This window comes from Streptomyces rectiviolaceus (assembly GCF_039533825.1).
GTDB classification, from domain to species: Bacteria; Actinomycetota; Actinomycetes; order Streptomycetales; family Streptomycetaceae; genus Streptomyces; species Streptomyces rectiviolaceus.
This window is the reverse complement of the sequence record NZ_BAAAUG010000091.1, coordinates 56,756-99,757: the sequence shown is the minus strand read 5'-3', so window position 1 is coordinate 99,757 and position 43,002 is coordinate 56,756. Positions and strand designations below refer to the sequence as shown.

Genomic DNA, 43,002 nt, shown 5'->3' with positions numbered 1-43,002 from the left:
AGCCGGACCAGATACCCGGAGAGCCGGTTGCCCTGCGGCTGCGCGCCGCGCGGCCTGCGCCGGGAGACGGGCACCAGGGCGCGCGGCTCCACGCCGTCGCTGCCGTCGCCCCGCTCGTCGAGCCAGCGGCGCAGGGCTCCCGCGACCACGGCGATCAGTACGTCGTTGACGGTGCCGCCCACGGTCTTGCGCACGCGGTGCACGTCGTCCAGGTCGAGCAGGACTCCCGCGGTGCGCCGCGTGCCGCTGGCGTCCGACGTGAGGGCGTCCGACGACCGTACGCCCCAGGTCGCGCGGGCGACGGACGAGCCGATGTCCAGGGCCTGCCCCACGTCGGTGACGGTGTCGCGGACAAGGCCCGGCAGCTTGCGCGGGTCGGGCAGCCAGGACCACCGGGACGCCTCGGGCCCCACGGGCGCCGGACGCGCGGCGGGCAGGTCGACCGGGTCCATGACCGCCGCGGCGAGCATCAGGGCGCGAAGACCGTCCGCGAGGGCGTGGTGGAACTTGAACAGCACGGCGAAGGACGTGCCGTCATCGCCCGGCAGCACGTGCGCCTCCCACGGCGGCCTGCCGCGCTCCAGCGGACGCTGCATGAGCGTGCCCGCCGCGGCGTGGAAGTCCCCTGCGGGCTCGGCGAGGCGGACATGGTCCAGCGCGTCGAAGGCGGGCGCGGCCTCGCGGACGGCGCCGCCGACCGGCAGCCAGACCGAACGTATCCGCAGCCGCAGTCCGGGCACGTCGGCCGCGCGTGAGGCGAGGAGCCGGGCGGCGCGCTCGGCCGCGTCCGGCGAATCGGCGTCGAAGACGCCAAGTGCGCCCAGATGCATGGGGTGTTCGGGGGACTCGATGTTCCAGAAGGCGAGGTCGAGAGGTGCGAGCAGGTCGGAGGACTCAGCGGTCAGCGCTTTCAACGGGTTCAACGGACTGCTCTCGCGTCGAGGGCGATGCGGGGGATGGCATGAACGTGCAGTCAATCGCCGATGAGCGACTACGGTCAAGTACGATCAAGCTACGCAGAGTTAACAACAGATTAAGGCCCGCCTCTCTGAGAGAGGCGGGCCTTGTGGGGCACAAGTGGCGTATGTCTTACGTCACTTCACCATCTGTCGGCGTAGGTCACTTGAGCGCGGGCGGCGCCGCCTGCTCCGACGTACCCCACTGGGAGGGCTTGTCGCCCACCGTGAAGGACAGTTCGCGGGTGTCACGGATGTCGTCGGTCGTCAGGTACGTCTTGCCGTGGTCGGCGCCGTCCGCGCGGGCCGACTGGATGTACCGGTCGGTGTCCGACGTACCCGGCGCCTTCACCGTGAGGCGCCCCTTCGGGTAGTAGCGGCGGTCGAGGGTGAGGTCGACGCGCTCGAAGACGGGCGTCGACAGACCCCATGTGTCCGTGCCGGGCTGGACCGGGAAGACGCCGATCGAGGAGAGCACGTTCCAGGCGGACATGGTGCCCAGGTCGTCGTTTCCGGTCATGCCGGTCGGGGTGTCCGTGAAGAGGGTGAGCGCGGCGTGCACCACGTCGGTGGTCTTCCACGGCTGGCCCGTCGACAGATAGGTGTACGGGGCGATGAGGTCGGGCTCGTTCTGCGGGTTGTACTTGTCGGCGTTGTAGTAGTCGTAGGGGCCGTTGACCCACACCTCACGCGCGGTCTTCGCCGGGTCCTTCAGGAGCTGCTCGTAGGCGAAGAAGGAGTCGAGGCGGTCGTTGGTGGCCTGCTTGCCGCCGATGAGGTCGACCATGCCGGGCAGGTCCTGCGGGACGAGCCACTGGTACTGCCAGGACGTGCCCTCGTGGAAGCCCTCGCTCTTGGCCGGGTCGGCGGGTCCGGTGAAGGCTCCGTCCTTGTCCCGCGCGCGGAAGAACCCGGTCGAACCGTCAAAGATCTTCCGGTAGTTCTGCGCACGGTCCGCATACCGCTTGGCATCGGCGTCGTGCCCCAGCTCACCGGCCATCTGCCCGAGCATCGCGTCCGAGAGGGCGTACTCGAGGGTCGCGGAAGCGCCGTGGTCGTAGTCCGAGTCGCCGGGCTTGGCGTGCGGGCGGCCCTTGATGTATGGCGCAAAACCGTCGCTCAGATACTCCTTGTTGGCCTCGCGGCCCACGGGCGCGGAGTCGGCGGGCGGCACGCCGTCCGCGTTCTTCTTGAGCGCGCGGTACGCCTTCTCCGCCTCCTCTGGGTGTCCCTTGAACAGACCTTGCTGGTAAGCGTTGGTGAGGAAGGGAGTGACCGGGTCGCCGGTCATGATGTTCGTCTCGACCGTGCCGTAGCCCCACTTGGGCAGCCAGCCGCTCTCCTCGTCGATCTTCAGGACGGAGAGCGCCATGTCACGGGACTCGTGCGGCGCGAGCAGGGACAGGAGCTGAGCCTGCGTGCGGTAGGTGTCCCACAGCGACCAGTTCTGGTAGTACGTGAACCCCCCGTCATCAGCAGTGTGGTGGATCTTCTGGTCCCAGCCCGTGTACCGGCCGTCGACGTCACTGCCGATGTTCGGCGCGAGGAACGAACGGTAGAGGGACGAGTAGAAGGTACGGCGCACGGTCTCGCTGCCGCCCTTCGCCTTCACGTCGTCGAGCCGGTCCTCCCACGCGGCATCGGCGGCCTTCGCGACACGGTCGTACGAACGCCCGCCCTCCGTACGGAGGTTGAGCGCGGCGCCCTTGGCATCGACGTACGAGAGAGCGGTGGTCGCCTCGACGGTGCGGTCCTTGGAGGTGTCGAACCGGACGTACGCGCCGTTGCGCTCCTCGCCCGCCGACGACGTGTTGGAGCCCGCGGTGACGGTGTCGCCCTTCCAGGTGCCCGACGTGGTGAAGGGGCGGTCGAAGCGGGTGATCGTGTAGACCGTGTACGGCTTGGTGTCCTGGCAGAAGCCGCTGCCGGTGATCGCCGTGCGGACCGTACGGCTGTCGAGGATCTCGACCTTCGTGCTGCCCGTCTTGTGCAGCGACTGGCCCGCGTTGAGCAGGACGTTGGCCTTGTCGGTTGCCGGGAAGGTGTAGCGCTGCACGCCGGTGCGCTTGGTGGCGGTCAGCTCGGCGTCGATGCCGGACTTGAGGCCCACCTTGTACGCGCCGGGGCTCGCCTTCTCGTCGTCGTGGCTGAACTCCGCCGCGTACTTGGCGTAGTCCGTCTCCTTGACGTCACCCGTCGTGGGAAGCACCGGCAGATCGCCGCCCAACCCGCAGCCCACGCCCGAGAGATGGACGGTCGAGAAGCCGCGGATGTGGGTGTCGGAGTGGTCATAGCCGGTGTTGTGCCCGGTGTCGGGCGAGAACTGGACCATGCCGAAGGGCACGGCCGCGCCGGGGTAGGTGTTGCCCTCGTTCTCGGTGCCGATGAACGGATTGACCAGATCGGTCAGTTGACCGTCCCCCGCCGGGGCGGCCTGTGCCGTCGGTATGGCGAGGGCTCCCCCGAGGAGCGCGGCCGCGGCCACCGCCACTCCCGTACCGCGTAGCCGTTGGGTCCATCTCATGGGTGGGAACGCCTCCTTGGACAACGTTGTCAAAGCGCGGAACGCGATCATTCTTCGGGGGTGGTGTCGCATGCGTCAAGAGGTTGGGGGCCCGCCGTCGCAGGCCGCCGCCTCCGCTCGTATATCAGCTTGCTTTTATATACGCCCGGCGTGATACTCGAACCATGGACGTGTTCGAAGCCGTGGCCGAGCCCAGCCGCAGAGCCCTGCTCGACGCGCTCGCGGAGGGCGAACGGTCCGCGGGCGAGCTGGTCGCGATGCTCCCGGAGCTGACGCAGCCCGCGGTGTCCCGGCATCTGCGGGTGCTGCGGGAGGTCGGCCTCGTCGAGGTACGCGCGGACGCGCAGCGCAGGATCTACGCCCTGCGCCCCGGTGGTCTCGCCGAGGTCGACGAGTGGATCGGCCGCTACCGCCGATACTGGGCGGACCATCTCGGCGCCCTGGAACAGCACTTGGCCCGTACGCACACGAAATCGGAGGGATCGTCGTGAGCGATCACCATGGGAAACTGACGCTCGACGGGGACCAGGCCGTGCTCACCTTCGTCCGGCACCTTCCGTACCCCGTAGAGGCGGTCTGGTCCGCCATCGCCGACCCTGAACAGCGCGCCGCCTGGTTCGGCAGGACGATCATCGAGGGCCGCGCGGGAGGTGCCATCGACATGGTGCCCACAGGACCGGCCAACCCCGTCCAGGACAAGCGGATGACCGGCCGGATCCTCGTATGGGATCCGCCGCACGTGCTGGAGCACGAGTGGAAGCAGGCGCTCGTCGAGGACGGCGTGGTCCGGTACGAGTTGCTGCCCGACGGCGACGGCGACGGCACGGTACTCACCTTCACCCACCGCGGCCTGAGTGTGCCCAACGCCAAGGAGTACGGGCCCGGCACGCACGCGTACCTGGACCGCCTGGCCGCGCACCTGGCCGGGACGCGCGTTCCGGGATGGAGCGCGCGCTACGAGGAAGCCGCCCCCGACTACCCGGCCTGACCGAACCCGCCATGGACCGGCCCGACCTGACGGGACCCGCCATGGACAGGCCCGACCTGACCAGAACCGGCCTGACCAGACCCAGACCCCGCCCCAGACCCCGCCTCACCAGACCCGGCCCGTCCGGAAGACACGAGACACGAGACACGAGGAGTCACACCATGTCCGATGTCATCGATCGCGATCGGCCCCGCGTCGTCGTCGCCCATCACTCGGGATGGGGGCACACCGCCGCCCTCGCCGAAGCGGTGGCGGACGGCGCACGCCTGGCCGACGCCACGGCCACCACGCTCGCCGTCGACCACATCACCGAGGAACAGTGGGCCCTCCTCGACGAGGCGGACGCCATAGTCTTCGGCAGCCCCACGTACATGGGCAACGTATCGGCGGGCTTCCAGACCTTCGCCGAGCTCACCTCGCGGCGCTGCGCGACCGGTGCCTGGCGGGACAAGGTCGCCGCGGGCTTCGTCAACTCCGGCTCCAAGAGCGGTGACAAGCTGCAGACGCTGATGTCCCTCGCCGTGTTCGCCGCCCAGCACCACATGCACTGGGTCAACCTCGGTCTCGGTCCTGGCTGGAACAGCACCACGGGGAGTGAGCAGGACCTGAACCGTCTCGGGTTCTTCCTCGGGGCGGGCGCGCAGACCGACACCGACGTGTCGGCGGCACACGTCCACAAGTCCGACCTGCTCACCTGCCGCCATCTCGGCAGCCGGGTGGCCGGCGTGGCCGCTCAGCTCCTTGCGGGGCGGGCCGCGGCCTGAGCCTCGCGGAGCGCGCGTCAGCCGGTGTGCAGCCACACCCGCAGCGGTCCGATCGGCGTGAACCCCTGGCGAACGGCCGAGTCGAGGCTCTCTCCGCTCTCGTATCCGACGACGGGCAGGTCCGGCCAGAGCCGGGCGACTTCCGCCAGGCAGCCCGCCCAGGCGGACTCCTCGTCGGCCGAGGTGAACAGGTTGGAGACACCGACCACCGACGCGCCGCGGCTCGCGATGGCGCCCGCGACGATCCGTCCCTCGGAGCGGGCCGCCAGGAACGTCGTGCCGTCTGAGAGCAGCTCCGGCCGGAACAGACCCGTGCTCTCCTCGCCGTCGTTCCACGCGGTCTCCCACGCGGGCAGGGACTCGGCGCTCTTGAGCGGCTCCCAGTCCAGGTCCGCGACGCCGGGGGTTCCGCCCGCTTCCCGGTGGATCCATTGCGCCTCGAACAGCACCTCGAAGCCCATCGGCTCCAGATCGAGGCAGGCGAAACTGTCCTTGACGGAGCAGCCCGGTGACGCCGTGTCGAGCAGTGCCACCAGTGCGGCCGCCGACACCTCGGGGGTGAGCGTGACGGCGTCCGGATACAGCGGCGGGGTCCTGTGGGGGCTGCTCCACGCCCCGGAGCCGAACTCCCCCTGCAGGCCGTGCGCGCGGCAGACCGCGTCGCACCACTCGGCGTTGTTGCGGGCCGCGGCCCCTGCCCACTTGGCATCGATGATCACGAGCTGATCGTGCCAAGCGGGAGGGGCCGCGTCCACGGGTTAAGCGCTCCGGGTCAGGAACCCGAGCACCCCGCCGGGTCCGGCCGCGACGCGTCGCCGATCAAGGCTTCATGTGCCGCCTTGAGCCGCTTCACGTCGGGCTTGACGACCCTGCGGTCGTACGTGAGCAGGCCGTTCAACTCGCCCTCCACATCCGAGATCTGGGTGTAGACGGCGCCGTTTCCGCCCTTGCAGGCGAGCTTGTGCACCTCGTCGAGCTTGGTGAGGTAGTCGTCCGTGTACGTCGCCGGGTCCACGTCGACGTAACTCTGCTGGACCGACCAGGCGTGGCCCGGTACCGCAAGGCCGAGGCCGCCGTACTCGCCGTTGATCTGCGCCCTCACGCCGTCGGGCTTGGGCGGCAGAGCCGGGCTCGGATAGCCGTGCTCGTCCATGATGTCGCCGGTGCCGCCGTCGGCCCCCAGGTTGAGGCCCGACATGCCGTTGACCAGGCGGGTCGGGTCCCAGGACTTGGCCTGGGTGGCGATGCGGCCCTGGTCGTACTGGCCCCAGCCCTCGTTGAAGGTGACCCACATGACGATCGACGGGTGGTTCGCGTGCTCGTCGATCATCTGCTTCATCTCGCTCTCGTACTGAGCGCGAGCGGCCGTGCTCGGGTTGCGGTCCGAGCGCATCGAGGGCATGTCCTGCCAGACCATCAGGCCCAGCTTGTCCGCCCAGTAGAACCAGCGGTCCGGCTCCACCTTGATGTGCTTGCGGACGGAGTTGAAGCCCATCTCCTTGTGCATCTTGAGGTCGTACGCGAGAGCCTCGTCGGTCGGCGCCGTGTGCAGGCCGTCCGGCCAGAAGCCCTGGTCGAGCGTGGCCATCAGGAAGGTGGGCTTGCCGTTGAGCATCGTGCGCGGGGTGCCGTTCACCTTCTCCACGGCGACGGAGCGCATACCGAAGTAGCTCTTGACGCTGTCCCGCCCGACGGTCACCTTCAGGTCGTAGAGGAACGGGTCGTCGGGCGACCAGAGGCGCGGGTCGGCGATCTTCAGCTTGAGCGGTGTGCCCGTGCGTCCGCTCGCCTCCGCGACCTTCTTCTTCCCTTCGTACGCGACCGCCCTGACCGGCACTCCGTCGCGCACCCCCTTGGGCTCGACGGTGACCTGCTTGGTCGCCACGTCGGGCGTGATCTTGAGCGAGTCGGCGTGGTCGGCGGCCACCGGCTCCATCCACACCGTCTGCCAGATGCCGGACGACGGCGTGTACCAGATGCCGCTGGGGTCCAGGCGCTGCTTGCCGACGGGCGGGTTCTCGCCGTCCTTGCCGTCGGTCGGGTCATAGACGCCGACGATCAGCTCCTGGGTCTTGCCCGGCTTCAGTGCGTCCGTGATGTCGGCGCTGAACTTGTCGTAGCCGCCCTTGTGTTCGGCGACCTTCTTGCCGTTCACGAACACCTCGGACTGCCAGTCGACCGCGCCGAAGTTGAGCTTGAGGCGCTTGCCGTCGCCGACCTTCCAGCCCTGGGGGACGGTGAAGGTCCTGCGGTACCACATGCGGTCCTCGTGCCGTTCCAGGCCGGAGAGCTGGGACTCCACGGGGTAGGGGACGAGGATCTTCTCGCCGAGCTGCTTGCCGAACGGGGGCTTCTCGCCGGCCTTGGCCGATGCGAACTGCCAGGAGCCGTTGAGGTTGCGCCAGGCGTCGCGGGTCAGCTGGGGGCGGGGGTACTCGGGTAGCGCGTTGTCCGGGCCCACGTCATCCGCGAACTTGGTGCGCAACTGGTGCTCGGAGTGGTTGGGTCCGCTGCTCCAGAACGCGGCGACCGCCTTGCCGTCGTCGCCGCTCAGGCCGCCCTTGCCGTCGTAGCGGATGTCGGCCGTGCCCTTGGCAGTGCCCGTCTTGTTGCCGACGACGGGTTCCTTGAGGCCCACGAGGAGCGCGCGCGGGTCCTTCGGGTCGGCCTCGACCGTGCCGATGGGCCACTTGGCGCCGCCGATGACCGCCTCGATGTGGGTGGCGAGGTCCTTCGGGGGCGCGGCCAGCTTCTGGGCGAAGTCGAGCTTCAGGGTCCGGCCGTCCTTGAGGACCGTGGCGGCGGTCGCTCCGTCGTACTCGAAGCCGTCGGGGAGGCGGAAGGCCGACTGCGGGATCGCTTCCTTGCTGCCGCCGGGCTCGGTCCAGCGCAGGTGGAGGTTGGAGCCGCCGTAGTGCTCGAAGTACTCGACCTTGATGTCGTAGGCCTTTCCGGCCGTCAACTCGACCGGCTGCGCGGTCTGTTCCTTGTCCCAGTCGTCGACCCAATGGTCGATGGCGAGCTTGCCGTCGACCCAGAGCCGGAAGCCGTTGTCGCCGATCATGGAGAAGGTGTGGGATCCGCTCTTCTCCGGGACGACCTTGCCGGTCCAGCGGACGGTGGCGTCGTCGGCCTTCCCGGTCGCGAAGGTCAGGCGCGGGTCGAGGTTGTCGAAGTCGATCTTCTGGTCGAAGCCGGTGGCCTTGAGCTCGTGGAAGTCGAAGGCCCCGGGTGCGGACTGGGTGTAGTACTCGCCCTTCAGGCCGTGGACCTCGGGGGGTTCGTCGGCGGCTGTCGCGGCCGGAACGGCGGTGAGTCCGGCGAAGGCGAGGGCGACGGTGAGCAGCAGTATCAGTCGCTGCCGGACTCGTCTGGGTCGATTGGGGCGCACGGATCCTCCTTTGCTTGAAGCGGTGCTTGAAGGCTGAGGAAGGGGGTGGCGGCTCGCCGCCGCAGTCTGTACAACGAATCTGTACAACGTTGGAAGGAACGGCAGTTGGCATGACAGCACGCTCTCCGGCGCGCTGTCCAGGGCCATGACAAACACCCCAGGACAGGGGTGCACCTCGACGCAGGGAGCTGCACGTGCGGGTAAGCCTCAAGGACGTCGCGGAGCGGGCGGGCGTCTCCATCAAGACCGTCTCGAACGTGGTGAACAAGTATCAGCACGTCACCCCGGCGATGCGGGCGCGCGTGCAGGAGGCCATCGACGAGCTGGGCTACCGCCCGAATTTGACGGCACGTCACCTTCGGAAGGGACGTACGGGAATCATCGCGCTCGCCGTTCCCGAGCTCGGCAACCCGTACTTCGCCGAACTGGCCGGCGCCGTCATCGACGCGGCGGCCGAGCACGACTTCACCGTCCTGCTCGACCACACCCGCGGCGAGCGCGAGCAGGAGGTCCTGGTCAGCCAGGGTTTCCGCGCCCGGGTGATCGACGGCCTGATCCTGAGCCCGCTGGAGCTCGAGTCGGCCGACCTCCTCGGCCGCGAGGACGACGTACCGCTGGTGCTGCTCGGCGAGCGCCAGTACGACCTGCCGTACGACCACATCGCGATCGACAACGTCGCCGCGGCCCGCATGGCGGTGCGCCACCTCATCGGTCGCGGCCGCAGCCGCATCGCGTATCTCGGCGCCCGCACGGACTCCGCGAACCAGCCAGCGAACCTCCGACTCCAGGGCTGGCGGGAGGAGTTGACGCAGGCGGGGATAGCCGCGCCGGACAATCTGGTGGGCCCGGTCGGCGGCTGGAACCGCTGGGACGGGGCGAAGGCGATGGCGCGGATGCTCGACGCGGGGGTGCGCCCCGACGCGGTGTTCGCGTACAACGACCTGGTGGCGATCGGCGCCATGCGGGTGCTGCACGAGCGCGGTCTGCGCGTGCCCTGGGACGTGGCGGTGGTCGGCTTCGACGACATCGCCGAGGGGCAGTTCGGGGCGGTCACCCTCACCACGGTCTCGCCCGACAAGCAGGCCATCGCCCGTCTCGCGGTGGCCTCGCTGCTGCGGAGTCTGGAGGGCGCGGGAGAGCCCGAAGGCCGTGAACTCACGGCGGAATTCCGCCTGGTGGAGCGGGAGAGCACGCTGGGCCGACGCTGAGCGCTCGACGGGCTCCCCTTGCGCGGAGGGTTTACAGCCCCCTTCCAACGATGTAAAAAGCTCCCCGTACCGCCGAGTTGACCGTAAGTGCCGATCCTCCCGTGAGCGCTCTCAGCGCCGGGGCCGTGCCGTTTTGGGGACTCCATGAAGCCGACCACACGCCTTAGCCGTACCTCAGCCAGGACCCTCCTCGCCGCCGGCCTCGCCGCGAGCCTCGCGCTCGCCACCGGGTGCGCCAAGTCCGAGGACGACGGCGACAAGAGCTCCGCGTCACAGGACCAGGGCGACTCGGGCCAGGTCGTCTCCGAGCCGAGCGCGGGCAGCGGCGAGACCTGCGCGATAGACGCCTACGGCGGCAAGAAGCTCGACCTCGAGTCCGCCACCGTCGGCTTCTCCCAGTCCGAGAAGGAGGCCAACCCCTTCCGCATCGCGGAGACGGCGTCCATCAAGGCCGAGGCGAAGAAGCGCGGGGTCAAGCTGCTCACCGCCAACGCCCAGTCGCAGTTCTCCAAGCAGATCAGCGACGTCCAGGACCTCATCGCCAAGGGCGCCGACCTCCTGGTCATCGCACCCCTGAACTCCGACGGCTGGGAGCCGGTACTGCGCGCCGCCTCCGCCAAGCACATCCCGATCATCACCATCGACCGCAAGATCAACGCCAAGGCCTGCAAGGACTACGTCAGCTTCATCGGCTCGGACTTCGTCGAGCAGGGAAAGCGCGCGGCCGACCAGATGATCAAGTCGACGGGCGGCAAGGGCAAGGTCGCGATCCTGCTCGGCGCCGCGGGCAACAACGTCACCACCGAACGCACCAAGGGCTTCCAGGACCGCATCAAGGAGAAAGCACCCGACCTGAAGGTCGTCTTCAAACAAACAGGCGAGTTCGCCCGCGAGAAGGGCCAGCAGGTCACCGAGCAGCTCATCCAGTCCAAGCCGGACATCACCGGGATCTACGCCGAGAACGACGAGATGGGCCTCGGCGCCGTCAACGCCCTCAAGGGCGCGGGCAAGAAGCCCGGCGACGTGAAGATCGTGACGGTCGACGGCACGCGCAACGCCGTGCAGGGCATCGTCGACGGCTGGATCGACGGCGTCATCGAGTCGAACCCGCGCTTCGGCCCGCTCGCCTTCCAGACCCTGGACACCTTCACCAAGGGCACGAAGGTCTCGCAGGACATCGTCATCAAGGACAGCGCGTACACCAAGACCAACGCCAAGGCGGACCTCGGCAAGGCGTACTGAGATGCCGGACGCCCTCTCGGTGACCCACCTCACCAAGACGTTCCCCGGCGTACGAGCCCTCGACTCGGTCGACTTCACCGCCCGCGCCGGTGAGGTGCACGCCCTGATCGGCGAGAACGGCGCGGGCAAGTCGACCCTGATCAAAGTACTGACGGGCGTATACGCGCCAGACGCCGGCGAACTCACGTACAACAACCGCCAAGTCTCCTTCGCCACCCCGCTCGAGGCCCAGCACGCGGGCATCTCCACCATCTACCAGGAGGTCAACCTCGTCCCCCTGATGAGCGTGGCCCGCAATCTCTTCCTCGGCCGCGAGCCGCGCGGCCGTCTTGGCCTCATCGACTTCCGCCGCATGCACCGCGAGGCGGAAGAGGTCCTCGATCGCCTCGGCATAAGGGTCGACGTACGCCGCCCCCTGCGCGAACTCGGCGTCGGCACCCAACAGATGGTGGCCCTGGCCCGAGCGGTCTCGGTCGACGCGCAGGTCGTCATCATGGACGAGCCGACGTCGTCCCTCGAACCCCGCGAGGTCCAGACCCTGTTCGGCGTCATCCGCATGCTGCGGGACCGCGGCATCGCGGTGATCTACGTCAGCCACCGCCTGGAGGAGCTCTACGAGGTGTGCGACACCGTCACGGTCCTCCGAGACGGCAAACTGGTGCACACGGGCCCGATATCAGAGCTCGACCGACTCCGCCTCGTCTCCCTCATGCTGGGCCGAGAGGTCGGCGAGGTCCGCGAAGAGGGCGTCACCAAGTTCTCGGGAGACCACGCCCCGGACACCCAACCGATACTCCAAGCCCACGACCTGACGATGCGCCACCACCTGCACGGCGTCTCCGTAGAGATCCGCCCCGGCGAGGTGGTGGGCCTGGGCGGCCTGCTCGGCTCGGGCCGCAGCGAGACGGCAAAGGCCATAGCGGGAGCACTGCCGCCGGATTCGGGCCAGGTCGTGATCGCCGGAGCTTCGGTCCGCACCGGCTCACCCCCGGCCGCCATCCGGGCCGGAATCAGCCTCCTCCCCGAGGACCGCAAGGCCGAGGGAATAGTCCCCGGCCTCTCGGTCCGCGAGAACATCGCACTCGCCGCACTCCCCCGCCTCTCCCGCTTCGGCCTGGTGGACGAGACAGCGATCGACACCATCGTCGACACCTTCATGAAACGCCTGCGCATCAAGGCATCGGGCCCCCACCAGAAAGTGGGCGAGCTGTCGGGCGGCAACCAACAAAAGGTCCTCCTGGCCCGCTGGCTGGCGATGAACCCCAAGGTCCTCCTCCTGGACGAGCCAACCCGAGGCATAGACATCGGCGCGAAGGCCGAAGTCCAAAAGCTCATCGACGAGTTGGCCAACGACGGCCTGGCCGTACTCCTCATCTCCTCCGACATGGAGGAACTGATAGAGGGATCCGACCGAGTCATAGTCCTCAAGGACGGCAAGGTGATCGAAGAACTAACTGGCTCCCAGGTCACAGAAGACGCCCTAATCCGAGCGATAGCCACCACCGGGGGCCCAGGTGAGTAACCGATCCCCGAAAAGCACCCGCAGCCGCCATGCAGACCGGAGGGGACGGGCCGGTATGTCCGCCCGGAGCACGGTTCGCGGCACTCCCCAGCCGAAGCACCCAGTCGGCCACCGGACGATAGCGAGGACGGACATACCGGCGCGGCCCCGCCCCACCGACAAGCCAAGGCGCACCCGGAGTACCCATGACTGACCTAGCCCTAGGAGGCAAAGCCCCCGCCGACCGCGACCGCATCCTCCGCTACCTCCAGAACTACGGCGTCTACCTGGGCGTAGCCGTCCTGCTCCTCCTCAACATCGCCCTGACCCCCCACTTCCTCTCCGCCGAGAACTTCCGCACCCAGGCGGTCCAGGTAGCCCCGGTCCTCATCGTCGCCCTCGGCATGGCCCTCGCCATCGGCAGCGAGGGAGTCGACCTCTCCGTCGGCTCGGTCATGGCGCTCTCCACCTCCCTCCTCTCCCTCTACCTCGGCTACGGGACATGGATCGCGCTCATCGTCGCGATCATCGGCGGCGCGGCCATCGGCATCGCGAACGGCTCCCTCATCGCCTTCATCGGCGTCCAACCCATCGTCGCCACCCTGGCGTTGATGGTCGCGGGCCGCGGACTCGCCCTCGTACTCCTCCCCCAGCTCAAGGACGTACGCGACCCGACCATGGCAAGCCTCGGCTCCGGCGCGGTCCTCGGCATCCCCTACCTCGTCCTGATCGCCGCGGCCCTCGCGCTCCTAGTAGCCTTCGTCGTCAGACGCACCACCTTCGGCCGCCAGCTCCTCGCGATCGGCGACAGCCGCCCGGCCGCCCGCCTCGCGGGACTCCCCGTACGCCGCGTCCTGATCCTGGTCTACGTCTGCTCCGGCGCCCTCGCCGCCATCGCGGGCGTCCTGGCAACGGCCCGCCTCACCGCCAGCGACCCGACATCGCTCGGCAACCTGATGGAACTGTCCGCGATCACGGCCGTAGTGGTCGGCGGCACACCGCTCAGCGGAGGACGCGTACGCATCGGCGGCACCGTCGCCGGCGCCGTACTGATCCAGCTGCTCACCGCCACACTCATCAAGCACGATCTGCCGCCCTCCTGGACACAGATCGCCCAGGCCGTAGTGATCATTCTCGCCGTCTACGCGGCACGGGAGAGGGGCAAGCGGTGACCGGCACCGTCCTATCCAAGGCCAAGCCCATGAAGAGACCAGAGGACGAACCAACAGGCCCTGGCCCGACCCGCTCCGAACGCATCAGCGCACTCGCCCAGCAGCACGGCGCCCTGGTCACCCTGGTGGTCGCCGTCATCGCGGCGTCGCTCAGCTTCGACACGTTCCTGACCGGCGACAACCTGGAGAACATGGCGGTCTCCTCCGCGTTCCTCGCGGTCGTGGCGCTCGGCATGACCTTCGTGATCATCACGGGCGGCATCGACCTCTCCGTGGGGTCCCTCTTCGCCCTCGGCGGAGTCCTCGCAGCCTGGGGTTCGCAGTACGGAACAGCGGTGGCACTCCTCCTGCCCCTGGCCGTCTGCGGACTCATCGGCCTCGTCAACGGCCTCCTCATCGCCCGCTCCCGCCTTGCCCCCTTCATCGTGACGCTCGCCGCGATGCTGGGCGCACGCGGCATCCTCCTGTCCATCACCGACGAGGGCTCCAAGACCTACCTGGTCGACAAGGACTCGTTCTTCGCGACACTCGGCCAGGGCAAGCTCCTCGGCGTCGGCGCCCCGGTCTGGATCACCCTCGGCCTCTTCGTCGCCGGCGCCGTCGTCCTGCGCCGCAGCCGCTTCGGCCAGTACGTGTACGCGGTCGGCGGCAACGAGGACGCGGCAGCCCTCATGGGCGCCCCCGTCGCCCGCACCAAGGTCACCGTCTACACCATCTCCGGCCTCTGCGCGGGCCTCGCGGGCGCGCTCAACGCGGCCTGGCTGGTCTCGGGCGTCACCATCCTCGGCTCGGGCATGGAACTGGAGGCGATCTCCGCGGTCGTCATCGGCGGCACGCTGCTGACCGGCGGGTTCGGCTTCATCAGCGGATCACTCGTCGGCGTGCTGCTCCTGAAGGTCATCCAGAACGTCATCAACCAGATCGGCTCACTCGACTCCGCCTACCAACAGGTGGTCAGCGGAGCCTTCTTGGCACTCGTGGTGATCGCACAGACGTGGCTCGGCCGCAGACGCAGGGTCCTGTAGGGAGGCACAGCCACAAAAGGCACAGCCACAAAAGGACCAACCGCAAAGGACCGGCTACATGGGCACCACCTGCCCCTTCCCCAGCGCGATCACACCGCCCTTCGACACCGTGTAGAGCTGTTCGTCCCGCTCGGGGTTGACCCCGATCGTCGCCCCGGGCGGGACGTCCACGTTCTTGTCGAGGACGGCGCCCCGCACCACCGCGCCCCTGCCCACGCGAACGTTGTCGTGCAGCACCGAACCCTGCACGACCGCCCCGTCCTCGATCGTCACACCGGGCGAGAGCACGGAGCGCGTGACCTGCCCCCGGATGACGCAGCCGGGGCTGACGATGGACTCGCTCGCGATGCCTGCCGCGCAGAACTTGGCGGGCGGCAGGCCGCCCGGGTGGGTGTAGATGGGCCAGCGTCTGTTGTCCAGGTTGAAGACCGGCTGGTCGGAGATCAGGTCCATGTGCGCTTCGTAGTACGCGTCGAGCGAGCCGACGTCACGCCAGTAGCCGTGGTCGCGCGCGGTCTCCCCCGGCACGTGGTTGTCGTCGAAGTCGTACAGCTGGGCCAGGCCACGCTCGGTGAGCATCGGCAGGATCGAACCGCCCATGTCGTGCACGGAGTTGTCGTCCTCTGCGTCCTGCTGGATCGCGTCGATGAGGGTCTTCGTGGTGAAGACATAGTTGCCCATGGAGGCGAACACCTCGTGCGGCGATCCTGGCAGGCCCGGCGGGTCGGTGGGCTTCTCCAGGAAGCGGTCGACGCGCCTGCCGTCCCGCGCGGGCGTGATGATGCCGAAGGACGCCGCGTCCGCGCGCGGCACCCGGATCCCGGCGACCGTCACCCCGGCGCCGCTCTCGAAGTGCTGGTTGAGCATCTGCCGGGGGTCCATGCGGTAGACGTGGTCGGCGCCGAACACCGCGATGTAGTCGGGCTGTTCGTCGTGGACGAGGTTGAGGGACTGCAGGATCGCGTCCGCGCTGCCCAAGTACCAGCGCGGGCCCAGACGTTGCTGTGCCGGGACCGGGGTGACGTAGTTGCCGAGGAGGCTGGACATCCGCCAGGTGGTGGTGACGTGCCGGTCCAGGGAGTGCGACTTGTACTGGGTCAGTACGCAGATCCGCAGGATGTCGCCGTTGACGAGGTTGGAGAGCACGAAGTCGACGAGGCGGTACGTGCCGCCGAACGTGACCGCTGGTTTGGCCCGGTCGGCCGTGAGGGGCATAAGCCGCTTGCCCTCACCGCCCGCCAGGACGATTCCGAGCACCGAAGGTCCACCGCGCATCGCGCCGCCCCCTTAACTGGGATCACTTGGACTCGAGCAACTCCGCGTACACGTCGGTCGTGCGTCGCGCGACCGCGTCCCAGCCGAACTCCCTGACGGCGCGGTCGCGTCCGGCGGCGCCCATGCGGCTCGCGGCGCGCGGATCGGCGACCAGTTCGTTCAGGGCCTGCGCGAGCCGCGCCTCGAAGGCCGCCGGCTCCTTCTCCTCGTACGGGACGAGGAGCCCCGTGCTTCCGTGGGCGACGACTTCGGGGATGCCGCCGACGTTTGATGCCACGACCGGGGTGCCGCAGGCCATCGCCTCCAGGTTCACGATGCCGAGCGGCTCGTACACGGAAGGGCAGACGAACACCTGGGCGTGTGTGAGGAGTTGGACGACCTGCGGGCGCGGCAGCATCTCCGGGATCCAGTGCACTCCCCCGCGGGCGTCGCTCAGTTCCTCGAAGAGGGTGCGGAACTCGGCGTCGATCTGCGGGGTGTCGGGGGCTCCGGCGCAGAGGACGAGCTGGGTGGCGGGGTCCAACTCTTTTGCGGCACGCAGGAGATGGGGCACGCCCTTCTGCCGGGTGATGCGTCCGACGAACAGGACGTAGGGCCGCTCGGGGTCGATTCCATGGTGTTCGAGGACGTCCGTGCCGTGGTCGGGGCGGTAGAGGCCGGTGTCGATGCCGTTGTGGACGACGTGCACCTTCGCCGGGTCGATGGCGGGGTAGCAGCTGAGGATGTCGGCGCGCATGCCGTGCGAGACGGCGATCACGGCGTCCGCGGCCTCGACGGCGGTGCGCTCGGCCCAGCCGGAGAGGGCGTACCCGCCGCCCAGTTGCTCGGCCTTCCAGGGGCGCAGGGGCTCCAGGGAGTGGGAGGTCATGACGTGCGGGATGCCGTGCAGGAGTTTACCGAAGTGGCCCGCGAGGTTGGCGTACCAGGTGTGGGAGTGGACGAGGTCGCATCCCGTGAGAGCGGCCGCCATGGACAGGTCCACGGAGAACGTGCGCAGGGCGTCGTTGGCGCCGTCGAGTGCGTCCCAGGCCTGATGGCGCAGCAGTCCATCGGCGGCTGCGGCCCCCGGGTCTCCCCAGCAGTGCACGTCGACGTCGACCAGGGCCCCTAACTCCCGTGCGAGAAACTCGACATGGACTCCGGCCCCGCCATAGACGTCGGGCGGATACTCCCGGGTGAGCAGTCCCACTCGCACGCAGAACCCCCCGTCCGTCCGCCCCAGCCGTCGGTCGTTCGCCCCCTCATGGTCACCCAGAAGCGCCCGGTGGGGAAGAGCCTGGCACCGACCTCTGGGGCGGCCGGTCGAAGCAACAGTCGCCGCACAGACCGCCGCCCGGGCAGCGGTAGTAGAGGCAGCAGCTGCGGCGGCGGAACGCGGTGCCGCGCAGGGTTCCGGTGGAGCGCAGGTCGGGGTGGTCGAAGAGTTCGGCGGCAAGGGCAAGGGCGCGCTCCCCCACGTCGGTACGTCCCGTGCGGCGCGCCCAGGTGTCCAGTTCGCGGGCCGCCCCGGCGAGCGCGGAGCCCGCGTTGCCCCACAGCAGCGGTGCGGAGATCCGGTACCGCGTGCGCAAGGCGTCGGCCAGGGGTGCCAGATGGCCGTCCTGTACGACGCCGCGGATGCTCGCCGCGTCGCCGGGGCGGGTCGCCATGTCCGTCAGCCACAGGTCGTCGGGCGAGCTGCCGTCCGCGTCCCAGTGCAGCAGCGCCGGGTCGAGGTCCGGCACCTCGCCGTGCAGCGCGGCCGAGCCGAGCGCCACGGACCACAGCCGAGCCGCGAGCCCCAACTGCGCCACGGAGACGGCGATGCGCGCGTCGGGTGCCCCGAGCCGGGCGGCGACCTTGTCGACGCGGAACGCGAGGGGCCCGCCGTCCCCCGCGTACACCCGTGCCAGGGGCGCCACTTGGGCGCCGACCGGCGGCGCCCCCGTGCGCAGGGCGAAGAATCCGCCGACGGAGCCGACTTCTGTCAGGTCGAGAGGGGCTTTCACGAGAGCAGAGCCTAGGCGTCCCGGCGGAACAGCGCCGTCCACAGGAAGGACTCGCCGAAGCACGCGGAGTCGGCGGGCTCGTCGCGCATCCGCCGCAGTTCGACCTCGGTGAGGTCGGAGAAGATCCAGCGCAGGGACCGGGGCGTGTAGGCGAGGCCGCCCTGGAGTCCGGACGCGCGGTAGAAGTCGGCGTCGGGCAGCTCGGAGCCCGAGCCCCCCTCTCCGGCGGCGAAGCTGGTGAGGGCGAGGTGGCCGCCGGGGGCCAGGGCGCGGTCGAGCAGGGAGAGGTAGCTGACGCGGCGGTGGGGCGGCAGGTGGTGGAAGCAGCCCGAGTCGTGGATCAGGTCGTACGGGCCGCCCAGTTCGGCCGCCGTGAGCGCGAAGGCGTCACCGCGGTGGAACCGGATGTCCGCCCCGGCCTCGCGGGCCCGCACCTCGGCCCAGTCGACGGCCGCCGGGGAGAGGTCGACGGCGTCCACCTGAAACCCCTGGGAGGCCAGATACAGGGCGTTACGCCCGGGTCCACAGCCCAGATCGAGGGCACGGCCCGGAGTGAGCAGGCCCCGGTCGACGTACGAGGCGAGGTTCTCGTCCGGTTTGGCCACGAAGAACGGCACCGGCCGTGAGCGGTCGGTGTAGAAGCCGTCCCACCAGCCCGCCGCGTCGGCGGTCCAGCGGTCGGCTTCTGGCGCGAACAGGCCGTCCATGAGCTTCAGTACGTCGTCGACACTGCGTATGTTCCGGTGCATCCGGACCCCTTTCCACGGAGGTCAAGAATACGGTCGGTAACCATAAAAGCCCAGGTCAGACGGCATGGGCGTAAGTCCACAGGCGGGCTTTCGCGGCAGTGGGAGCACACTGGAGGGGCAGCGCCCCCGAAAAGGTGCGCAGGCGCGCCCACACCACGCCCAGTGGCCTGGACGGGTGCGTTCCCGAGGGCACTCACACAAGAATTTCCGAGATTCTGGATGATCCACCGAACCGGTACGTAACCCACCCGGGGGAGGACATCTGCCGGGTCGTACTCCATCGGCAGTAGGACCCAATGCGTGCTGAGGTACGACGACGTGGAGCGAAATCCGCGAGATCGTAGTGACTATGGAAGCCGACCGTTCGCCGCGCCGGACGCCCCGGGCCCACCAGGGGGCGCATCGCAAGCCGTGGAGCACCTCATGAGTGCCCTCACGGTCGCCGTGCTGCTCTCCCTCGTCTCCGCCGTGGCGTACGCGGGCGGGGCCATTCTGCAGGAGCGCGTCGCCGTCAGCACGCCGGAGCGACGGTACGCCCCGCTGCGCCGCGGCGTCTGGTGGATCGCCATCGCGCTGAACAGCCTGGGTGCGCTGCTGCACGTGGTGGCGCTCGCGTACGGGCCGCTGAGCCTGGTGCAGCCCCTGGGCGCCCTGACCATCGTCTTCGCCCTGCCGATGGCCGCCCTCTTCGTGGGCCGCAAGGCGGGTGCCACCGCGTGGCGCGGCGCGATCATGGCGACCGTGGGCCTCGCCGGTCTGCTCTCGTTGACGCAGGCGGCGGACGCACAGTCCTTGGACGACGGCGAGCGGGTCATGGTGGCGCTGGTGAGCGCGGGCGCCGTGGTGATGCTCATGGTCGCGGCGCACGCGGTGCACCGTCATCCGGTGGTGCGCAGCGTGCTGCTCGCCGGCGCGGCGGGCGTCGCCTTCGGCATCGCCTCGGTGTTCACCAAGACGGTTGCGGTGGACTGGGAGGCGAACGAGCCCCTGACGCATCAGGTGCCGAGCCTCGCCGTGATCGCGGTCCTGGCGTCGGTCGGCGTGCTGATCTCGCAGGCCTCGTACCGCGGCGCGGGCCTCGCGGCGCCGCTGTCGACGGTGACGGTCGTGAATCCGGTGGTGGCCGCTGCCGTGGGCCTCACGCTCTTCGGCGAATCGTTCCGCTACGGCTCCGCGGGCACGGCAGTCGCCCTGGGCTTCGGTGTCGTCGCGGCGGGCGGTCTGATCCTGCTGACCACGGAGCGGATCGGCGCGGCGCAGGGCGTTGCGACGCCGACCGTTCCGGTGGCCAAGGGCGGCCCTGTGGCGGCGGACACCGCGGCTCCCGGGGCGCGGGCGGACGAGCTGCCCGCGGTGCCGTCCCAGCCCGTGCCGGTTCCGCACCGGCGGGTGCTGTTCCGCCACCACGGCCGCGAACGCATCGGCTCCTGAAGCTCGCTCGCCGAGGCCCTCTCTCTGGGCTCTCTGAGGCGCTCTGAGCCCCTCTGAAGGCAGCCGAGGCCCGCACGTCGAGAAGCCCCTGGGGAATCCCCAGGGGCTTCGGTCGTTCAAGGCCTCAGATCCGCACGCCCCCAGCCCGCAGATACGCGAGCGGATCGACGTCGGAGCCGAACCCGGGCCCCGTCCGCACCTCGAAGTGCAGATGCGGGTCCGTGCTGTTGCCCGTGGACCCCGAGCGTGCGATGCGCTGCCCCGCGCCCACCTTCTGCCCGGCCTTCACGGTGAGCGCCGAGAGGTGGCCGTACTGGGAGTACTTGCCGTCGGCGTGCCGGATCACCACTTCGTAGCCGTACGAGCCGCCCCAGCCGGACGACACGACCGTGCCCGCGGCGACGGACTTCACGGAGGTGCCGGTGGCCACCGGGAAGTCGACTCCCGTGTGGTAGCCCTTCGACCAGGATCCGCCCGCCGCGCGGTAGGGAGTGCTGGGCGATGCGGCCACGGGTGCGGAGAAGCCCTGCGATGCCTGGGCGGGCTTCGCCTGCTTGGGCTCGGCCTTCGGCTTCGGCTTCGCCTCGGCCCGCTGCTTCGGCTCCGTTCGCGGCTTCGGTGCGGCCTCGGGCTTCCCGGAGTTCTTCTGCGAGGCCTGCAGAGCCAGCCGCTGGCCCGGCGTGATCAGGTCGGGGTCGCCGCCGATCGCCTTGCGGTTGGCCTCGTACAACTGCCGCCAGCCGCCGCTGACCCGGCGCTCCTCGGCGATCCCGGAGAGGGTGTCACCGCGGACGACCGTGTACATCTGGCCGCGGCCCGCGGTGGACTGCGGGGTCACTTCCGGCTTGACGTCCTTGACCTCGCGCTGAGGGGCCTTGGGCGCCGCCTTCTTGGGCGCGCTCATCGGCGTGATGTCGGGCGCGTCACCGCCCCGCGTCAGGCCCGCCCGATCCGAGCAGACCGGCCAGGCCTGCGGGCCCTGCGCCTTGAGGACCTTCTCGGCGACGGCTATCTGCTGGTGCTTGGTGGCGCGGTCGGCGCGCGGGGCGTAGGCCGTGCCGCCGTACGCCTCCCAGGTGGACTGCTTGAACTGGAGGCCGCCGTAGTAGCCGTTGCCGGTGTTGATGCTCCAGTTGTTGGTGGACTCGCAGGCCGCCACCTTGTTCCAGGTGTCGACGTCGGCCGCCTCCGCCGTGCCGGTGCCGATCAGTGGCAGCGCCATCCCGGCGCCGCCCGCCGTGACGGTCAGCGACGCACGGTTGATCCGGTTCGGCTGATACCGGCGGTGCCGACCGCGTACGGCCATGAGAGCCCCCTCAGTCACACACATCACAGTCACGTCAGAACAGTCACGTCGGACACACGACAAGGCGGCAAGTTAGCCGGTCCGACCGAACCGTGACAAGGGTGCGTGACCGAGCGGGCGCCCGACCGGTCAGCCCTTCAAGTACTCCGGGAGCCACCGGAGTTGGACACCCTGCTGGTAGGGGCCACCACCCTCGTGATCGTTGAAGGAGTACACCTCCATCGAACGCTCCGCCCCCGCGTAGGAGTTGTGGGCCGCGAAGACGGTGGACGGCGGGCACGTCATGTCCTCGAGAGCCGCCGAGAAGAGCGCGGGCGCCGTGCCCCGCGCCGCGAAGTGCACGCCGTCGAAGTAGGAGAGCGTACGGAAGACGCGCTCCTCGGAGCCGCGCTTCGCCTTCATGTAGAGCGCGACCTCGCGGTACGGATGGCGGTCGGTGAGGGTCGTGGCGCGCGGGAAGTCGCACAGGAACGGCACGTCGGACGCGATGGCCGCGAGGTCGTGGACGAGTCCGCCGACGGCGAGCGTGATCCCGCCGCCCTGGCTGCCGCCGACCGCGGCGACGCGCGAGGAGTCCACCAGCGGATGCGCGCGGGCCGCCTCGACGGCGCGCACACCGTCGGTGAAGACGCGCCGGTAGTAGTACTCGTGGGGGTCCTCGATGCCGCGCGTCATATAGCCGGGGTAGGCGGGGCCGCTGCCGACCGGGTCGGGCGTGTCGCCCGCCGAACCGCCGCTGCCCTGTCCCCGGGTGTCCATCACGAAGTGCGCGAAGCCGGCCGCCGACCACAGCAGGTGCTCGTGCGGCAGACCGCGGCCGCCGCCGTACCCGATGTACTGGACGACGGCGGGCAGCGGCTCGGTCGTCCCGGCGGGCAATATCAGCCAGCCCTTGACGGGGTGGCCGCCGAAACCGGCGAACGTCACGTCGAAGACGTCGACCGTGCTCAGGTGCGTGTCGAACGGAACGAAGCGCGCGTCCAGGTCGTGCTCGCGTGCGGCCGAAAGGGTCTTCTCCCAGAAGGCGTCGAAATCCTCGGGCTCGGCCGCTTCGGGCCGGTAGCGGCGCAGTTCGTCGAGCGGCATGTCGAAATGGGGCACGGGCGGCTCCTCCGTCGGACACAGTGTCGGAATGTCACGCTACGCCGCGGGGCAATACTGGCGAACACCACCGGCACTTCTTCACCGGCACTTCTCCACCGGCACTTCCACTTTCCAGGAGCCACGGCATGAGCAGCACGTCAGCCCAGATCGGTGTCACGGGCCTCGCGGTCATGGGGCGCAATCTGGCCCGCAACTTCGCACGCAACGGCTACACCGTCGCCCTGCACAACCGCACGGCGGCCAAGACCCGGGCCTTGGTCGAGGAGTTCGGCGACGAGGGCGAGTTCATCGCCACCGAGACCGCCAAGGACTTCGTCGCGGCCCTCGAGCGCCCGCGCCGCCTCGTCATCATGGTGAAGGCGGGCGAGCCCACGGACGCCGTCATCAAGGAGTTCGCCCCGCTCATGGAGCCGGGCGACATGATCATCGATGGTGGCAACGCGCACTTCGCGGACACCCGGCGCCGCGAGCGTGAACTGCGCGAGCAGGACATCCACTTCGTCGGCACCGGCGTCTCGGGCGGCGAGGAGGGCGCGCTGCTCGGCCCGAGCATCATGCCGGGCGGCTCCCCGGAGTCGTACGCCTCGCTCGGCCCGATGCTGGAGAAGATCTCGGCGAAGGCCGAGGACGGCGCCCCGTGCGTCACCCACGTCGGCCCGGACGGCGCGGGTCACTTCGTGAAGATGGTGCACAACGGCATCGAGTACGCGGACATGCAACTGATCGCCGAGGCGTATCAGCTCCTTCGCGACGTGGCGGGCTACTCCCCCGCGCAGATCGCGGACATCTTCCGCACCTGGAACACCGGCCGCCTCGACTCCTACCTGATCGAGATCACGGCGGAGGTCCTGAAGCACGTGGACGCCGCGACGGGCAAGCCGTTCGTGGACGTGGTCCAGGACCAGGCCGAGCAGAAGGGCACCGGCCGCTGGACCGTGCAGATCGCCCTCGACCTGGGCGTTCCGGTGTCGGGCATCGCGGAGGCGGTGTTCGCCCGCTCACTGTCGGGCCACACCGAACTGCGGGCGGCGTCGAAGGACTTGGCGGGTCCGACGGCGCGTCCGCTGGGCGAGGCCGAGGCAGGAGCGTTCGCCGACCAGGTCGAGCAGGCCCTTTACGCCTCGAAGATCGTCTCGTACACGCAGGGCTTCCACGAGGTGGCCGCGGGCAGCGAGGAGTACGGCTGGGACATCGACCTGGGCGCGGTCGCAGCCATCTGGCGCGGCGGCTGCATCATCCGCGCCGCCTTCCTGGACCGCATCCGCGCCGCGTACGACACGCGCGCGGATCTGCCGAGCCTGCTCTCGGACAAGACGTTCGCGCAGGAGATCGGTGCGGCCCAGGACGACTGGCGCGCGGTCCTTGTGGCGGCCACCCGGCAGGGTGTTCCCACGCCGGGCTTCTCCGCGGCGCTCGCGTACTACGACGCGCTGCGCGCGGACCGCCTGCCGGCCGCGCTCACACAGGGGCAGCGGGACTTCTTCGGGGCGCACACCTATCGGCGTACGGACCGCGAAGGGTCGTTCCACACTCTGTGGGGCGCGGACCGCTCGGAAGTGCAGGCCTAGGGCCCGTCGGCCTCCCCCGCCGTCAGACCGGTTTCGGTTCCGTCTCGGGCTCCGGTCCGGGCGGCGGGAGCGGGGTCGGCGGCGGACCCGGCGTGGGCCGCGGGTCGGGGCGCGGCACCGGGTTCGGCCCCGGCAGGGGCCGTTCCGGGTCCGGGACCGGGCTCGGTCCGTTCGGGTCCGGGATCGGAGGGGGCGGCACGGGGTCGGGGTATGGATTCGGCTGGGTCATGGTGCTCCTCCAGCTTGGTCTGGGGTCGGTCGTGACCACTCTCTCCCGGCTCGCGTGCCCACGCCTGCCGAGTTGACGCCTCCCCGTGCCGTCCGACCTCAGTCCTTGGTGCGGCTGAGCCGCACGACGGGGATGTCGCGATCCGTCTTGGCCTGATAGTCCGCGTAGGGGGCGAACAGCTCGACAAGGCCCGGCCAGACCCTCGCCTTGTCCTCGGCCGACAGGGTCTCGGCCCGGGCGGCGAACCGCTCCTCGGTGCCCACGCGGAGCCGCACGTCGGGGTCCGCGACGAGGTTGCGGTACCACAGGGGGTGCTCGTCGGCGCCGCCGTTGGACGCCACGATGAGGTAGTCGTCGCCGTCGCGGCCGTAGATCAGTACGGTGCGGCGCAACTGCCCCGTGCGCTGTCCGCGGTAGTCGAGCAGCAGGCAGGGGACACCCTGCACCGTGGTGCCCTTCTTGCCGCCTGACTCCTCGTAGACGCGGGCCTGCTTGGCCACCCAGCCGGTGGGACTGATCACGGCCTCTTCGTCCTGCTGCGCCATGTCCGCTCCTGTGAAGTCGAAGGGGTTACACGGGAGGTGATCGGTCACTCAACTCCCGCGCCCAGCCTACGACTTGAAATCGGCACAACATCGAATAACGGCCGCACGCAGGCCGGGGCGCGGGCTGGAGACGACCGGCACGGGGAGGGTGGCGCGGTCCGCCGCCTCCGCCATGGACGCCTGGGCGAGGACGACGGAGTCGACGCCTTCCAGGGCGTCGACGGCATCCGCGATCAAGCGTACGTGGCCTTCCCGGTCACCGGCCTCGAACCGCTCCCAGGCGCCGTCCACCAGGACCGTCGTGACGTCGACCGGCCGCCCGGCGCGGGCGGCCTCCTCCTCGACCAGGGCGCGGGTCGGCCCCAGGGTGCTCTCCAGGGTGGCGACCACGGCCACGGACCGCCCCGCGGCCACGGCGGCGGCCGCCATGGGCCGGTCGACCCGCACGAGGGGGACGCCGACGGCCGCGGCGCGGGCCTCGGTGACGGCGCCGATCGTCGAGCAGGTGCAGAGCACGACGCTCGCCCCCTCGGCGACAGCCCGCACAAGGAGCTCCTGGATGTCGTCGGCCACCGCGTCAGGACCCTCGGCCCTGGCCCGCGCGAGCAGGTCCTCGTGGACGAGGTGCCGCAGGGCGAACCCCGGATGGTCCTGGTCCCGCAGCGCCTCGAAGACGGGGACGTGCACGGGCGAGGTGTGCAGCAGGGCGAGCGTCGCGGTCACCATGCGGCCGGGTCCGACTTCACCTTGTCCAGGGCGGCGCTGACCAGCTCTCCCGAGGCGACGGGCGCCTCGTCCGGGTGCCGCTCGGCCCACTTCACGACGTACGGACACAGCGGCGCGACGGCGACACCTTCCCGCGCCGCCATCGCGTACAGCTCCCTGGCAAGGGATCCCGCGATGCCCTCGCCCTCGTGCGCGGGCACCACTTCGGTGTGCACGGGCACCAGGGCGGACTCGGGCGCGTCCAGCGTGAAGTAGACGATCTGGCCGACGACTTCACCGCCCGCACGCGCCTCGATGGTGCCGCGCGCCCGGTCGTCGCGGATCTCGATCCCACTGCTCATCGGCTCTCCTGGAGGTCTCACACGGCCTGCGGGCTGCGCTCCATGCCGTCGGCGCCCGGCACCGGCGCGGCCGCGTCGTCACCCAGGGCCACGATGCGATTGTCCGCGCCGTCGACGTGCACGACCTTGGGCCGCAGGGTGCGTGCCTCGGCGTCGTCGACCTGGGCGTAGCTGATGATGATCACCCTATCGCCGGGGTGCACGAGGTGCGCGGCCGCGCCGTTGATCCCGATGACGCCGCTGCCGCGTTCGCCCTCGATGGTGTACGTCTCCAGACGGGCGCCATTGGTGATGTCGACGATGTGCACGAGTTCACCCGGCAGCAGGTCGGCGGCGTCCAGGAGGTCGGCGTCGATGGTGACGGAACCGACGTAGTGCAGGTCCGCCTGGGTGACGGTGGCACGGTGAATCTTGGACTTGAAGAGAGTACGCAGCACTTTGGACTCCTGTATGACGGCTCCCTGCCAGCTTTCTGCAGGTCAAGGGCGGTTTCAACCCTACATCGACACGCTTCGAAGTCGATGTTTGTGAGGAACATCGCTTGTCATTGGCGACAGGGCTCCTGCCTGGGCTTCGGCGCCAACCAAGCTGTTGTGGCACCACCGACCAGACGCCCGTTCGGACAGCCTCTCAGGATGTTCGGGAACTGATGCTGACCAGATGCTGACTTACCTGACGATGTACCAGGTACGCGCTACGTGGAGCATGGAACCACTATTCGCATCGACGTAGAAGTCGTTCAACGCGCCCGGCAGCCCGGGCTGCATCCGCTCCCGGCTCCCGACTGTGACCGATCGATCACGACCGCTGCCACCTGGTGGGCAGTTGCGTTCCGGCCGCCTGCCCAGACTGCTACTCCAAGCCGCAAGGCAACGAAAAGGAGAAGGCAGTGGAAGCATCCGAGCCGCAGAAGGTCCCACTGCACGTCTCAACAACAACCGATGTGCCCCCGAGTGGCGAAGACAGGATGTTCGTCGAGGTACAGCGTGCGGATACGAAAGCAACTGCACTGAGTGGAGTAACCGGTGCCCTACTTGCGATCACGGCGGGGACGGCACTGTCCACACCGGTGAACTCGTCGCGCATGCTCAGCGCGGCTGTGGCGCTGGTGGGCGCCCTGCTCGGGGCAGCCCTGGTATCGGCACTGATGGCCCTGCGCCCCATCTTCCCGAAGGACGACGGGCTCGTTTGGCGTGAGGAGTTCGTCGGCGGACGTAGCGCAAGCAGGCACTCGTCGGCACACGTCCCGCGACGCCCGGCGAACTGCAACGAGTTACCGGAACGTGAGGCCGCTTTGACCACCCTCGCGCGCCGTAAGTTCCGGGCGATCAAGGTGGCCGTCGATCTCACCGTGGTGGCAATCAGTGTGGCTGGATTGGTCCTGTTGCTCACCTTCCTCGCGTCCTGAGAATCTCACCCTCTATGGGTTGGTCCCTACGTTTGGGGGGATATGTATCAGTCGCACATGGCAGTGATCGGCGAGAGCCTGTGGTCGCAGTTGCGTGCCCTCGCCCCCATGCGGGTGCGCCCGGCCCGCAGCGTCCTCCTGCGGCAGGGGGATCCTGGTACCCATGTGGTCTTGCTGGCTTCGGGGTCGACCCTCGTGACGCTGACGGGGCCGAATGGGGAACGGGCCTTGCTCGCGATACGCGGCCCTGGTGAGCTGCTCGGCGAACTGGCCGTCCTGGATGCGCAGCCCCGCTCGGCATCTGTGATCGCCGCGGAATCCTGCCACGTGCACCTCATTCCAGCTCCCGATTTCCTTTCATTCGTCGAGAGCAACGGCCTACTCAACCCGTTGCTACGCCACGCGATCGCGCGGGTCAGGGAGTCCGAGGCCGTCAGGCTCGAACTCGCCACCGCGTGTGTTCCGGTACGCCTGGCCGGTGCCCTTCGCCGGCTCGTGGATGCAGCTGCGCCGAATCAGCCAGCGGTCAGCGTCCGACTGACTCAGGAAGAGCTCTCCCAGATGATCGGTGCGTCCCGCAACGCCGTCGGTACGGCGATCAAGCCGTGGCGGGAAGAGGGTTGGCTGGAAACGGAGCCGGGCGGCGGACTACTGATCCACGACATCACATCGATCACGGCCCACGCCCGCAGCACGATGTGACGGGCCGCACCCAGGCGGTGCCCAGTAGTGGGCACCAGAGCGTGGCCGGGCCGATCAGCATGGGGCACTCGATTCCTCCGTCGTGACCGAAAGGTCGGTGACAGCGTGCCCCTTGCCTCGCCTTCGTCCGTCGACGTGCCACCGGAGCAGGCACTCCTGGCCGTGGATATGCAGGGCTACAGCCAGATTCCGGAAGCGAAGATGGCGCCCGTCCGTTCAGATCTGGATGACGTCCTCACCAATGTGCTGGCCCACGTTGGACTACAGGATCCACGAGACCGGCCCGGTGCATTCAAGGACACCGGAGATGGAGCCATCTTCGTCATGCCGGCCAAGGACATCGCACGGCTGGTCGACCCGCTGCTGGAACACCTGCACACAGCGCTCGTCCGGTACGACCGTGAGCGGCTCGCCAACGCACCAGCGATCCGACTTCGTGCCGCTGTGCACGTCGGCCCACTCGCCCTGCCCGACCATCGTGGCGATGCCATCAACGAGGTGTGCCGACTGCTCGACAGCCAGGTCGTGCGCGCGGGCCTCACCGTGGCCTGGGAACACCGAGGCGGCTTTCTGGCCACCGTTGTCTCAGAGGCGGCGTTCCGGCGGACCGTCCGCGCGGGACGCACGCCGGACCTCGACGAGGAACACTTTCTCCGCGCCACGGCGCGGGTGCACGGCAAGACATTCGAGGAGCCGTGCTGGCTGTTCGTACCCCAGATGCCCCCGCAAGCCCTCGCCCCCCTTATCAGCCCGGAGTCCCTCGGAGGCGGGGGTGGAACAACCGCGCCGACGTCTTCGGCCAGTCCGAGCAACCCGGCTGGCGCCGTCTTCCAGTTCAACGGCGAAATGACCGACACCACCGTGATCAACAAGGTCGGAACGATGCGCATCGACCGGCGCCGGATCTGACCGTGCCCGTGCCCTCGCACCGAGCCGCATCGAAAGGAACCAGAGAGCGCATGTCCGATGACCGTCCCCTTTTTCCGCCCCGCTCTCCCGACGAGCTCGAGTCTCCGTCGACGGGAGCGGATGGCATGGCTCCGCGTCCGCCGGACCCAAGCAGCAGCGCCCCTGGAAGCACGGAGACCCTTAGCGCCGGCCAGGCCGCCCCGGCAGCGTTCGTCGCGCCCCCCGTACCGGACGCCGGGCCGACGCCGATCACGGTGAACCGTCCGGAGTTTTTCGTCAACCACGCTGACAAGATCATCAACGAGACCCGCAAACCGGGCATCCTCGAAGGCTCCACGCTTTCTCGTCACCGGATCAAGCAGGAGCCGATCGCCCGCGAAGGCCAATGGGCAGAGACGTGGCAGCAGGCTCTGGATCCGGCGGGGTTACACCCGCGGAAGCACGTACTGATCATCGTCGCCCCGCGGTCGTACGGATCGACCACCCTGGCCCTGCACCTCCTCGCCGAGCACACGGGCGAGGAGACCGACATCGTGAAACTGGACGCGGACTGGCAGACACCCAAAGTGGGCTGGCTTCCCGCCGAGGAGCGCCACGCCTACCAGGTCGACCTCAAGGACCCTGAGCACGACCGGATCACGGCCGATTTCCTCACCATGCTGGAAGAGCATGCCGGACTTCTGGAAAAGCTGGGCTGCTACCTCGTCCTGAATGTGGCCAAGGACCTGTGGACTGACCACTACGTCTCGGTCCAGTCAGGCATTCACGTCGTCCACCTCAACGAGCCGCCCCTGGCCCAGAGTGTCGTGGAGGCCCGGCTGAGGGCTCGCAAGGCCCCCGGTCTGGTTGCCTACCTTCACTCCGTCGACAAGACCAAGGCTTCGCTAAACCGTCTCGACGCCGTGGAAGCGGCCCGCACGGCGGACTCGATCATGCTTGCGTGGCAGGAACACGAACGGCTGACCGATTCCTCGCTCCCCATGGACGTCCCGGCATCGTGGTCCGCGCTCGATGCCGGACTGGCCGAACGGATCACGTCCGCCCTGTCCGACTGGCGGGACAAACTCGACATCCTGTTCGGAGAGACGGTCTCCGTGCATGGAGGCAAGGACAAGTCGCTGCCACTGGAGGACCGCTGCCTTCTCCTAGCCCTCGCCGTGCGCCAATCCGCTCCGATGCCCGAAGTGGCCGAGGCCGCCCGGGACCTGCAGCAAATCATCAGCGTCGACGCGGCCGGCGGGAGCGGCTTCGCCTCGACGGCAAGTGCAGCATTCGCCGGCCGTGGGCTGCGCCGCCGTGTCGTCGATGCCGGCGCCGGAGTTGGCAGCCACGACGAAGTCGTCTTCGACCAACCCGGCTACGGCAGGGCCGTCCTGACCTACGTCTGGGACAACTACGAGGTCATGCGCGAGCCCTTGCTGAAGTGGCTCACGTCCGGGGACGGCAGCGACACGAATGAGCACGTCGTGGATGCCATCGCCGCTCTGACCCTGCGGCACGGAAACATCGGCCATCTCGTCCAACTCGGATCCCCTACCTACCCGGTGAAGAAGGAACTCCTCAGCGCACTCCTGGTCCAGGCCGTCCAAGACGAGCACGTCGGCCGCCAGGTATGGAGCATTCTGTACAGCTGGGCATCGGTCAAGGAACGCGCGACCACCGTGGTGACCACCTGCCGACAGGTCCTGAGCACCCCAGATGTCACCACTTCTCAGGCCAGGATGGCCATGGTCCGCCTACGGCGAGCCGCCAACAGCGGGCACGAATCAGCCTGGTCTGAGGTCCTCAAAGCCTTCGCCGAGCAGGCGCAGCGCCCCGCCGGGGTGACCCGGCTTATCACCGAAGTACGCGCATGGCAGCAGTCAGGTCGGTCCCGCGGTGCCGGCTCTGCGGCCTTCCTGGCCCTAATGTCCGTACCGGGCACCACCACCCCGTGGCTGCTGTCCGATGAAGTCCCTTCCGAGGTGGACGTGAAGCGGGCACTGCAGGACCTGTTGGGCGACATCGTCACGGCACCGGACGCCATCAACCACCTCACCACATGGATCAGGCAGTCGGCGACCGACCCCGACACCTACGCCCGCGTCCGCGACGGGTTGCTCCCCGTCCTGCGCGGCCAAAAGATCTTCAAGGCTTCCGTGAGCCTGATGCAGGCACTTGAGCATGTCTCGGTCGACGGGGACACGAACGCGGCCAACGACTTCTGGGACCGTCTCGTAGACCCGCGTGTCCGCACGGTGATTCAGCTCAACAGGGATCCGGCGTGAGGTGGTTCTGGCAGCGCCGGGCCCGTACGATCCACTGCACCCAGCCACGGATGCTCCGCTGCGCGACCCCCGGTATCCATTTCGAGGCCACGTTCACGATCGAGTGGCGCCCCGCGCTACGGACCCGGTCCAATCTCGAAGATCTCGTACTCAGCCGGACCCTGGCGCGGGCTGGCGAGGTCACGCAGCTCTTCCCAGCCGTCGAGGTGCGCACCGCCCAGGACACCATCAACGCCGAGCTCGGCGGCCCGGAGCATACCCGCGCCACCGGGTACCGGTGCCTGGCTGCCCGTGTGGAACTGGCGCTTTCGGAGAGCGCACGGGAGGACCTTGCTCAGCAGCAGTCTGACGAGGCACGGGTACGGCGGCTGCGGTTCCTGCGCACGAACCTGTACGAACAACCCGACCTTTTCGTGCTGGACCGGATCGAGAAGCAAGGCGATTGGCCGGGCGCTCAGCAGGTTGCCGAATGGCAGCGCCTGGCACGGTGGATGGTCGCGGCTGACGAATGGTGGCAGCCCATGCTCGACCAGTGGGAAAAGGTCGGCCAAGGCTTCAACGACATTGAGCTACAGAACCGGGCCATGCTCGCGCTCTGCGACGCGCTCCAGAAGCTGAAGGGCGATGACTCTCCGGACGACTCCTCCGTCCCTTCTAGTGCTGCGGAAGGGCGGCGCAAGGAATGAGCCCCACGTTGTGGCGGATCGTCCTGGACCCCGTCTCTTCCTGGCGTGCGCTTCGCCTGCGACGCGAGGCGGGCAGCCAATTGTCGTTCGATGCAGCCTGGCGGAAGGCACGGATGCTGGCTGCGCCAGACGAAATGGTCTACCGGCTGCACGGCCACCAGTTCCCCATCGAGGACGAGGGAGGTCCTGCACAACCCGACGCAAAGACGTACCGCCTTCCGTAAGCACCTGTTCATCATTGGGCAGGATCTCTGCTTGACCAGGCACAACGAGCACGGCAGGTAGCGGATCCGGCCGTGAGAAGGAGCGCAGAAAGCATCGCTCACCGACAGCGGGGTCTACGTGTGGGGTGCGGACGTAATGCCCACACCTCACCGATGGCCTCGCCCACGCCCCAACGCAGGAGAGGCCGAGGAGCCTCGACAGGGTTACCGGTTCAAGTAGTTGTCAGTGGACTCCGGCGCGGGACGGCGGCCAACCGCCTCACACCGCGCTGCCACTCTCATCCCTCGCACGCGTCTCAAGTGCTACTTCAATGGCCGATACCGCTTCGGTCAGACTTCGGAAGACCTGGGCGCTTCGCTCAAGCCGCTTGGCCCCACGCGCCAGCGGTTCACGCATCTGCCGCTCGCATACGACGAAGTCCGAGTAGCCTGCGGCACAGGAGAGATAGACCATGTCGATCACATCGTTGGGTTTCCATGTAGTGCCACGGTTGAGGTGGCGCTCATGGAGCATCTCTCGGAAGAGGCCCAAGGCCGGAAGCGAGCTCAATTTTTGAACGGACTGAGAGCCCGTGCCCCATGCCTTCAGTTGCTCCGGTGTCAACCCTGCGGCAAAGGATTCCTCCGCCACCTTGTTCTGCAGGTCGCTGAGAAGCCATGCGTCGATCGCCTTACGCTTCTGCTGAGCATCGCCGCCGTGAGCGTCCAGCCAGTCACTGAAGTTCTGGTTCGCCTCTGTCCAACCGACCTCAGGGCCACGTTCCCCTCCTTCAGAGTCCAGCATCGTGTCGATGAGACTCAAGGCGGAAACCAGCGCCTCGTGTTGGAATGCTGCCTGAGGTGGAAAGTCTGCCGGAGCCGGAGGCGCGACAACGCCTCTCGAGGCGGAATGGAGTGTATTCGGCTCCAGCGTGACGACCGGCGCCACGATCTCAGATTGTCCGATCTCAGCACGGAACATCAGGCGGAGTTCGTCCCTCCACACCTGCAGGGGGTCTCGCAGCTGCCACCCCCTGCTGAACTGCAGTATGGACAGGCCAAGTCGGTAGCGCCCCTCCGCATTCGACCATTTGGTCGTCTCGTAATAGTGACCCGCTGAAGCAGGAAGGATGATCTTTCGTTCTGCCGACCACTGCACAAGTCGAAGAGCTGCGGCTCGGTCATCAGATGTACCGCTCTGCCGCCCACTCATCGCGTCACTCACAAGGCGCCATTTGTTCTGATCCAGATAGATAACCAGCCGACCGGCCAGCTGGTCGCTGCGGTCAAAACAGGGAAGCTCAAACACGATACTGTCGCCCTTGAGTGTCTCCACAACCAAGCCTTCAAGGCTCGGCGGATAGGAGACCCGCCTCAGCAGACTTGTAGGTTCGAATAGCGGGCTACGGAGCGGCAAACGCGCCTCCTTTCCATCAGATCGAACCAGTACGAAGGTGTCGGAACCCCGATCGACCGAGATCATCACGACAGAAAGATCATCTTCGTTCTCCATCAGACCATGATGCACATCGCACCGGCTCTGACGAAGTGCCAGCCCGGTGAGAGGCCCCGACACCTCACTCACGCAAAGGCCCCCTGTCCAAAAGCCGATTGCCAGGCTGCTGCCCAGGTTGGACAGCTCGATGCCCCAGTCCCAGCTACCCGCGGTCACCCCGAAGGCAACCGCTAGCAGGATGCCCGACTTGCTCTTGGTAACGACGAACTCGTTGCGATCTCTCTCGCCCGCTTCTGCCGACGGAGCTCTGGCGCAGGACACTATTGATCCGAAACGGTTTGGGTTCTGGGATGTTGGTGATGTGTGATCAATCTGGTGGGGGACGCGCGGCATCTGTCGCCGTCGGCGCAGGAGGCCCTTCGGTTGCGGGCGGTAGCCGCGTTGGCGGCGGGGCGGGACCGTGAGGATGTGGCGGAGCTCCTCAGGGTGTTGCTGGAGGCAGTGGACGTCTGGTGGGCGAAGTGGCTGGCCGGCTGCCGTGAGGCGCTGGTCATGCGGCCGAGGGGCAAGCCGGACGGGGTGCACCAGGTGCTGGACGAGGCCGAGCGGGCCGTCCTGGATCATCGGCCCTGTGTCGTGGGGCTGAGCAGTCACTTGTGGAGGCGGCGGCTGGTGGGCGAGCTGATCGCGAAGCTGTACCGGGTGCGGCTGGCCGAGCCGGGGGCGGGCAAGTACCTCAAGCGGTGGAGACTGTCGTTCCAGCGGCCGAACAAGCGGGCCGTCGAGCAGGACCCGCAGGCTGTCCAGCGCTGGCATGAGGAAACCTGGCCGAAGGCCCGTACGCGGGCGAAGAAGGACGGCGGCGAGATCCTCTTCGCCGACCAGGTCACTGTCCGCTCCGACCAGATCGCCGGCCTCACCTGGGGCGAGGAGGACAGGACACCCGTGCTGCGGCGGAACGGAAACCGGTTCTCGGCGAACGCCATGTCGGCGATCAGCACCAAGGACCGGATGCACTTCATGGTCTTCACGGAGAGCTTCACCGCCGAGGTGATGTGCCGCTTCCCCACCGCTCCAAGAAGGTTCGCGACTGGCACACCGCCCACCCCGACGAGGTTGAGCTGCACTTTCTGCCGCCGTACTCGCCCGAGCTCAACCTTGATGAACTGGTCAATGTAGGGAACGCCGACATGGCCGTTCTGCGCCGACTTGCTGCTACTCCGACGGACAACTCCCGTGGTATCTCATCGCCCACAGGACTGGCGAATCACCCTCCAAACCCACAGAACTAACGAAAGGTCAGTAAGACGAGTCTCGCGTCTTGAGGTGTGGTGTCGGGCGGGGGTGGTTACGTCTGCATTTGCCTGCATGTGCAGCGATCGCTGTATCGCAGTCGAGGCAGGTCCACTGTTGCGCAGGTCTGGCCAGGGCCTGCTCGAGCAATGGCAGATCGGCGGGAGAGATGTCGTGCAGGAAGCGGGTGGCCTGTGCACGGACGAGAAGGTCAGGGTCGGCGAGCAGTGGCTGGGCGTCGCGGTGGCGCAGGCTGCGTGCGTACGCGGTTGCCCGAGCTTGGGCGGCTCCAGCCCGGACGACGGCGTCATCAGCGGATAGACCGAGTTCGGGCCAGCGGCGCGCGAGGAACCTGGCCGTCTGCATACGGGTCCGCGCGTTCAGGGCGGGTAGTTCCGCGTTCACGCAGTCGGCTAGCCGACTGTTCGTGTTCGGGGATTCGTCTGCCAGGGCGAGGGTGAGGGCGACGAGCCAGGCATTGCCGTGCTGCAAGGCCTGGACGACGATGTCGTCGTCTAGTGCGAAGGTGGTGGGCGTTGTTACGGGCGTGCGGGTGCTGGGCACGTAGAGAAGGCCCCAGTCGGGCCGCTTGGGGTGTTCCTGCCTCAGGCTGCGCAGTTGGGTGCTGATGAGGGTGCCGTCGTGGCCGCAGGCGTCGAGGGCGAGCCGGAGGATGCGCCGGGTCAGCTCCGGTTGTTGCCGTGCTGCCGTGGGTGGGGTCATCGCCGCGAAGCCGCCGATAGCCAATGTGTCGATGAACGCGGCTGCCTCATCCAGGTGCCAGGTCTGGCTCGGCGTGAGCTCGACGGAGGCGTCGTCGAGCTCCGCCAGTAGTTCAAAGAGTGCTGGGATGCTCTTGGCTGACTGCGCGAGCCAGGCCAAGGCCTCTGATGTGCCGCCCAGTTTCCGAATGGCCTTGAGGGTGAGGGTATGGCCCTGTCGTGGAAGTTCGACCTCAAGCCACTCCAGAGTGTCCAAAGTGATCGATGAGCAGACGTCTGTCACGGCAGAGGCCGCCTCTGGCCGACGCGGCAGAAGGTGCGTGACGACGGCGCGTACGAGGTCATCGGAACCGTAGACGCGTCCTGGATCTTCCTCGGCATCATCTTCTGCAAGCGTTTCGAGGGCTTCCTGCAGCACTGCGAGCTCGCTATCCGTCAGTTCCGTGCCGCGTCGGCCAGCCTGCTGCTGCACCCGCAGCGCGGCGATGACCGGCTTCAACCGGGGACTCGTGGCGGCTGCCGCGGTGATCAACTGATCGGTCTGCGCCGCGTCGAGGTCTTCGCTCGCGAGGCGGACGATGAGCTCGGCGCGGGGAGAGCGTCCCGTGTTGAGATCGATGGCTACGTGCGGCGGGGCTGGCGGATAGCTCTCGGGAGTGCTTTCAACACGGTCCAATTGAGCTTGCCGGTAGGCGTGAAGAGACATCTCCTCGAAGACGGCTCCGTCCCGCATGGCGGCGTGAACCAGGTCCAGCAGTTCACCGCCGCTGTCCAGAGCGCGAGCGATGAGGGCGCGGGCGGCTAAGGGTGACAGGCTCGCGGCAAGCCGTGCGGACTCCGGACGTTGGACTATGACCTCGTTCATCCACGTCGTGAGGGCCGAGGGATTTCTGACCGCCCAGCGGGCTTCGCCGATCTCGGCGAACAAACGAGTGCGGGCGGTGAGGTTGCCCTGTGGCGCATCGGAGAGGAACACGCCCGCCGTGGCGTCCCAGTGCTCCAGAATGTGCCGTGCCGATGCGGCCGCTGTGCCGGCCGACTTGCCCCAGTGCTGCTGCAGGCGGCTGCTGACCGCCTCGTGAGCGCGGTGCCACGGGGTGCTGCCGTCGGCGGCGACGAGGCGGGCGATGTCGTCGAAGCAGTCGATGAGGACGTCGGCTGCCGCCTCGGGGCCCGTGTCCGGCACCGCTGGCCCGGCACGGCGCATCTCCCACAAACGGACGCTACTGTCGATCACTTCTTTGAGCAGGGCGGCTCGGCCTGAAGGGATACCGGGTGCTGGCTGCTGGGCGATGAGCAGCACCATCAAGGTGGCCAGTAGGGGCACGCGCCACAGGTCGGGCTCAGCGCGGCGGGAATGGGCGACGCGCGCGCTGCGCTCCGCCCTCCATGCGGTTTTGCGCGCTTGTCCGCCGAGTCGCTCGGCCACAACGCTTAGTAGCTGATCAGACGTGTCCTCCAGGTGACGGGGGGCTTGCAGTTCGTAGACGGGCAGTTGTAGCAACGCAGCCGACCGGAGGCAGGAATGCCGGGAGGTGACGAGTACGTCAAGGTTCTCGGGCAGGCAGCCGAGAAAGCTGGCCACTGCCTCCACAACAGCATCTTGGCGGTCGAGGGACTCGTCGAGGGCATCGAGCACGAGGAGGGCATGGCCCTGCTCGATGCGTGCCTGCAGCGCCTCCTTCAGCAGTGGCTGCGCGTCGCCCACCGCTGCCCTGACGACGTCACGGGCGTCGATCCGGTACGGCCCGGCGGCGGGCAGCAGGGGGATGAGGTCACGCAGGCGCAGCCATACCGGGACGGGTGCTCGGTCGTTGGCCGCCCAGCGTGCCGCGATCGAACGGGATGCCACCGTCTTGCCTGCTCCCGGCCGTCCCACCAGGAAGAGGCGGCCCTGTCGGCGTACCGTGTCGACCAGTATGTCGCGTCCGGCCTTCTGGCCGGGTGCTGTCGCGCGGAGATTCCTGGTCATGCCGGGTACAGCCATTGAGGTCAGCCCGAGCCCAAGGTCAGCCAGGGGAAGGACGTCCTGCCTCTCGGACCACTCCTCGCGGTAGCGGCGGACAGCTTGATCCAGTGCCTCCAGGCGGGCCGCTGGGGTGCCTGCAGCATCAGCGATGAGGGGCAATTGTGCGGCGGTGATCCAGCTTCGCCAGACGGCCAGCTCTGAAGTGGTGCGCTGCTCGGCCTGCGCGCGTGCGGCCGCGCGCAGGGCACGGAAGGCGGCCTGCCCGTGCCCCGCTGGGACGACGGCAGCGTTCAGGCAGGCACTGCCCAGTGCCTCTTGCGGGCCGTTGTCGCGGGCGTCCAGGCTGCGGATCGTCGCCGCGTCGAGCAGTCGCTCCGTGGCCGGGCCGTCGAGGCCATACGTTGCAGCCAGTCGCCGTAGCTGGTCGACGTACTGAGCTGCCGAAGCTGTCAGGGAAGCGCCGCTACGGCGGGTGTCCAGGGCGTCGGCCAGGTTCTCGAAGGTCGTGGTGGTCCTGGCGACGACAAACAGCAGCTCGTCCCCCTGTCGGCACTCGCCGGAGATGACGGAGCGGCACCACTGGTCGACGGTGTCCTCGAAGGCCTTCCTGCTGGCGGTCAGTTTGGCTTGCATGAAGGCGCGGGCGCCATCGAAGAGTTCGACAACGACGTCGTCAACGTGCAGGTCCGCCTCCATTCGGAGCAGGACAGGGCGCGCTTCTGAGCGCAGCCAGGGAACCGGCTCCCCCAGCAGCCCATAGGTGGCGAGCAGCGCCGCCACACCGGCACGGTGGTTAGCACCCGCCTCGTTGCTCGCCCCACCGAGCGCGCCTCGCTTTGCCGTCTGCATGAACCTCTCCCCCGCACGGAATCGGACCCGTCTCCGGGGTGTTGGTGAAGCGCCAGGGCATCCTTTCCTCTCATGCTATGCCGCCAGAGTGCCGCTGGTCAGGGGCGGCGACAGAACCGACAGGGAGGTACTGCGCCCTTCGGATCGAGGGCTGAGCAGCGACGTAGGCGGATGGGCGCTGCAACGCACGACCCACCTGGCCGCACCAAAACCGATACTCACGGCGCCCGCGCAAGAGGTTCGCCACTTGCGTCTCATCGACACCGACGCCAGCCACGCCTCACCCTGACCAGCGAACCCGGCCTCGGTTGGCCCGTAAATCCTGTGCCGCGTGGTGGGGCGGACGAGCCTCTAGTAGCAGCACAGCCGCGGGCGAGCTGTCGAGCCACGTAGCGAACCTTCCGAGCGGGGGCCGGGCGCCTACGCCAAGGCCCCGCCGCGGCGGTCACCGGGTCAGCAAACCGGGCCATCTCCGCGTCCATTGCTGACCATTTGCTGACCTGAACGCCCAATCGTTCCTCTGACCTGCACGAACACTCAAATGCTAGATATTGGACTTGGAGGGGCGCGCGAGGAGCACTGACGGCGCCTTTCGTGACCGCTGGGAAAACAGGGGCGGGGGTTGCTCGGAAAGAGGCCGCAATAGCCAATTTCGCAGAGCTCGCCTACGTTCCGGCTCCGTTTCGGGCGGACGGGTGGATCGACTGCCTAGCAGCCTTCCGCACCGATGGCCTCCAGACCGGTCTCGGCATAGGTCACCGCGTCCTTGGAGTCCACCGCGATGGCGGCCCAGCCGTGCTGGATGTATGCGGAGAACAGCCTCCGGACAAGTCGTTCCCTTGTCTTGTCGGAGAAGCTCTTCTCGTGTGTTGGAACGGCTTCAACTCTTCCGGTCCCGGATCCTTGAGGGTCGGCATATCGGGCAATCGATGCAACGGATCAACGGACTGCTCATACCGGCGTGTCCAGGCCAGCCATCGGCGCGCTGAGCGGAGTTGAAGCTCCTCAATGTCGGTTTCCTCCGCGATTCGGTGTTCCAAGTCATCGCAGTACGCGCGGAGCGCAGTCGTCTCCCTGGCTCGCGACTCAGCCTTCTCGCACAGTCCCTCTTCCACAACCCGGGGCTCAATCTCCTTCAGCACCGCGTCGAGGACGTCTTCCGATACCCGTCGCTGATGACCACGTCGACCTCACCGACGCACCAGGAGCAGCCTGGCCTATCCCGGAACTCGTGTCCCCTGCCGCACGGCTTCGGCGACCAGGCCCTGAAGCAGCAGGAGCCCCCGGCTGGCTGGCTGCGGCCCCATCGCAGGCACGAGAACCTGTTCCTGCTGGCCGAGGCTTCCTGTCCACGGCCACCCGATGAACGCGATGACTGCCTCTCAGGCGTTCTCGTCATGGATCCGTGCGCCCAGATCCTCCGCCCACTCCAGCGCCCACGCCTTGAGTTCTTCGATCTGCCGGGTGGTGAGCCCATACGCGGTGTAGTCCTCATCCTCGTACCAGTCCGCGCCGATGAGCCGGTCCCGGAGGTCTTCGAGGCTGAACTCGTCGTGGGCGCGACGGCGGCCCAGGGATTCGAGGTCGGCGGCGGAGCGGTGACGGGAGGCAGCCTGGACGTCGATGAGGTCGCGGACGGTGCCGCGGTCGGCGAGGGCACGGACCTTGGTGCCGATCACGTCGTCGAGGGAAAGAACAGGGCCGTAGGGGGTCTGGGCAGGCGGAGCCCAGAACGCCTCTTTGAGGACGTCGACCTCGCACTCCTCGCCGGTGTCCGGATCGGTGACGAGGAACCGGCCACTGAGCGGATCGGTCTGGACGTGCGTGGTCTGCCATCCGCGCGCGCTGAGGCCTGCTGTGAGTGAGGCGACGATCTCCTGCATCGGAGCGGGGTTTTCCGTGGCCACGTCGAGGTCGCGGCTGAAGCGTTCGACCAGGCCGTGGGCCTGCACGGCGTATCCGCCGGTGAGGACCAGAGGGTAGGGGGAACCGAGGTCGACGATGTCGGCGAGGAGACGCTCGTGGAGCGGAGTGAGCTTCACGCGGCGGTCGTGTCGGCCGGAGCGGTGCGGAGCAACTCGGGGAAGGCATCTTCCCAGACTTCGCGGATGTAGGGACTGATCAAGCGCCGCAGCACGGGCCACTGCTCGGTGAGCAGTCGGTGGTGCAGGAGGGTCGCAAGGTCCTCCTGCAGACCTTCGGCGAGGACGGTCCGGTAGAACGTCATACGGGATTTTGGACGGTCCAGGCTGTAGCTCGTCCGCCCGGACCAGACGATGTGGAGCGGCAGGTCCACGTCGCCCTCGACAGGGCCGGCCAGCTCCTGCAATCGCTCGGGCAGTCGGCTGCGGTAGCGGTCCCGCAGCACCTCGGCGCGGGGGGCGGTGGTCGTGTCCATGCGTCCAGTATCGCTGCTGGGAGGCAACGGCATGGTGGATACGGGGCTCCTCTGTTGTACGTGCGGGTCGGGCGCCGCCCGCCCCTCCCTCGGACGTCTCACCCCGTGGACGCCTAGCGGAACATGACCTACCCCGCAGCCCCCGGTGGCGCGGCCAACCGGCCGCCCTGCCGATCCAGGGCCAGCTCCACTCGCGGCGGCCACCAGGTCAGCAAGCTGGGACGCTCACCCGCGCACTGCTGACCATTTGCTGACCTGAGCGAACCGATCAGGCGCCTGACCTGCGCAAACACCCAGATGTTAGATCTTGGACTTGAATAGAGTACGCAGCATTTTGGACTCCTGGAAGATGGCTCCCCGCCAGCTTTCTGCAGGTCAGGGGCATCGTTCAGTGTACATGGGTATGCCTTCAACTCGTAGACCCTGCACAACATCGTGCGCCGTGGCGAGCGGGCTTCTCACCTGCGCGATCTGCGCGAAACAAGCCGCCGCGAAGCCGTCGACCAGAGGCATGTACGCCAGGCCGTCCCGGCCTAATGCTGACTGAATGCTGACTTACCTGATGATTTATCAGGTAAGTCGCGAGGTCAAGGTCAAGTGGCATTGGGGTAAGCAGCGGTGAGGCAGAGGAAGAGGGCCGACCAGCACGCTCCTTCAGCACACGACCAAGCGCTTCCGTGTCACTTCGCCTCCTCGCCATGCCGAAGACGCATGAAGAAGTCTCGGATGACGACGGTTGCAGGCGCCCGTTCGGCCAGGACTTCCAGCAGATCGGGGCGGATCACGACGGCACAGTCGGTCATTCGCGGTCAGGCGAGGTGGTATGAGCTCCTCTCGTACTCGGTGCGCCAACAGATAAGCCCGAGGGCCAGCCCGTGGTCGTCCTCTGGGGTCAGGGGACCCCGGGCCGCAGGTGCAGCGCGGCAGGGAGCCACCAGCCTGGCGTGAGCGTGAGATCGGGTAGTCCCAGACCATGAGCGGCATCCCCGGCCGCAACCATGTCGCGGTCGACACCGAGCAGCGGGAGGCTGACCTGTGGAAAACCCAGAGGTAGCTGCGCCGGCCCTTCGGAGCGGGAACGTCGCAGAAGAGCGTCTCCCCGCATGGTCCCGAACCATACTGCCAATTGCCCAAAATCAGCCTCCGCAGATGCAGATGAGCTCCTCACCCAGTGGCCGCACCAGCGTCAGCAGGCCAGCCCCAATATGACCCTTCGCCAAGACCGATACGCCGGAGCCGGCCGTCTCAGGCGCCACGTCCCTCAGATGGCATCAAAAACCACCCGGATCAGCATGGTGGGGCACAGGTCGTCTCCGCCAACTCGCTGTTCGGCTCTGCGACCTTTTCGATCGCTCCTCACAGGGCTGGCAGAAGCCCTCGCCCATTGAGCACGTCATGTATGAGCATCCGGATTGACCCTTTGTCGGCGACGACAAGCGAGGCGACGCTCGCGGTTCTCACTCTCACCTTGGGCGAATGACCACTCGCTTGGGGCTACGACTGGTGGATTCCCTGAAGCGGGACAGCGGGACACACAGGAAGGCAGACCATGGTGGGCACCGTTGCAGCAGCGCAGGGGGACGCAGCGACTGCGGAGTCAAACTTCCACTTCGGTGGCGTGCCGCCACAGCAAGGCTCAACGCCGACTTCCTCAGCGCCGACGACCCTGGGCTGTGATGACGACACCCACATCGCCCCGTACAGGCGTCTGGCTGATGGGTGCCCGTAGATGGGTCGCGGCCGCGGTGGTCACCGCGGCCGCGACCATCACAGACAGGTTGCGCCCCGTCGGGACGCGCACTATCCGGCCGCGTCGAGCGCCAAGCACTCCTCGAGCCGTAGGGCGCCTCATCGGGGTGGAGGTCGATGCGTGCTCGCCCTCAGGTTGCGTCGAAGGTGAGGGTGCCGTTGGCTGTGCGGGTCAGGTGCCAAGCGCGTCACCTGGTGCGCGGTGTGTCACCCCTCGGTGTCCCACCGCAGATCGTCGTCTTCGACGATCCGCTCGTATCCATCGAGGGTGACATTGTCTTCCAGAGCGTCCGCGACGGCTTCCAGTAGTTCTGCGAGCGACGTCCAGATGCGCCCCGGCGGGAACTCGATCTGGCCA

35 protein-coding genes and 1 pseudogene (1 of these 36 running past the window's edge) are annotated in these 43,002 nt (G+C 68.2%); 17 read left to right on the top strand and 19 right to left on the bottom strand.

The window, feature by feature from the left end:
* On the bottom strand, positions 1-923 hold a 923-nt coding region (locus ABD378_RS25730; RefSeq protein ID WP_344524227.1), incomplete at its 3' end, for a wax ester/triacylglycerol synthase domain-containing protein.
* A gap of 196 nt (positions 924-1,119) precedes the next feature.
* The gene (locus tag ABD378_RS25725; protein WP_344524225.1) at positions 1,120-3,480 is read right to left on the bottom strand and encodes a GH92 family glycosyl hydrolase; all 2,361 of its coding nucleotides are present in this window, start codon (positions 3,478-3,480) and stop codon (positions 1,120-1,122) included.
* Between the two features lie 164 nt (positions 3,481-3,644).
* Between ABD378_RS25725 and ABD378_RS25720 the strand changes: the two genes are divergently transcribed.
* From ABD378_RS25720 to ABD378_RS25710, 3 genes are all read left to right on the top strand, one after another.
* On the top strand, positions 3,645-3,971 hold the full coding sequence (locus ABD378_RS25720; RefSeq protein WP_344524223.1) for an ArsR/SmtB family transcription factor: 327 nt from the start codon (positions 3,645-3,647) through the stop codon (positions 3,969-3,971).
* Entirely contained in the window at positions 3,968-4,468 is a 501-nt protein-coding gene (locus ABD378_RS25715) for an SRPBCC family protein (RefSeq protein ID WP_344524221.1), read from the top strand. Before ABD378_RS25720 ends, ABD378_RS25715 begins: the two co-directional genes overlap by 4 nt.
* A 161-nt stretch (positions 4,469-4,629) precedes the next feature.
* Positions 4,630-5,232, top strand: a complete 603-nt coding sequence (locus ABD378_RS25710) for a flavodoxin family protein (protein ID WP_344524219.1) — start codon at positions 4,630-4,632, stop codon at positions 5,230-5,232.
* Between the two features lie 17 nt (positions 5,233-5,249).
* On the opposite strand, the gene ABD378_RS25705 is transcribed toward ABD378_RS25710, so the two are convergent.
* The gene (locus ABD378_RS25705) at positions 5,250-5,951 is read right to left on the bottom strand and encodes a hypothetical protein (RefSeq protein WP_344524217.1); all 702 of its coding nucleotides are present in this window, start codon (positions 5,949-5,951) and stop codon (positions 5,250-5,252) included.
* Positions 5,952-6,004: 53 nt separating this feature from the next.
* Positions 6,005-8,623: a PA14 domain-containing protein gene (locus ABD378_RS25700; RefSeq protein WP_344524215.1), complete on the bottom strand. Its 2,619-nt coding sequence runs from the start codon at positions 8,621-8,623 to the stop codon at positions 6,005-6,007.
* Between the two features lie 194 nt (positions 8,624-8,817).
* On the opposite strand from ABD378_RS25700, the gene ABD378_RS25695 reads away from it, so the two are divergent.
* The 5 genes from ABD378_RS25695 to ABD378_RS25675 all read left to right on the top strand — a co-directional run bounded on the left by ABD378_RS25695 (position 8,818) and on the right by ABD378_RS25675 (position 14,771).
* Entirely contained in the window at positions 8,818-9,831 is a 1,014-nt protein-coding gene (locus ABD378_RS25695; protein ID WP_344524213.1) for a LacI family DNA-binding transcriptional regulator, read from the top strand.
* Positions 9,832-9,975: 144 nt separating this feature from the next.
* Positions 9,976-11,073, top strand: coding sequence for an ABC transporter substrate-binding protein (locus ABD378_RS25690; RefSeq protein WP_344524211.1), 1,098 nt, complete (start codon positions 9,976-9,978; stop codon positions 11,071-11,073).
* 1 nt (position 11,074) lies between these two features.
* Positions 11,075-12,595: a sugar ABC transporter ATP-binding protein gene (locus ABD378_RS25685; protein ID WP_344524209.1), complete on the top strand. Its 1,521-nt coding sequence runs from the start codon at positions 11,075-11,077 to the stop codon at positions 12,593-12,595.
* Positions 12,596-12,780: 185 nt separating this feature from the next.
* A complete protein-coding gene (locus ABD378_RS25680) occupies positions 12,781-13,746 on the top strand; it encodes an ABC transporter permease (RefSeq protein WP_344524207.1) in 966 nt (321 codons plus the stop codon).
* Between the two features lie 29 nt (positions 13,747-13,775).
* Entirely contained in the window at positions 13,776-14,771 is a 996-nt protein-coding gene (locus tag ABD378_RS25675) for an ABC transporter permease (protein WP_344524205.1), read from the top strand.
* Between the two features lie 54 nt (positions 14,772-14,825).
* On the opposite strand, the gene glgC is transcribed toward ABD378_RS25675, so the two are convergent.
* The 4 genes from glgC to ABD378_RS25655 are packed head-to-tail and all read right to left on the bottom strand — an operon-like array spanning position 14,826 to position 18,783.
* Positions 14,826-16,046: a glucose-1-phosphate adenylyltransferase gene (glgC, locus tag ABD378_RS25670; RefSeq protein WP_344524203.1), complete on the bottom strand. Its 1,221-nt coding sequence runs from the start codon at positions 16,044-16,046 to the stop codon at positions 14,826-14,828.
* Between the two features lie 22 nt (positions 16,047-16,068).
* Positions 16,069-17,241, bottom strand: a complete 1,173-nt coding sequence (gene glgA, locus ABD378_RS25665) for a glycogen synthase (protein WP_344524201.1) — start codon at positions 17,239-17,241, stop codon at positions 16,069-16,071.
* A 52-nt stretch (positions 17,242-17,293) separates the two neighbouring features.
* Positions 17,294-18,034, bottom strand: coding sequence for a (2Fe-2S)-binding protein (locus ABD378_RS25660; RefSeq protein ID WP_344524199.1), 741 nt, complete (start codon positions 18,032-18,034; stop codon positions 17,294-17,296).
* Between the two features lie 11 nt (positions 18,035-18,045).
* Positions 18,046-18,783 carry a class I SAM-dependent methyltransferase gene (locus tag ABD378_RS25655; RefSeq protein ID WP_344524197.1) on the bottom strand — a complete coding sequence of 246 codons (738 nt, stop codon included), beginning with the start codon at positions 18,781-18,783 and terminating at the stop codon, positions 18,046-18,048.
* A 423-nt stretch (positions 18,784-19,206) separates the two neighbouring features.
* Between ABD378_RS25655 and ABD378_RS25650 the strand changes: the two genes are divergently transcribed.
* On the top strand, positions 19,207-20,214 hold the full coding sequence (locus tag ABD378_RS25650) for a DMT family transporter (protein WP_344524195.1): 1,008 nt from the start codon (positions 19,207-19,209) through the stop codon (positions 20,212-20,214).
* 124 nt (positions 20,215-20,338) lie between these two features.
* Here ABD378_RS25650 and ABD378_RS25645 read toward each other — a convergent pair whose 3' ends face one another.
* Positions 20,339-21,520, bottom strand: coding sequence for a transglycosylase family protein (locus tag ABD378_RS25645; RefSeq protein ID WP_344524193.1), 1,182 nt, complete (start codon positions 21,518-21,520; stop codon positions 20,339-20,341).
* A gap of 129 nt (positions 21,521-21,649) precedes the next feature.
* On the bottom strand, positions 21,650-22,621 hold the full coding sequence (locus ABD378_RS25640; RefSeq protein ID WP_344524191.1) for an acetylxylan esterase: 972 nt from the start codon (positions 22,619-22,621) through the stop codon (positions 21,650-21,652).
* Between the two features lie 128 nt (positions 22,622-22,749).
* Here ABD378_RS25640 and gndA point away from each other — a divergent pair, with 128 nt between their 5' ends.
* Positions 22,750-24,192: an NADP-dependent phosphogluconate dehydrogenase gene (gndA, locus tag ABD378_RS25635; RefSeq protein ID WP_344524189.1), complete on the top strand. Its 1,443-nt coding sequence runs from the start codon at positions 22,750-22,752 to the stop codon at positions 24,190-24,192.
* 327 nt (positions 24,193-24,519) lie between these two features.
* Here the strand turns inward: gndA and ABD378_RS25630 are convergent, their stop codons facing one another.
* The 4 genes from ABD378_RS25630 to panD all read right to left on the bottom strand — a co-directional run bounded on the left by ABD378_RS25630 (position 24,520) and on the right by panD (position 26,470).
* Positions 24,520-24,966 carry a nitroreductase family deazaflavin-dependent oxidoreductase gene (locus ABD378_RS25630; RefSeq protein WP_344524187.1) on the bottom strand — a complete coding sequence of 149 codons (447 nt, stop codon included), beginning with the start codon at positions 24,964-24,966 and terminating at the stop codon, positions 24,520-24,522.
* A 66-nt stretch (positions 24,967-25,032) separates the two neighbouring features.
* Positions 25,033-25,692, bottom strand: coding sequence for an aspartate/glutamate racemase family protein (locus ABD378_RS25625; RefSeq protein WP_344524184.1), 660 nt, complete (start codon positions 25,690-25,692; stop codon positions 25,033-25,035).
* Positions 25,686-26,033, bottom strand: coding sequence for a GNAT family N-acetyltransferase (locus ABD378_RS25620; protein WP_344524182.1), 348 nt, complete (start codon positions 26,031-26,033; stop codon positions 25,686-25,688). The genes ABD378_RS25625 and ABD378_RS25620 overlap by 7 nt, the downstream gene beginning before the upstream one ends.
* Positions 26,034-26,050: 17 nt before the next feature.
* Positions 26,051-26,470, bottom strand: a complete 420-nt coding sequence (gene panD / locus ABD378_RS25615; protein ID WP_344524178.1) for an aspartate 1-decarboxylase — start codon at positions 26,468-26,470, stop codon at positions 26,051-26,053.
* Between the two features lie 452 nt (positions 26,471-26,922).
* On the opposite strand from panD, the gene ABD378_RS25610 reads away from it, so the two are divergent.
* The 5 genes from ABD378_RS25610 (at position 26,923) to ABD378_RS25590 (ending at position 32,005) form a co-directional block, all read left to right on the top strand.
* Complete coding sequence (locus ABD378_RS25610) at positions 26,923-27,441, top strand: Pycsar system effector family protein (protein WP_344524176.1); 519 nt, start codon at positions 26,923-26,925, stop codon at positions 27,439-27,441.
* 57 nt (positions 27,442-27,498) lie between these two features.
* Positions 27,499-28,143 (top strand): Crp/Fnr family transcriptional regulator, encoded by a 645-nt coding sequence (locus ABD378_RS25605; RefSeq protein WP_344524174.1) that lies wholly within the window; start codon positions 27,499-27,501, stop codon positions 28,141-28,143.
* 105 nt (positions 28,144-28,248) lie between these two features.
* Positions 28,249-29,052 (top strand): hypothetical protein, encoded by an 804-nt coding sequence (locus ABD378_RS25600; RefSeq protein WP_344524172.1) that lies wholly within the window; start codon positions 28,249-28,251, stop codon positions 29,050-29,052.
* Positions 29,053-29,054: 2 nt separating this feature from the next.
* The gene (locus ABD378_RS25595; RefSeq protein WP_344524170.1) at positions 29,055-31,319 is read left to right on the top strand and encodes a hypothetical protein; all 2,265 of its coding nucleotides are present in this window, start codon (positions 29,055-29,057) and stop codon (positions 31,317-31,319) included.
* On the top strand, positions 31,316-32,005 hold the full coding sequence (locus tag ABD378_RS25590; protein WP_344524168.1) for a hypothetical protein: 690 nt from the start codon (positions 31,316-31,318) through the stop codon (positions 32,003-32,005). Before ABD378_RS25595 ends, ABD378_RS25590 begins: the two co-directional genes overlap by 4 nt.
* Before the next feature lie 483 nt (positions 32,006-32,488).
* Here the strand turns inward: ABD378_RS25590 and ABD378_RS25585 are convergent, their stop codons facing one another.
* Positions 32,489-33,721 carry a hypothetical protein gene (locus ABD378_RS25585; protein WP_344524166.1) on the bottom strand — a complete coding sequence of 411 codons (1,233 nt, stop codon included), beginning with the start codon at positions 33,719-33,721 and terminating at the stop codon, positions 32,489-32,491.
* A gap of 495 nt (positions 33,722-34,216) precedes the next feature.
* On the opposite strand from ABD378_RS25585, the pseudogene ABD378_RS44320 reads away from it, so the two are divergent.
* Positions 34,217-34,429: pseudogene (locus ABD378_RS44320) on the top strand (winged helix-turn-helix domain-containing protein); the annotation flags it as partial.
* Between the two features lie 290 nt (positions 34,430-34,719).
* Positions 34,720-34,956 carry a transposase gene (locus tag ABD378_RS44220; RefSeq protein WP_425583864.1) on the top strand — a complete coding sequence of 79 codons (237 nt, stop codon included), beginning with the start codon at positions 34,720-34,722 and terminating at the stop codon, positions 34,954-34,956.
* A 7-nt stretch (positions 34,957-34,963) separates the two neighbouring features.
* Here ABD378_RS44220 and ABD378_RS25575 read toward each other — a convergent pair whose 3' ends face one another.
* The 4 genes from ABD378_RS25575 to ABD378_RS25560 all read right to left on the bottom strand — a co-directional run.
* The gene (locus ABD378_RS25575; protein ID WP_344524164.1) at positions 34,964-38,497 is read right to left on the bottom strand and encodes an NACHT domain-containing protein; all 3,534 of its coding nucleotides are present in this window, start codon (positions 38,495-38,497) and stop codon (positions 34,964-34,966) included.
* Positions 38,498-39,879: 1,382 nt separating this feature from the next.
* A complete protein-coding gene (locus ABD378_RS25570; RefSeq protein ID WP_344524162.1) occupies positions 39,880-40,539 on the bottom strand; it encodes a nucleotidyl transferase AbiEii/AbiGii toxin family protein in 660 nt (219 codons plus the stop codon).
* The gene (locus tag ABD378_RS25565) at positions 40,536-40,895 is read right to left on the bottom strand and encodes a hypothetical protein (RefSeq protein WP_344524160.1); all 360 of its coding nucleotides are present in this window, start codon (positions 40,893-40,895) and stop codon (positions 40,536-40,538) included. Before ABD378_RS25565 ends, ABD378_RS25570 begins: the two co-directional genes overlap by 4 nt.
* Positions 40,896-42,851: 1,956 nt before the next feature.
* Positions 42,852-43,002: the end of an SMI1/KNR4 family protein gene (locus tag ABD378_RS25560; RefSeq protein WP_344524158.1), read on the bottom strand. Its footprint extends 443 nt past the window's final position; the window shows 151 of its 594 coding nt (coding positions 444-594); its start codon lies beyond the right edge, outside the window — the gene reads right to left on this strand; its stop codon occupies positions 42,852-42,854.

Excerpts from the sequence above, each read along its gene's own strand:
- ABD378_RS25725 (WP_344524225.1), bottom strand. The coding sequence starts at position 3,480 with ATGAGATGGACCCAACGGCTACGCGGTACGGGAGTGGCGGTGGCCGCG.
- ABD378_RS25720 (WP_344524223.1), top strand. The coding sequence starts at position 3,645 with ATGGACGTGTTCGAAGCCGTGGCCGAGCCCAGCCGCAGAGCCCTGCTC.
- ABD378_RS25710 (WP_344524219.1), top strand. The coding sequence starts at position 4,630 with ATGTCCGATGTCATCGATCGCGATCGGCCCCGCGTCGTCGTCGCCCAT.
- ABD378_RS25690 (WP_344524211.1), top strand. The coding sequence starts at position 9,976 with ATGAAGCCGACCACACGCCTTAGCCGTACCTCAGCCAGGACCCTCCTC.
- ABD378_RS25685 (WP_344524209.1), top strand. The coding sequence starts at position 11,075 with ATGCCGGACGCCCTCTCGGTGACCCACCTCACCAAGACGTTCCCCGGC.
- ABD378_RS25680 (WP_344524207.1), top strand. The coding sequence starts at position 12,781 with ATGACTGACCTAGCCCTAGGAGGCAAAGCCCCCGCCGACCGCGACCGC.
- ABD378_RS25675 (WP_344524205.1), top strand. The coding sequence starts at position 13,776 with ATGAAGAGACCAGAGGACGAACCAACAGGCCCTGGCCCGACCCGCTCC.
- glgC (WP_344524203.1), bottom strand. The coding sequence starts at position 16,046 with ATGCGCGGTGGACCTTCGGTGCTCGGAATCGTCCTGGCGGGCGGTGAG.
- ABD378_RS25655 (WP_344524197.1), bottom strand. The coding sequence starts at position 18,783 with ATGCACCGGAACATACGCAGTGTCGACGACGTACTGAAGCTCATGGAC.
- ABD378_RS25650 (WP_344524195.1), top strand. The coding sequence starts at position 19,207 with ATGAGTGCCCTCACGGTCGCCGTGCTGCTCTCCCTCGTCTCCGCCGTG.
- ABD378_RS25645 (WP_344524193.1), bottom strand. The coding sequence starts at position 21,520 with ATGGCCGTACGCGGTCGGCACCGCCGGTATCAGCCGAACCGGATCAAC.
- gndA (WP_344524189.1), top strand. The coding sequence starts at position 22,750 with ATGAGCAGCACGTCAGCCCAGATCGGTGTCACGGGCCTCGCGGTCATG.
- ABD378_RS25630 (WP_344524187.1), bottom strand. The coding sequence starts at position 24,966 with ATGGCGCAGCAGGACGAAGAGGCCGTGATCAGTCCCACCGGCTGGGTG.
- ABD378_RS25625 (WP_344524184.1), bottom strand. The coding sequence starts at position 25,692 with ATGGTGACCGCGACGCTCGCCCTGCTGCACACCTCGCCCGTGCACGTC.
- ABD378_RS25620 (WP_344524182.1), bottom strand. The coding sequence starts at position 26,033 with ATGAGCAGTGGGATCGAGATCCGCGACGACCGGGCGCGCGGCACCATC.
- ABD378_RS25605 (WP_344524174.1), top strand. The coding sequence starts at position 27,499 with ATGGCAGTGATCGGCGAGAGCCTGTGGTCGCAGTTGCGTGCCCTCGCC.
- ABD378_RS25585 (WP_344524166.1), bottom strand. The coding sequence starts at position 33,721 with ATGGAGAACGAAGATGATCTTTCTGTCGTGATGATCTCGGTCGATCGG.
- ABD378_RS25575 (WP_344524164.1), bottom strand. The coding sequence starts at position 38,497 with ATGCAGACGGCAAAGCGAGGCGCGCTCGGTGGGGCGAGCAACGAGGCG.
- ABD378_RS25565 (WP_344524160.1), bottom strand. The coding sequence starts at position 40,895 with ATGGACACGACCACCGCCCCCCGCGCCGAGGTGCTGCGGGACCGCTAC.